The organism is uncultured Streptococcus sp. (genome assembly GCF_963525625.1).
Classification (GTDB): domain Bacteria; phylum Bacillota; class Bacilli; order Lactobacillales; family Streptococcaceae; genus Streptococcus.
Window position 1 is genome coordinate 1 of record NZ_CAURLD010000011.1, and the last position, 57671, is coordinate 57671.

Annotated in this window: 43 protein-coding genes and 1 other annotated feature (1 of these 44 running past the window's edge); of the genes, 9 read left to right on the forward strand and 34 right to left on the reverse strand. The window is 43.1% G+C overall.

The window, feature by feature from the left end:
* Positions 1–50: 50 nt before the first annotated feature.
* Positions 51–230: a sequence feature (ribosomal protein L21 leader region), on the reverse strand.
* A gap of 171 nt (positions 231–401) precedes the next feature.
* The 6 genes from RYK49_RS07265 to RYK49_RS07290 all read right to left on the reverse strand — a co-directional run bounded on the left by RYK49_RS07265 (position 402) and on the right by RYK49_RS07290 (position 6811).
* Entirely contained in the window at positions 402–923 is a 522-nt protein-coding gene (locus tag RYK49_RS07265) for an isoprenylcysteine carboxylmethyltransferase family protein (protein ID WP_314830458.1), read from the reverse strand.
* Between the two features lie 21 nt (positions 924–944).
* The gene (gene thiI, locus RYK49_RS07270) at positions 945–2159 is read right to left on the reverse strand and encodes a tRNA uracil 4-sulfurtransferase ThiI (RefSeq protein WP_314830457.1); all 1215 of its coding nucleotides are present in this window, start codon (positions 2157–2159) and stop codon (positions 945–947) included.
* A gap of 3 nt (positions 2160–2162) precedes the next feature.
* The gene (locus RYK49_RS07275) at positions 2163–3305 is read right to left on the reverse strand and encodes a cysteine desulfurase family protein (protein ID WP_314830456.1); all 1143 of its coding nucleotides are present in this window, start codon (positions 3303–3305) and stop codon (positions 2163–2165) included.
* Between the two features lie 100 nt (positions 3306–3405).
* On the reverse strand, positions 3406–5316 hold the full coding sequence (locus RYK49_RS07280; RefSeq protein WP_314830455.1) for a fructose-1,6-bisphosphatase: 1911 nt from the start codon (positions 5314–5316) through the stop codon (positions 3406–3408).
* A 41-nt stretch (positions 5317–5357) separates the two neighbouring features.
* Entirely contained in the window at positions 5358–6176 is an 819-nt protein-coding gene (locus tag RYK49_RS07285) for a pyruvate, water dikinase regulatory protein (protein WP_002930294.1), read from the reverse strand.
* 5 nt (positions 6177–6181) lie between these two features.
* Positions 6182–6811 (reverse strand): CBS domain-containing protein, encoded by a 630-nt coding sequence (locus RYK49_RS07290; RefSeq protein WP_002906671.1) that lies wholly within the window; start codon positions 6809–6811, stop codon positions 6182–6184.
* Between the two features lie 245 nt (positions 6812–7056).
* On the opposite strand from RYK49_RS07290, the gene ppdK reads away from it, so the two are divergent.
* Positions 7057–9663, forward strand: coding sequence for a pyruvate, phosphate dikinase (gene ppdK, locus RYK49_RS07295; protein WP_314865359.1), 2607 nt, complete (start codon positions 7057–7059; stop codon positions 9661–9663).
* 199 nt (positions 9664–9862) lie between these two features.
* Positions 9863–10279 (forward strand): DUF6556 family protein, encoded by a 417-nt coding sequence (locus RYK49_RS07300; protein WP_314830453.1) that lies wholly within the window; start codon positions 9863–9865, stop codon positions 10277–10279.
* Positions 10280–10350: 71 nt separating this feature from the next.
* Here RYK49_RS07300 and RYK49_RS07305 read toward each other — a convergent pair whose 3' ends face one another.
* The 8 genes from RYK49_RS07305 to RYK49_RS07340 all read right to left on the reverse strand — a co-directional run bounded on the left by RYK49_RS07305 (position 10351) and on the right by RYK49_RS07340 (position 18527).
* Positions 10351–11421, reverse strand: a complete 1071-nt coding sequence (locus tag RYK49_RS07305) for an ABC transporter substrate-binding protein (protein WP_314830452.1) — start codon at positions 11419–11421, stop codon at positions 10351–10353.
* Positions 11418–12191, reverse strand: coding sequence for an ABC transporter permease (locus tag RYK49_RS07310; protein ID WP_314830451.1), 774 nt, complete (start codon positions 12189–12191; stop codon positions 11418–11420). Before RYK49_RS07310 ends, RYK49_RS07305 begins: the two co-directional genes overlap by 4 nt.
* Positions 12188–12994, reverse strand: coding sequence for an ABC transporter permease (locus tag RYK49_RS07315; protein ID WP_223320329.1), 807 nt, complete (start codon positions 12992–12994; stop codon positions 12188–12190). Before RYK49_RS07315 ends, RYK49_RS07310 begins: the two co-directional genes overlap by 4 nt.
* Positions 12975–14132, reverse strand: a complete 1158-nt coding sequence (locus RYK49_RS07320; RefSeq protein WP_002906676.1) for an ABC transporter ATP-binding protein — start codon at positions 14130–14132, stop codon at positions 12975–12977. The genes RYK49_RS07315 and RYK49_RS07320 overlap by 20 nt, the downstream gene beginning before the upstream one ends.
* 180 nt (positions 14133–14312) lie before the next feature.
* Positions 14313–15218 (reverse strand): UDP-N-acetylmuramate dehydrogenase, encoded by a 906-nt coding sequence (gene murB, locus RYK49_RS07325; RefSeq protein WP_314830450.1) that lies wholly within the window; start codon positions 15216–15218, stop codon positions 14313–14315.
* Positions 15219–15325: 107 nt separating this feature from the next.
* Positions 15326–16237, reverse strand: a complete 912-nt coding sequence (locus RYK49_RS07330; RefSeq protein WP_314830449.1) for a hypothetical protein — start codon at positions 16235–16237, stop codon at positions 15326–15328.
* Positions 16238–16372: 135 nt separating this feature from the next.
* Positions 16373–17239: a homoserine kinase gene (thrB, locus tag RYK49_RS07335; protein WP_314830448.1), complete on the reverse strand. Its 867-nt coding sequence runs from the start codon at positions 17237–17239 to the stop codon at positions 16373–16375.
* Between the two features lies 1 nt (position 17240).
* Positions 17241–18527 (reverse strand): homoserine dehydrogenase, encoded by a 1287-nt coding sequence (locus tag RYK49_RS07340; protein WP_314830447.1) that lies wholly within the window; start codon positions 18525–18527, stop codon positions 17241–17243.
* Positions 18528–18668: 141 nt separating this feature from the next.
* Here RYK49_RS07340 and RYK49_RS07345 point away from each other — a divergent pair, with 141 nt between their 5' ends.
* Positions 18669–19634 (forward strand): polysaccharide deacetylase family protein, encoded by a 966-nt coding sequence (locus RYK49_RS07345; RefSeq protein ID WP_314830446.1) that lies wholly within the window; start codon positions 18669–18671, stop codon positions 19632–19634.
* A 102-nt stretch (positions 19635–19736) separates the two neighbouring features.
* On the opposite strand, the gene RYK49_RS07350 is transcribed toward RYK49_RS07345, so the two are convergent.
* The 8 genes from RYK49_RS07350 to RYK49_RS07385 all read right to left on the reverse strand — a co-directional run bounded on the left by RYK49_RS07350 (position 19737) and on the right by RYK49_RS07385 (position 27506).
* Positions 19737–20693, reverse strand: a complete 957-nt coding sequence (locus RYK49_RS07350) for an ABC transporter permease (RefSeq protein ID WP_314366236.1) — start codon at positions 20691–20693, stop codon at positions 19737–19739.
* Position 20694: 1 nt separating this feature from the next.
* Complete coding sequence (locus RYK49_RS07355) at positions 20695–21789, reverse strand: ABC transporter permease (protein ID WP_314830445.1); 1095 nt, start codon at positions 21787–21789, stop codon at positions 20695–20697.
* Entirely contained in the window at positions 21782–23317 is a 1536-nt protein-coding gene (locus tag RYK49_RS07360) for an ABC transporter ATP-binding protein (protein ID WP_314830444.1), read from the reverse strand. The genes RYK49_RS07355 and RYK49_RS07360 overlap by 8 nt, the downstream gene beginning before the upstream one ends.
* A gap of 139 nt (positions 23318–23456) precedes the next feature.
* Entirely contained in the window at positions 23457–24512 is a 1056-nt protein-coding gene (locus tag RYK49_RS07365; RefSeq protein WP_314830443.1) for a BMP family protein, read from the reverse strand.
* 71 nt (positions 24513–24583) lie between these two features.
* Complete coding sequence (locus tag RYK49_RS07370) at positions 24584–24973, reverse strand: cytidine deaminase (RefSeq protein WP_314830442.1); 390 nt, start codon at positions 24971–24973, stop codon at positions 24584–24586.
* On the reverse strand, positions 24960–25622 hold the full coding sequence (gene deoC, locus RYK49_RS07375) for a deoxyribose-phosphate aldolase (RefSeq protein WP_314830441.1): 663 nt from the start codon (positions 25620–25622) through the stop codon (positions 24960–24962). Before deoC ends, RYK49_RS07370 begins: the two co-directional genes overlap by 14 nt.
* A gap of 17 nt (positions 25623–25639) precedes the next feature.
* The gene (locus RYK49_RS07380) at positions 25640–26917 is read right to left on the reverse strand and encodes a pyrimidine-nucleoside phosphorylase (protein WP_314830440.1); all 1278 of its coding nucleotides are present in this window, start codon (positions 26915–26917) and stop codon (positions 25640–25642) included.
* Position 26918: 1 nt separating this feature from the next.
* Positions 26919–27506: a class I SAM-dependent methyltransferase gene (locus RYK49_RS07385; protein ID WP_314865361.1), complete on the reverse strand. Its 588-nt coding sequence runs from the start codon at positions 27504–27506 to the stop codon at positions 26919–26921.
* 94 nt (positions 27507–27600) lie between these two features.
* Between RYK49_RS07385 and coaA the strand changes: the two genes are divergently transcribed.
* The 3 genes from coaA to RYK49_RS07400 all read left to right on the forward strand — a co-directional run bounded on the left by coaA (position 27601) and on the right by RYK49_RS07400 (position 29407).
* Positions 27601–28521, forward strand: a complete 921-nt coding sequence (gene coaA / locus RYK49_RS07390) for a type I pantothenate kinase (protein WP_002895656.1) — start codon at positions 27601–27603, stop codon at positions 28519–28521.
* A gap of 70 nt (positions 28522–28591) precedes the next feature.
* Complete coding sequence (rpsT, locus tag RYK49_RS07395; protein WP_002895661.1) at positions 28592–28828, forward strand: 30S ribosomal protein S20; 237 nt, start codon at positions 28592–28594, stop codon at positions 28826–28828.
* 57 nt (positions 28829–28885) lie between these two features.
* Positions 28886–29407 (forward strand): DNA topology modulation protein, encoded by a 522-nt coding sequence (locus tag RYK49_RS07400; RefSeq protein ID WP_314830438.1) that lies wholly within the window; start codon positions 28886–28888, stop codon positions 29405–29407.
* Between the two features lie 14 nt (positions 29408–29421).
* Here the strand turns inward: RYK49_RS07400 and RYK49_RS07405 are convergent, their stop codons facing one another.
* Positions 29422–29997, reverse strand: coding sequence for a TetR/AcrR family transcriptional regulator (locus RYK49_RS07405; RefSeq protein ID WP_002895666.1), 576 nt, complete (start codon positions 29995–29997; stop codon positions 29422–29424).
* A gap of 134 nt (positions 29998–30131) precedes the next feature.
* Here RYK49_RS07405 and RYK49_RS07410 point away from each other — a divergent pair, with 134 nt between their 5' ends.
* Together RYK49_RS07410 and RYK49_RS07415 are read left to right on the forward strand one after the other, a co-directional pair.
* Positions 30132–30974: a DegV family protein gene (locus RYK49_RS07410; protein ID WP_314830437.1), complete on the forward strand. Its 843-nt coding sequence runs from the start codon at positions 30132–30134 to the stop codon at positions 30972–30974.
* Positions 30975–31078: 104 nt separating this feature from the next.
* The gene (locus RYK49_RS07415) at positions 31079–31852 is read left to right on the forward strand and encodes an XRE family transcriptional regulator (protein WP_314830436.1); all 774 of its coding nucleotides are present in this window, start codon (positions 31079–31081) and stop codon (positions 31850–31852) included.
* An 82-nt stretch (positions 31853–31934) separates the two neighbouring features.
* Here the strand turns inward: RYK49_RS07415 and RYK49_RS07420 are convergent, their stop codons facing one another.
* Positions 31935–33572 (reverse strand): hypothetical protein, encoded by a 1638-nt coding sequence (locus RYK49_RS07420; RefSeq protein ID WP_314830435.1) that lies wholly within the window; start codon positions 33570–33572, stop codon positions 31935–31937.
* Positions 33562–34305, reverse strand: a complete 744-nt coding sequence (locus RYK49_RS07425) for an ABC transporter ATP-binding protein (protein WP_002915365.1) — start codon at positions 34303–34305, stop codon at positions 33562–33564. Before RYK49_RS07425 ends, RYK49_RS07420 begins: the two co-directional genes overlap by 11 nt.
* A gap of 195 nt (positions 34306–34500) precedes the next feature.
* Here RYK49_RS07425 and RYK49_RS07430 point away from each other — a divergent pair, with 195 nt between their 5' ends.
* Positions 34501–35967: an alpha-amylase gene (locus RYK49_RS07430; protein WP_314830434.1), complete on the forward strand. Its 1467-nt coding sequence runs from the start codon at positions 34501–34503 to the stop codon at positions 35965–35967.
* A gap of 45 nt (positions 35968–36012) precedes the next feature.
* Here the strand turns inward: RYK49_RS07430 and RYK49_RS07435 are convergent, their stop codons facing one another.
* From RYK49_RS07435 to galT, 9 genes are all read right to left on the reverse strand, one after another.
* Positions 36013–38907, reverse strand: coding sequence for a MucBP domain-containing protein (locus RYK49_RS07435; RefSeq protein ID WP_314830433.1), 2895 nt, complete (start codon positions 38905–38907; stop codon positions 36013–36015).
* 12 nt (positions 38908–38919) lie between these two features.
* Positions 38920–40035 carry a glycosyltransferase gene (locus RYK49_RS07440; protein WP_314830432.1) on the reverse strand — a complete coding sequence of 372 codons (1116 nt, stop codon included), beginning with the start codon at positions 40033–40035 and terminating at the stop codon, positions 38920–38922.
* Between the two features lie 92 nt (positions 40036–40127).
* The gene (locus tag RYK49_RS07445; protein ID WP_314830431.1) at positions 40128–41174 is read right to left on the reverse strand and encodes a M42 family metallopeptidase; all 1047 of its coding nucleotides are present in this window, start codon (positions 41172–41174) and stop codon (positions 40128–40130) included.
* 119 nt (positions 41175–41293) lie between these two features.
* Positions 41294–41761, reverse strand: coding sequence for an ABC transporter permease (locus RYK49_RS07450; protein WP_314830430.1), 468 nt, complete (start codon positions 41759–41761; stop codon positions 41294–41296).
* 259 nt (positions 41762–42020) lie between these two features.
* Positions 42021–44441, reverse strand: a complete 2421-nt coding sequence (locus RYK49_RS07455; RefSeq protein WP_314865363.1) for an SHIRT domain-containing protein — start codon at positions 44439–44441, stop codon at positions 42021–42023.
* Between the two features lie 387 nt (positions 44442–44828).
* On the reverse strand, positions 44829–53684 hold the full coding sequence (locus RYK49_RS07460) for a ZmpA/ZmpB/ZmpC family metallo-endopeptidase (protein ID WP_314865365.1): 8856 nt from the start codon (positions 53682–53684) through the stop codon (positions 44829–44831).
* Between the two features lie 215 nt (positions 53685–53899).
* Entirely contained in the window at positions 53900–54994 is a 1095-nt protein-coding gene (locus tag RYK49_RS07465) for a hypothetical protein (RefSeq protein ID WP_314830427.1), read from the reverse strand.
* A 349-nt stretch (positions 54995–55343) separates the two neighbouring features.
* Positions 55344–56345, reverse strand: coding sequence for a UDP-glucose 4-epimerase GalE (galE, locus tag RYK49_RS07470; protein WP_314830426.1), 1002 nt, complete (start codon positions 56343–56345; stop codon positions 55344–55346).
* Positions 56346–56390: 45 nt separating this feature from the next.
* Positions 56391–57671, reverse strand: the 3' portion of a protein-coding gene (gene galT / locus RYK49_RS07475) for a UDP-glucose--hexose-1-phosphate uridylyltransferase (RefSeq protein ID WP_314865367.1). Its footprint extends 201 nt past the window's final position; only the last 1281 of its 1482 coding nucleotides appear in the window; the start codon falls outside the window, past its right edge; the stop codon is at positions 56391–56393.

A 57671-nucleotide genomic window follows, 5' to 3' on the forward strand; every position in this document is an offset into this window, starting at 1 on the left:
TTGCGTATGTGCTCATTATGCACCTCCTATGTATTTTTGGGTTTCCCCGTATTTTTGTGAAGACTCGCCTAGCATCGTGGGACGAACCACTTAAAAGAAGAGCTCTAAGCATAACAAAGAATAAACTAGGAATTGAGCCGAAGGCATAACTTATGTTAGGCAAGGCGACAATGACGAAGTTTAAATTTGTTATACGACGAGCAACGATGTTCGTGCGGTTGCACAGGAATGTGCATAGTCAACTCTATAAGTATAGCACTTCTGCCGCTCTTTAGCAAGCTTTTTCAACTCATGAAAACGGATTTTCAAGGATTATCTTTAGATTTTGTTCACTAATGCACAAAGACAATCTCAGTTATCCGCTAACTGCTTTATTAAATAATTATTAGTTCAAAAAAATTCTAAATATAACGCCGCACCCTATCTTGATTGTCTTGGTAAGACTTTCCGAATTTTTCAAGACACCAGCGCTCCTCAGAGAGGATAATCCAGTGGACCGCAGTCTGAAACATGACTAAAATAAGACAGAAAATCATTGACTTAGTCAAAAAAGCTATTCCTAAAAAACAAACAAAGTAAGCTACATACATGGGATTACGGGAATAGCGATAAAGACCCTTTGTATTCATGCCGTTTGCATCTGGTCTAGCGAAATCCCTCATACTGATAGCACACAAAGCCAAACAAAGCAGGTAAATAGCTATACCAGCATAAAAGAAAACAGAAAAATCAAACTTAATTTCAAGCAAAAAAGAAGTTATGAACAAGGCTAGATTGCTCAATTGATAAATCACATAAGCTATCTTTTCTTTTCCTTGTACCGGCGCAAAATAAGCTGCGCGTGACAAAGCGTTTTTTCCGAAATGACTCAATAAAGGAAAACGAATCAGCAGAAAAGGAATTAAGAGAAAAACAGCAAGCATAAACGTCACCTTCTCTCGCTTTTACAAGAGCCCCTCAATCAGCTCATCAACTTCATCAGCCTCTGCTTGCGGTCTGATTTCTGTAATCATGATGCCTGCAACAGCGCGCTCAACCAGACCTTTAACATCTAGGTAAGTTTCGTACTTCTCAGCATTCTTGATTCTCGGATTAGTTTTAGGCCGGTCTGGAGCAAAAATGGTACAGCAGTCTTCAAATGGCTGGATAGAGATTTGGAAAGTATCAATTTTCTCTGCAATCTCAATAATTTCCAGCTTATCCATGGTCACGACAGGACGTATAACCGGTGTATTGGTTACAGCATTGATAACCTGCATACTCTCAATGGTTTGACTTGCCACCTGACCAAGACTTTCTCCGTTGATAATAACTTGAGCACCCCGCTCCTCTCGAATCCGGTCCGTAATACGCATCATAAAGCGACGAGTCAGTGTCATCAGGTAGGCTTCTGGAGCCTTGGCCTTGATTTCCTCTTGGATCTCAGTAAAAGGCACTTCGATAAACTGGATGTTGCCGCCAAACTTGGTTAATTTCCGAGTCAGATCCTGAGCTTTTTTCAACGCACCTGGACTGGTGTAAGGCGGACTTGCAAAGTGAACCGCCTCAATATCCACACCGCGCTTAAGAGCCAGATAGCCCGCCACCGGTGAGTCAATCCCACCCGACAGCATGAGCATACCTTTTCCTGAAGTGCCAACTGGCAGTCCCCCAGCACCACGAATCGTCTCATAGGAGATATAGGCTGCTTCTTCACGAATTTCGACACGCAACTCAATATCAGGGGCTTTCATTTTAACCTGAACATGTGGAATGGCCTTGAATACTGCATCCCCAAGCGTCTGATTAAGCTCGCGGCTATCCAATTCAAAGCTGTGGTCACTGCGCTTGCTGGAAATCTTAAAGGTCATGCCTTCCTGATAGACTTGCTTCATGATAGTTTGAACAGCTTCAATCAAGGCTGGTACAGACTTTTTAACCCTATAAGATGGTGAGAAATTCTGAATCCCAAAAATCTGCTTGAGCGACTCAGCGACCGGCTGATAGTCCGTTCCATGCAGATAGACATGGGTCCGGTCACGGTCGGCCTTGACATGGACCTGCGGATAGACTGACAAAACAGCTTGGATATTGCGTTTGAGTTTGTTGATAAAGCGCATGCGGTTCTTGCCCTTGGTTGAGAGCTCACCGTAGCGTACCATAATTTCTGAATAATGCATTGTTTACCTAACTTTTCTGGTTTTTTCGTAAATGATTTTAAAAGTTGTCAAAAATTGCTCCATCTGGCTCATGTCATTGTCAACATCCAAACTGATACGGACAGCAGTCTGAGCGAGCGATTTTTCGACGCCCATAGCGATTAGAGTTCCCGCTGGCTTTCCAGCTTTAGAAGAGCAAGCGCTGGTAGTTGAGATATAGATTTCGTAATCTTCAAATGCATGGACGATGACTTCACCTCGCACCCCCTTGATACCAAAGGTCAGTATATGGGGTGCGAAATCTTCCATAGCTGAGAAAATCACCACATCTGGATACTTCTGCAACTCTTCAAGGAGAATCTTCTTAATCTGAGCCGTCTGCTGGGTAAATACTTCTTGCTTTTCCATGGAAAGGCGCAGAGCCTTGGCCGTCGCTGCAATGCCAGCTAAATTCTCCGTCGTTGAGCGCTTGTCCGACTCCTGGCCGCCACCAGTCAAGAGCGGGCTGATTTTCTTGCCAGACTTGATATAGACAAATCCTACGCCTCGGACACCGTGAAATTTATGACTGGAAAATGTCGCAAAATCCACGCGATCCGTTAGATAAGCAGTTGTTGGAATCTTGGTAACTGCCTGCACAGCGTCCACATGAAAGGAAATAGTCGGCTTGTCTGCTAGCAGTTCAGATATTTTCTGAATGGGCTGAATACTGCCGATTTCATTATTGACAGCCATGATGGAGATTAGAGTGGTGTCTGGTCGAATCAGCTCCGCTAGCTTGCCTACCTCAACGAAACCAGCCTTATCAACTGGGGCAAAATCAACTTCAAATCCTTGGCTCTGCAGCCAGAGGGCTGATTCTTTAACCGCGGGATGCTCAATATTAGATACGATGATGTGTTTGCCAAAAGGAACCTTTTCAAAAGCAACTCCCTTAAGTACCCAGTTGTCCCCTTCGGTTCCTCCGGACGTAAAAAAAATATCCGACGAAGACTTGCCTAAAAGCTCTGCTATTTGCCGGCGAGAAGCTTCTAAGAGACGGGTCGCCTGACTGCCCAAACTATGCAGGCTAGATGGATTTCCCCAGATTTTAGAAGCTACCTCTGTGTAAGCGGCCAAAGCCTCAGGATAAGGCTTGGTTGTCGCTGAATTATCTAAATAAATCATGTTCTTTCCTCTAAATTTCAATACTCCTATTGTAACACGAAAGAGAAGCTGGAACAAGAAAGAAAAGGCCCTAAATTCTGCTAGAACTTAGGACTAAAAATCACCGGTCATAAAACTCATGCAGCAAGCTAAAGAGTTCCTGTTGTTGAGCTAACAAACTCTGACCAATGGTAGTAGATTTGATGAGGGTTCGTTCCTCTACATTTTCAATCACCTTTTTCAGGGAGGTCTGGGCAAAAGGCGATTCTACAACTTTTTGAGCGTTTTGGAAAGGCTGATGGGTCACCAGTTGGAAGCCATAGGAATTATTGAGCAGTGAATAGCCAGCCGTTCCAGTCTTCTTCTGATAGGCCTTGCAGAGGCCACCATCAATGACAAAGAGCAAACCGCCACCACGGATAGGCGACTCTCCCTTGCCCGTCTTAACCGGAGTATGACCGTTGACCATCCTAGACTCTTGAGAAAAGAGGCCAAATTCTTCCAAAATCAACTGACAGACTTTCTCAGAATTACGATAAGAAAAATAAGAATTTTCCACTTCCTTGTGGGTGTCCTTATCTTCAATGAAATAGCGCTCCAAGGTAGTCATCTTTTCTTTGCCAAACAGGGGCGATAACTTACCTTTCCAGCAATACCAAATCAAGTCAGTCGACAAATCATCGCCCACTTCCTTGTTCTTGGCCGACTGCCGAATATGATACTCAAAGAAATCCAGCAATTCCTTGCCAGCATAATGGGCTTGATTGAGAATGAAAGGCTGGAATTCTCCTGACGGCTCCAAAGGTATGCAGCCGTGAAAAAGCAAGTGCTGGTTGTAAATCTTATACATAGAGCCCTTGTTCATCAGAAGGCTCATATGTTCTGCCATCTTAAGAGAACTTTGGAACGAGGCCAGCATACTGTCTACAGCTTGATTTTCTTCTGGTGTCAAAGCTGACGGATTTTCCGGATTGATAGTTTGGAAGCAGGTGTTAACCAGGGGATGCTTGGTAGCGTCAATCGTAACACTTTCTTCCCAATAATCAATCTTGTCCAGCATAACATGGTCCTGCATCTGGAACTCAGGCCGCCGTTTGATGAGTTGATTTTCCAGCTTGAACTGGATAATCGCTAAGGCTTGGTGAACCTTTTCCAGCTGCAGAATTTCCTCATCTGAAAACTCCTGCTCTCTGCCGCCTAGAATAGGCCTAAACTTAGGATTAGACTGGTAAGTCTTGTCCGCAAAAAGAGTCAAGGAGCGCAGGTTTAAACCATAATCTTTCTCGATATCCCAGAGATAGCCATAGCGAGCTGCAATGCGCAGCACATTGAGCAAGCAAGCCTTAGAGCCAAAAAAGGCTCCCATCCAGATAATGTCGTGATTGCCCCACTGAATATCAAGCGAGTGAAAATGCTGCAGTTCATCCATGACCTGAGCACTGCCAGCTCCTCGGTCAAAAATATCTCCAACCACATGCAGATGGTCAATCAACAACTGCCGAATACTTCGGGACAAGCCTAGGATAAAAGGCACGGCTTCCCGCAATTCAATCACATAAGTCAAGATATTCTCAAAATAGGATTTTTTATCAGCTAGAGCCCTGTCACTATAGAGCAACTCCTCGATAATATAGGCATATTGTGGCGGCAAGGCCTTTCTGACCTTGGACCGACTGTATTTTGCACCTGCAAAAGCCAGCAAGTTCAAGAGCTGGGGAATGGTTTCCTGATACCAGTCTTGGCCTTTAGTTTCTTCCCCCAAGACAAGCTCAGGATAGGAAACCAGCGCTGACAGCCGATCCTTATGAGATTCTGACAAGCTGTCCCCAAAACAGTCATTGATCTTCTCATTGAGGATACCTGCACAGCTTCTCAAAATATAGTCAAAAGCAGCAAACTCCCCGTGAATGTCACTGATATACAGTTCTGTCCCTTTGGGCAGGTTCAAAATTGCCTCTAGGTTGGCCAGCTCTGTAATGACTTTCTGGCGAGTATCAAATTCTTTCAATAAAATACGCTTATATTGCTCCATCTTATGCCCTCACTCTATAACCGCTCTCTCAATCTTCTCTCTTATCTCAATTTCTTCAAATGATCTTCAATCAAGAAAGCTGTCTCCTCGATTGATTTATCCGTGATATTGATGACATGTGCCCTATACTTTTTAAAGACTTCTTTTGAGTAGTCTAGTTCTTCGTATATTTTTTCCAGATCTGTGTAGCTGGTCGACTGGGTCAATCCCAGAGAATTCAAGCGATTACTGCGTATCTTAGACAGTTTTTCCGGTTCACATAAAAGGCCGATAATCCGCTCCGGATCAACCTTTTCCAAGACCTGAGGAAGAGGTACTTCTGGAATCAAAGGCAGGTTAGAAACCTTGTATCCTTTATTAGCCAGATAAATACTGAGGGGTGTTTTGGATGTACGGGAGACGCCCAAGAGCACCAAGTCTGAATCTAAAAATCCTTGCGGTGCCTTGCCATCGTCGTATTTGACCGCAAACTCAATAGCGGAGATTTTATTAAAATACTCAGTGTCCAGCCGGTGCAAGGTACCCGGCACCTCTATAGGACTGGTGCCTGTCTTTTCCTTGATAATCTCAAAAAATGGATGCATCAAATCCAGATAAGCAAGGCCATTGGCCTGACTGAACTCTCTAGCTACAGCTGCTAGCTTGCCATCAACCAGAGTACTAATCACAAGGGCATCGTCCTTGATGGCATCACGCAGAATATCCAGCAATTCCTCTTCCTTGTTGATAAATGGAAAACGATAGCTGTTATTAAAAATAATATCTGGGTACTGGGCTGTCACTGCAGACAGCAACTTTTGCGAAGTCCCCCCCAAAGAATCTGAAATGCTGTAAACAATAATTTCTTTCTTCATGTTCATTCCTCTTATCTATTAACCTCAGCGCTTCTGGCCTCTTGAATAATATAATCCAGCAGTGCTGACTTGGTCACAGTTCCTAAGATTTTACGCTCATTATTCTTATCCACTACCGGCAGCGAATCAATCGCAAAATCCTGCAAAACTGCTGCAGCTTCCAAAATATTCATATCCTTGTAGCAAGTTTTGATATGGGGCATTCGAGTCATGCAGACTGCTACAGGAGTGCTGTCAATATTGGTATTGAGTGAGGCACGCAGCAAGTCCTTACGCGACAAAATCCCCAAGAGCAGCTTATGCTCATCAATGACATAGAGAACATCCGCATCATACATAAATAAGGTAATAATGGCATCTTGAATAAAAGAATCATGAGATACCAAAACAGGCGAAGTCATAATCTCTGCCACTTCCTTTCGAAAGGTATCGAAAAAGAAAAGCGTCTCTAAATCTGAGCCCGAGTACGTGTAACCAACTTTAGGCGTAGCCTTCAAAATCCCAACCAAGGTCAGAAAAGACAGGTCCGAGCGCAAGGTCGCCCGAGAAATATCTAGTAATTCAGAGATTTTCTCACCGCTGAGTGGCTGGTGTTCTTTTACAATTTCTACAATTTTCTTTTGCCGTTCGCTTAATTTCAAATAGGTCTGACTCCTTCGTTCTTTATAATAGATGATTAGCCTGAATTCGCTTAAAATTTAGGAATTATTACTCATATTTCATTTTCAGACGTTTAAATAATCATCATTTTGTAACACATTATAACAAAAAAAGAAAAATTGTCAATAAAACAGGATGCTTTTTTCGGTTGACAAATATATGTGATGTATATTACAATGTAGTTGTCCTACAATATGACACATATTTCATAATTTTGGAGGTAAATATGGCGAAATGGATTTACTCCTTCGAGGAAGGATGTGCAGATGACAAAGCCCTGCTTGGCGGAAAAGGAGCCAACCTAGCTGAAATGACCAATTTGGGACTGCCTGTCCCTCCAGGTTTTACTATTACTACAGAAAGCTGTATCGAATATTTAGAAAGTCCTTATTTCTTTGAATCTTCTTTAAAAGAAGATGTTTTGAAAGCGGTTACTAGTTTAGAAGAGAAAACTGGTAAATATTTCAGTGGCAACGACTCGGCCCTGCTCTTAGTGTCTGTTCGAAGCGGAGCCAAGTTTTCCATGCCGGGCATGATGGACACTATTCTCAATCTAGGTCTAAACGATTTAAGAACCCAGACTCTGGCTGAGCAGACCAATGCCGACTTTGCCTACAACTGCTACCGCCGTCTGCTGCAAATGTTTGCTGATGTGGTTTATGGTATTTCCAAGGATGAGTTCGATGACCTCTTGGGCTATTTTGAAAAGAATGCTGGGAAACAGGCCAAGGATTTCACACTGGAAGAACATCAGGCATTAATTGAGCAATATAAGCAGCTTTATCGTGAGCATCATCAAACCTTCCCCCAAAGCTCGAAAGAACAGCTCTATGCTGCTATCAAGGCAGTCTTCAAGTCTTGGAATAACCCTAGAGCTAAGGTTTACCGCAACTTGAATGATATTCCTCATGATTTGGGAACGGCGGTTAATGTCCAAGCCATGGTCTTTGGCAATAGCGACCAAGCCAGTGGGACAGGAGTTGTCTTCACGAGAAACCCTGCCAGCGGTGAGCATCAGCTATTTGGCGAATTTTTGCTCAATGCACAAGGAGAGGATGTCGTAGCTGGCATTCGAACCCCTGAGCCTATCGCTGCACTTGAGACAGCTCTCCCTCAGGCCTATGCAGCTTTCCAAGACTATGCTAAGATTCTCGAAAACCACTACAAGGACATGCAAGATATAGAATTTACTATTGAAAAGGGTAAACTCTATATCCTCCAAACTAGAAACGGTAAACGGACCGCCAAAGCATCTTTGAAAATCGCTTTAGATCTGGTAGACGAGGGCATTATCAGCAAAAAAGAAGCTCTCCAGCGCGTATCTCCTGCTTCGATTAGCCAGCTCATCCATCCTGTATTTGAAGAAAAAGCTCTGCAAGATGCTCCTTTCTTGGCTCAAGGACTGCCAGCAAGCCCTGGTGCAGCAACTGGCGAGATTGTCTTTACAGCTGAGCGTGCCAAAGACTACCACTCCTTGGGTAAAAAGGTTATTTTAGTCCGTCAGGAAACATCACCTGAAGACATTGAGGGCATGGTTGTCAGCCAAGCCATCATAACCAGTCAGGGCGGTATGACCTCTCACGCAGCTGTCGTAGCCCGGGGAATGGGAACCTGCTGTGTGGCTGGCTGTGGAGAGCTGACCATCAGCGAGGAAAGCAAGACAGTTTCCTGCGGAAGCCTTGTCTTGACTGAAGGTGATGTCATTTCAGTTGATGGCAGCTCGGGGCGCATTTATAGCGGAGAGATTCCAACCGTCCTAGTTGAAAATGACCAAGAACTCCAACGCCTGCTTTCTTGGGCGGATGAAGTCGCTAAGCTCAAAGTCCGTGCCAATGCAGAGACCGTTCAGGATTTGAAAACAGCTATTAAGTTTGGGGCAAGGGGCATTGGTCTGGCTCGTACCGAACACATGTTCTTTGGTCAGGAACGGATTCTGGAAATGCGGCGTCTGATTCTAGCCGACAACGAATTGGAAACCAGATCCGCCCTCAAAAAACTGCTAGAGTTCCAAGAAAAAGACTTTTATCAAATGTTCCAAGCAGTTCAGGACAAACCTATGATTATCCGTCTTTTGGATCCACCAATGCATGAATTTCTACCTAAAGATTCACAGGAAATCAAGGCTTTGGCTGACAAACTGCACAAATCACCAGAAAAGCTGACTCGCCGCATTGAACAGCTGCAAGAAAGCAATCCAATGCTAGGCCACCGCGGCTGCCGTCTGGGGATTACGCAACCAGAGATTTATAAGATGCAGGTCGAAGCCGTCTTTAAGAGTGCTATCAAACTGAGTCAAGAAGGATTAACCGTTAGGCCAGAAATCATGATTCCGCTGATTGCGGACAAGGCTGAGCTGGACTCTGTCAAAGCCTTTCTCATCCAACATATCACTAAGCTCTTTCGGTATCAAGGTCTGGAGCCTTTCCCTTATGAAATTGGCACCATGATTGAACTTCCGCGTGCTTGTCTGGTTGCAGACCAGCTGGCTCAGGAAGCAGACTTCTTCAGCTTTGGTACTAACGACCTGACCCAGATGACCTACGGCTTCTCACGGGACGATATTGGAAAATTCATCGGCCATTATAAGGAGAAAGAAATCCTTCCTTTTGATCCTTTCCAAAGTATCGACCAAGCCGGTGTTGGTGAATTGATGCGGATCGCTATCAGCAAAGGGCGTCAAGTCAAACCTGAACTTCCTATCGGCATCTGCGGTGAGGTCGGTGGCGATCCGGCTTCCATCCCCTTCTTCCAGGAAATTGGTGTCACCTATGTTTCCTGCTCTCCTTATCGGGTTCCAGCAGCAAGACTGGCTGTCGCTCAAGCGGCACTCTAAGATAAGAAGTCATGATTACTTTGCTATTCTAGCTCAAGAAGCTGCTCAATCCAAATTTGAGCAGTTTCTTTTCTTAACAGCAATCTTCTGTGTACGTTTTCATAAATAAAAATTTGATTTTTTTAAGACATTTTCAGATAAAAAACGTATAATGAGAGATAAGAAATCATTGAAATTTTAAAAGGAGATTCTTTCAAGCATGGAAAACTATTCTCGTAGCAATAAAAATAAGACAAAATCATCTAAAAAACCTACTAAACAGCATATTAAAACTGGACTTTCAGCCTTCCAAAAGACTATTGCAACGGTTGCCAGTATCTTGTCTATCATCATTGCCAGCATCACGATCATGAATCTGACTGGCCATAAGGATGAAAAATCAAAAACTGATACCAGTAGCTCTACTGCAACGACTACTATTATCAAGGAAATCGAAAAAGAAACAAGCAGCCCTGCTTCAACGGCTGCAACTGATACCGCTGCTTCCAGCAGCGATGGAGCAGCGGTTGAGACTAGTGCATCTAGCTCTACTGCAGATACAGCAGCAGGTGACACTACCGCTTCTAGCTCTACGGCTGATACTGCAACCAACACTCAGACAGAAACTTCAAACTAAGCAAGCAGAAAACGCCCAGCTCATTGAGCCAGGCGTTTTTCTTGTATTCATCAAGTAACCTTGTTTATCTATCATTTCCGATACATCTTGACTTGAAGATAGAGGTCGTTGTAAGTCCCCAGCCATTTAGGGCCCAACTGCTCATAAACTTCCAGATGTTTCATCGTTTCCTCAGTCGGATAAAAGGCCTCATCTTCCTGAATTTCCTTAGGCAACATGGCCTTGGCAGGAAGATTTGGTGTCGAATAGCCGACATAAAGGGCATTTTTATAAGCATTCTCCGGTCTCAGCATAAAGTTAATAAACTGATAGGCTGCTTTTTTATTTTTGACGGTTTTGGGAATGACAATATTGTCAAACCAAAGATTGCTGGCCTCTGTAGGCACGACATAGCGCAGGTCTTCATTGGCCTCCAGCATCTGCCGAGCCTCGCCAGAAAAGGTCACGCCGATAGCTGCATTGTTCTGAATCATATAACCTTTCATCTCATCAGCCACAATGGCCTTGATATTTGGCGTCAGAGTGTAGAGCTTATCAACAGCCTCCTGCAGCTGATCTGCATCTTTGGAGTTAAGACTATGACCGTCTGAGTTCAGACCAAGTCCCATGACTTCGCGGGCTCCATCAATCATCATGATGGAGTTTTTGTATTCAGGTCGCCAGAGATCATTCCAATGCTCTGGAGCTTTATCAACCATTTTTTCATTGTAGACAATGCCAAGCGTTCCCCAAAAATAAGGAATCGAGTACTGATTTCCAGGATCGAAAGGCTGGTCTAAAAAGTCAGATCCGATATTTTCCAAACCTTTAATCTGGCTATGATCTAGCTTTTCCACCAAGCCTTCCTTCATCATCTTGGCAATCATATATTCACTAGGAATGGCAATGTCGTAGGTTGTGCCGCCTTGCTTCACTTTCGTATACATGGCTTCATTAGAGTCAAATGTATCATACTGGATTTGGACACCAGTTTCCTTAGTAAACTCAGTCAGCAGCTCAGGATCGATATAGTCACCCCAGTTGTAAATGACTAGCTTATCGCTCTCCTTGCTCTGCGTCCGACTTTCGATCTGGTAACTAACACCCCACAAGACTAAGATAATCAGCAGAATCCCCGCTAAAAATGAATAGAGCTTTCTCATACGGTCTCCTCCTTCTCACGGGTGATAAAGTAATACCCAATTACCAAAGCAATGCTGAAGAGAAAGACCAAGGCTGATAGGGCATTGATTTCCAGAGAAATCCCCTGACGAGCGCGAGAGTAAATCTCAACAGACAGAGTAGAGAAACCATTGCCTGTAACGAAGAAGGTCACAGCAAAATCATCTAGCGAATAGGTAAAAGCCATGAAATAGCCAGCGATAATGGCTGGAGTCAGATAAGGCAGCATGATTTCCTTTAGCATTTGCAATTGGCTAGCGCCTAGGTCATAAGCAGCCTTAATCATATCATCATTCATTTCCTTCAGACGCGGAAGAATCATCAGCACCACAATCGGAATGGAAAAGGCCACATGGCTAGCCAGTACAGACAGGAAGCCCAGCTGGAATTTTGCAGTGGTAAAGAGAATCAGAAAACTTGCCCCAATCATGACATCCGGTGCCACCATGAGGATATTGTTGATAGACAGAAAGGCATCCTGATATTTCTTGCGAGCTTGATAGATATAGATGGCTCCAAAAGTCCCAATCAGCGTCGCAATCAATGAAGACAGGAAAGCCAGAAAGAAAGTCTGAACCAAAATCAGAATCAGCCGTGAATCCTCAAAGAGATTCTGAAAGTGGCTGAGACTGAATCCTGTAAAACGATTCATGTCTTCCCCAGCATTAAAGGCATAAGCAATCAGGTAAAAGATGGGAATGTAGAGGGCCAAAAAGACAAAGGCCAGATAGAGATTTGCAATTTTTTTCATCGCCCTCTCCTTTCCTTGGTTGCCCACATGGTAAAGAGCATAGCAACAATCAGCACCACTCCGATAGTAGAGCCCATACCCCAGTTTTGAGTAGTCAGGAAGTGCTGCTCAATAGCAGTTCCCAGAGTAATCACTCGATTACCACCGATTAAGCGTGTCAGCATGAAGAGACTGAGACTAGGGATAAAGACAGACTGCACTCCACTTCTGACACCATTCAAGGACAAAGGGAAAATAACCCGACGGAAAGTCTCCCAGCGATTGGCTCCCAAGTCATAGCTGGCATTGATAAGATTAGGATCCAAATCATCCAGAACGTTGAAAATGGGCAGAATCATAAAAGGCAGCTCAATGTAGCTGGCTACAAAGATAAATGAAAAGTCCGTAAAGAGAATCTGCTGCGGTCCGACTCCGATAAAAGTCAGAAATTGATTTATTGAGCCATTCTGACCAAAAATACCAATGAAAGCATAAGCTTTGAGCAGGAGATTGATCCAGGTCGGCAGAACAATCAGCATCAGCCAGAGCTGCTTGTGCTTGAGCTGAGTCAAAAAGAATGCAGTGGGATAGGAAATCAGCAGGGTTACAACAGTAATAATCCCTGCATAAAGGACCGAATTCAGACTCATTTTGAGATAGGTCCAGTTCTGCGATGTAAAGTAGGTCTGGTAATTTTCCAGCGTAAACTGCCCTTCAATGTTAAAGAAGGATTTCCAGATAATCATGACAACAGGTGCCAGTACAAAGAGGAAAATCCAGAGCAGGTAGGGCAAGAGAAAAAGATTAGAGGTTGTTTTCTTCATCGCGTTCCTCCTCAATGGCATTGATTAGACCTGCTTCTTGCTCTTCTACTTCAACATATTCTTCGATACGGGCATCGAATTCTTCTTCTGTTTCATTGAGACGCATGATATGGATGTCCTCTGGCTCGAAATGCAGACCAATTTCTTCACCAACAATGGCCTTGCGAGTCGAGTGAATCATCCATTCATTGCCCAATTCATCATAAGCAATAATCTCATAGTGAACGCCACGGAAAAGCTGAGTGTCAACTTTAACCTGTAGCTTGCCTTCTTCTGGCAGAGTAATCCGCAAATCCTCCGGCCGAATCACCACTTCAACAGCTTCATTTGGACGCATCCCACCATCCACTGCTTCAAAGCGCTTGCCGTTAAACTCAACCAGATAGTCTTCAATCATCTTGCCTGGCAGAATATTGGACTCGCCAATGAAGGTTGCTACAAAGTGGTTGATGGGCTCGTCATAAATATCGACAGGTGTTCCTGACTGAACAATCTCGCCATCATTCATAACGAAAATCCAGTCGCTCATAGCCAGGGCTTCCTCTTGGTCGTGCGTGACAAAGACAAAGGTAATGCCCAGACGCTGCTGCAATTCCCGCAGCTCATACTGCATGTCCGTGCGCAGCTTCAAATCCAGAGCAGAAAGCGGCTCATCCAGCAAGACAACCCGCGGCTGATTAATGATTGCCCGCGCGATGGCTACACGCTGACGCTGACCGCCCGACAGTTTGCGAATAGAACGGCGCTCAAAGCCTTCCAGCTGAACCATTTTCAGTACCTCAGCAACCCGCTCTTGAATTTCTTTTTTATCAACCTTGCGCAAACGCAGCGGAAAGGCAACATTTTCAAAAACATTCATATGCGGAAATAGCGCATAGGACTGAAAAACCGTGTGAACGTCTCTTTTATTGGTGGGAATATCATTGATGCGGACGCCATCAAGAAAAATATCCCCGTCTGTCGCGTCCAAAAGACCGGCAATAATGTTCAGAATCGTTGATTTTCCAGAACCAGAAGACCCTAGCAAAGTATAGAACTTTCCTTCTTCCAGCTCGAAATTAATATCTTTCAGAACGACAGTATTATTATCTTCAAAAACTTTTGAAACGTTTTTAAACTCGATGATTGGTTTTTTCAATTGTCATAAATTCCTTCTTTCTCGTATTAACAGATTAAGGGTTCTGTCAGACCGCTGCTACCTCGTGAGGGCTGTAAAGGCCCTTTATAAATTCCGTGTCGATAGGCTTTCACCCCCTTACTAAGTTGCAGCTAGCTGCAGTTCCTTATCCAGCATACTTCTATTGAAAACCAATCTGTCTTACAGAGATTCACCAATGATGCGGACTTCGCGCTCCAGAGTAATACCTGAATTTTCTCGCACCCTTTCAATCACATGAGCAATAAGATTTTCATAATCTTGGGCCGTTCCTTTATCGACGTTAATCATAAAACCGGCATGTTTCTCAGATACCTCTACACCACCGATACGATGCCCCTTAAGGCCTGCTTCACTAATGAGCTGACCAGCAAAGTGACCCAAAGGACGCTTGAAAACAGAGCCGCAGGACGGATATTCCAAAGGCTGCTTGAGCTCCCGCAGATGGGTTAAGCGCTCCATTTCCTGACGAATAGTTCTGTGAACACCAGGCGAAAGAGCAAACTTAGCAGAAATAACAATATCGCCTGTTTCCTGAACTAGTGAGTGACGATAACCAAACTTCATATCACGAACGTCCAGCGTTTTGACTTGCCCCTGAGGAGTCAGTACCTTACAAGATACCAAGACATGAGCAATCTCTCCGCCATAAGCCCCAGCGTTCATAAAGACAGCTCCGCCGACGCTGCCAGGAATGCCGCAGGCAAACTCAAAGCCAGTCAGACTATTCTGCAGGGCGATATGGGTTGTCTGAATCAGATTAGCTCCAGATTCTGCCTCAATCATATAGCCATCTACCGTTACATTGTTGAGCTTGTCAAACATAATGACAAAACCTCGGATACCACCGTCTCTCACAATGATATTACTGGCATTTCCCAGCACCATCCAAGGAATGTCTTCTTGATTGGCAAAATTAACAATGCGAGCCAGCTCATAACGATTGCGGGGGAAAACTAAGAAATCGGCTGCGCCCCCGACCTTTGTATAGGTGTATTGACTCAAAGGCTCATTGAAGCGAATGTCGATTCCTTCTAATTCGGTTTTTAATTTCTCTAGTTTTTGCATGCTTTTCTCTCTTTTATGTAAACAAAATACACTCTATTATATCAAAAATCTATGGCATTTACGATAGATTACAAAGAAAAAGCTGAGAAAGGTCAGCTTTTTAATGCTTATAATTGTCTAGTAGCAAAACGTTGGGTTTGAGAAGAAAGAGCATTCCTGATGGCGCCAAAAGCTCCAGCTCCAGTGAAAACATAGAGCAAGATCAAGTTGAACCAATAGTTATCTGGGATGATTCCATTAAAAATTGATTCGTTGACAACTGAAAAAGCATCAAATATATTCACATCTGGATATTCTCGAACAAGTAACAAAGCATAGTCAAACTGATTGACTAAGAAAGTCACCAAGACCATAAACACGATACTAATAGCAATACCTGCTTTAGATAGCTTTTTACCCAGTAACTCATACCCCTTGATAGTACAGTAACCCATGGCCAACCCTCCAGCAACAGCCACATAGTTCATCTGCGCAATCAACAAGATCACCGCTCCTCCAATGAGACTTCCGACAAAAGCACCGACAATACCACCAACGATACTTTCTTTTTGATTATCATAGATCTGATTTTCCAGCGAAAGACCTGAACTCAGACTTTCAAAGCTTTGTCGTGACAAAATCAGGATATTTCCTCCCAATTGATAGACATCAATCTGCCCAGGCTCACCACTCTGTTCACAAACATTTACAAAGCCTCTTTCCTTGAAAAAGACAAGTGCTTCTTGAACAGCTTGTGCAAGAGCTTGATTGGTCTTGGCCTTAGCATAAAGTACTAGCTTGTAGTGATTCAGTTGGCTACTGGTTAGAACCTCTGAGTTTTTAATCAAATCATCAAAGGCATTTGGCGCAGTAAAAGCATCGCCAGCCTTAACAGAAAAACAAATCCTATATTGCTTTCTTTGCTCTGTGGGCTCAATATAGAGCGTGTAACCTTCTATCTGTCCGAAGACAAGAGACGAAAATTCATCAAACTGTAAGCCTAGCTCAGTCGCTAGAGCCTGTAATTCTAAATGATCCATAAAGTGAATTATCCTCCTTTAAGCTAGCCCCATTATAGCACAGTTAGGTATAAAAAGATAGGGATATCAACTTCTTCTATTGTGTACGCGTTCCTAGAAAAGAAAAAAGAGGTTCATTGAAAACCTCTTGATGATTTATTTTTCTACTCGGATGCCCTCTGTGTCTACCTGAAGCCGGAAGATTTGCCCCTTGAAATTCTGTTTTTGCAGAAGCTGGTATATCTTTTCGGTCTTGTGCTTGGGCGATAAGACCATAACAGTCGGCCCCGCTCCTGAGATATAGGTTGCATAAGAGCCATTTTTTCTGGCCAAGAACTTAATATCTGAAAATTCCTTAATCAAAGGTTGACGGTATTTTTCGTGGAACAAATCTGACTCGATAGCCCGACCAGCGATTTTCATATCACCTTTTAAAAGAGCTGCAATCGCAACATTGGCAATGGAGCTAGCCGCAACAGCTTCCTTATAAGAAAGCCGATTTGGTAAGACTTGGCGGCTCTCAACCGTCCGAAGCTCATAGTCTGGGATATAGGCGATGAAGTCTGCGTCCGGAAAGTCCGCTACCACAGCAGATACCTGATTCCTGGACGAGCTAGATACGACCAAATTACCATAAATAGCCGGCGCAACATTGTCAGGATGGCCTTCAATCTTTGTAGCGATTTTTAGCTTCTGATAATCCGACAAATTAAGGTGAGCCAGCTGGTTGGCCAATTCAATCCCAGCTACAATGACCGAGCTAGAAGACCCAAGTCCACGAGCCAATGGAATATCACTGGTCATTTTTAAACGGCGCGGCTGAATATCTGGAGCCAACTGCAGGGCAATCTTAATCAGTAAATTACGCCGGTCCTTAGGAATTCGAGGATTGAGATCATGTTCAATCACCCACTCCTGACTTTCTTCCAAAACTTCAATTTCCAGATATTTTGAGAGGGCTACCCCAACGGAGTCAAAGCCAGGACCGATATTGGCACTGGTCGCTGGTACAATAATTTTCATCTTAATCTCCTAATACTTTGAAGGTATTGAGCAAGTCAAACTCAGCAACTTCTTTGAGCTTAACAGTGACATTTTCCAGCTGTGTCTTGCTGACAGCATGGGTAATAATCACCACGCGAGCCTTCTCACCATCTGTACCTTCCTGCAGAATCTGCTTAAAGGAAATATCCTCAGCATTGAAAATCTCAGCCAAATGCAGAACTTGGCCTTTAGAATCAGGTGCCAAGATAGAGAAGTAATAGCTGCTCTTCACATCTTCTGGCTTAGCTAGCACAAGCTCACGGCTGAATTCATTAAAGGCCTTGCCAACTGTTCCTTCATTCAAACGGCGGCTGATACGGACAATATCTGCCACAACACTAGTTGCGGTTGGTTTTTGACCTGCTCCTGGTCCGTAGTACATGGATTCTCCGATACCGATGGACTCAACAAAGACAGCATTCATCACCCCATTGACACTAGCCAAAGGATGCGCTTTAGGCAGAAATGTTGGAGCTACTTCTGCTGCAATACCCGATGCCGTTTCTTCGATAGAACCAACCAGCTTGACTACATAGCCCAGATCTTGAGCAACAGCCACATCCTCTGGTGTGATATTTCGAATTCCCTGATGGCCCACATCTTCAAATTTAACATTCATACCAAAGGCGAACTGGCTAAGAATAACCATCTTGTAAGCCGCATCAATACCATCTACGTCATTGGTTGGGTCGCTTTCAGCAAAACCAAGACGCTGTGCTTCAGCAAGAGCGTCTTCATAAGACCAACCCTCTTCCACCATCTTGGTCATCATAAAGTTAGAGGTTCCATTGACAACACCCAAGATACGGGTAATTTTGTCAGAAGCCAGTGAATTAACCAAGGTACGCAGGATCGGAATTCCGCCGGCAACAGCTGCTTCATAGTAGAGAGCCACATTTTGCTTTTGAGCAATTTCCAGCAACTCTGCTCCGTGTACAGCCAGCAAATCCTTATTGGCCGTTACCACATGTTTGCCAGCTTCAAGAGCACGAGTGATGAACGTTTTCGCTGGTTCGATTCGTCCCATCAATTCTACAACGATAGTAATCTCAGGATCCTTCAGAATTTCTTCAACATTTGTGACAAAGTTAAAGTTATTTCCAGCTGCTAAAAGACGATCTTTTTCGGCATCATCTTTGACCAAGACTTTAGCAACCTCAATCTCTGAATGAGCCGCTTGAACGATTTTTTCTCCGTTTTCTTTCAGCAAAAAAGGCACACCGCTTGCCACTGTTCCAAAACCAAGTAAAGCTATTTTAATAGACATGAAGCACTCCTTGAAAATTTCTTGTATAAAAAATATTATAACAAAATTATAAAAAAATGCCTACAAAACTACTTCTTTATTTGTTATAATAGATGTAAATTTCCGTAAGGAATTGTAATTTTTTTAAAAAAAGGAGATACTATGACAGGAAAACACAGAGGAAATCGCATGCAGCAACGCAAAGCTAGAAAAAGAGCTATTTTGCTTTCTTTAACGAGTTTATTACTTTTTCTTGTCCTGATTGTAGGTGGCTTTTCTTTACTAGCCAAACTGCAAAACTCGCACAACCAAAATGAAGCTAATAACGTGTCAACGAACCAGGTCAATACTTCATCTAAAACTTCGTCAGCACCAACTCGGGAAAAAAAGACGACTTCGGATGACAGCAGTAAAGACAAGGTCAAATGGGTCAAGCAAGACAAGCCCGTTCAAGTTCCTATCTTGATGTATCATGCCATTCACGTCATGGATCCATCAGAAGCAGCTAACGCCGGTTTGATTGTGGATCCAGCCACATTTGAAAGTCATCTAAAAGCTTTAAAAGACGCAGGCTACTACCCACTGACACCAGCTGAAGCGTACAAGGTCCTAACGGAGAACGTCCTGCCAGAAAACAAAAAAGTCGTCTGGCTGACCTTCGATGATAGTTTAAAGGACTTCTATACTAATGCCTTTCCACTTCTCCAGAAATATGACATGAAAGCAACCAATAATGTCATTACTGGATTTGTTGAAGCGGGTCGTGAAGATATGCTGACACTGGATGAGATAAAGGAAATGAAGGACAAAGGCATGTCCTTTGAAGACCATACCGTCAACCATCCCGACCTCTCAGCAACGACAGAAGACCAACAAAAAATTGAGTTAAAAGACTCAAAGTCTTACTTAGATAAAAATCTGTCTCAAACCACAACCACCGTTGCCTATCCATCTGGACGATACAGTGATGCAACCTTGCAGATTACTGAAAGACTTGGCTACAAGATGGGACTGACAACCAATAACGGACTAGCTTCCCTATCCAATGGCTTGCTCACACTCAATCGAGTTCGCGTTAACCCAACCACTACTGCAGAAGACCTGCTAAATGAAATCGCAACAAACTAATCTTAAAAGCTTGCTTCACCTGAAGTAGGCTTTTTCTATTCCTATGATTGTATCTTCTTCAAATCACAAAAAACACCAGTTCCAAAGAACTGGTGTAAAGGTTTATTTAGACTTGATATAGTTGATACCATCCGCTTTCGGAGCAACAGCTTTACCAAAGAATGCCGCAAGGACTACAATCGTCAATACGTAAGGCGCAATCTGCAGATAAACCTTTGGAACACTTGAAAGCAAAGGCAACTGGTTCCCGATAACCGCCAAACTTTGGGAAGCTCCAAAGAAGAGACTCGCCAACATGGCACCAATAGGGCTCCATTTACCAAAAATCATAGCTGCCAAGGCGATAAATCCTGGACCTACGATAGTTGTCACAGCAAAGTTAACCGAGATTGACTGAGCATAAATAGCTCCACCAATACCACCGAGCAGACCAGAGATCATGACACCGCAATAACGCATGAGGTAAACATTGATCCCCAAGGTATCCGCCGCCTGCGGATGCTCTCCGACAGAGCGAAGACGCAGTCCAAATTTAGTCTTAAACATCACAAACCAAGCAAGGAAAGAGAAAGCAATGGCAAGATAACCAACCAAGCTTGTATGCTTGAAGAAAATGTCTCCCAAGACTGGAATATCAGATAGGACAGGGAAATTAAACTTCCCGAATGAACGCTGAATATTATCTGTTTGTCCCTTGTTGTAAATAGCTTTAACAAGGAAAATTGCCAAGGCTGGCGCAAGCAAGTTCAGCACTGTACCACTCACAACATGGTCCGCACGGAAGGTAATGGTCGCAACAGCATGGATAAGAGAGAAGACAACTCCGACCAAACCAGCTGCAATCAATGAAAGCCACGGAGTCGCGCTACCCAAGCTCTTCTCGAAAGTCAGGTTAAAGAGAACGCCTGTAAAAGCTCCCATAACCATGATTCCTTCCAAGCCAACATTAACAACACCTGCATGCTCAGAATAGGCTCCACCAATACTTGTGAAAATCAAGGGAGCCGCATAAATCAGCATAGATGATACTAATAAACCTAATACCGTTACAATATTCATCCTAGTTTCCCTCCTTCACTTTTTTAGCTTCCTGCCGACGATTTTTAAGGAAATCAAAGATTGTCATACCTGTCATACGCTCAATCAGATAGTGGGCGCTGACAAAGAAGATGATAGAAGCTGTTACGATGTTTACAAGTTCTGTTGGAATCTGAGCCACGTTCATACCTGGAGCACCAACACTCAGAACTGCAAAGAGGAAGGCCGCAAAGAGAATTCCAATTGGAGAATTGGCTGCCAAAAGACTTACCGCCATACCATTGAAACCAACACTCAGGGAACTTCCTTGAACAAAGACATTCTGATAAGTTCCAAGTCCTTCTACTACTCCTCCAAGTCCTGCAAGAGCACCTGAAATAATCATAGATATGATAATAGTACGCTTAGATGACATCCCTGCATATTCAGATGCATTTGGATTAAGCCCTACAGCACGAATTTCAAAACCAAGTGTTGTTTTCTTAAGCAAATACCAAATAACCACTACTGCAATCAAGGCAAAGAAGATACCGATATTCATCCGAGAGTTAGACGTAAGACTTCTCAACCACTCTGTTTGATAAATCGCATTGGCACTGACACGCTTACTAGAGTCAACACTCTGCATCACAGATTCTGGGAAACTATGAATAAGTGCATTTCCAACAAAAAGAACAATATAGTTCATCATAATGGTTACAATAACTTCACTCGTTCCCAGATAAGCGCGTAGAATTCCTGGAATAGCACCAACAATACCACCAGCCACTGCTGCAATGACTACAGTCGCCAATAACATCAGAGGTCGAGGTAAATCAGGGAAGGAAAGTGCAAACCAACCAGCCAAAATCCAGCCAGCTAAGGCTTGACCAGGAAGTCCAACATTAAAGAATCCAGCACGGCTAGCTACAGCAAAGCCCAAACCAATGAGAATCAGAGGTCCCATCGCACGAGAAATCTCACCCAAACTTCTCAAAGAACCAAAAGCTGTTTTAAAGAGGGATTCATACCCCCAGATAGCATCATAACCAAAGATGGCCATGACAACCGCTCCCAATAAAATCCCTAGAAGAACTGAGATTAAAGGAACCGCAATCTGTTGTGTTTTTTTAGACATTTGAAGCTCCCTTCTGAATCTTACCACCGGCCATGAGAATACCAAGCTCTTGCTTATTAGTTTCCTCTGGAGTTACAATCCCCTGAATCTTACCATCGTGGATAACTGCGATTCTATCAGAAACATTGAGGATTTCGTCTAGCTCGAAGCTAACAACGAGGACAGCCTTACCTTGAGTCCGCGCTTCAATCAAACGTTTATGAATGTATTCAATAGCCCCCACATCAAGTCCGCGAGTTGGCTGACTGACAATCAGAAGGTCTGGATCACGGTCCACTTCCCGAGCAATGATAGCTTTCTGCTGGTTTCCTCCTGAAAGAGCTGAAGCAGGTACATATTCGCTAGCCGCCCGAACATCAAATTCATCCATCAACTTGCGTGCGTAAGAATAAATGTTACCGTAATTCAGGATTCCATTTTTACTGAGCGGTTCTTTATAGTAAGTCTGTAAAGCAATATTTTCAGAAATGGACATTGCCAGGACTAAACCATCACGGTGGCGGTCTTCAGGAACGTGGCTGACTTTCATTTCAGTTATCTGCCGCGGCTGCTTACCAATAATAGACTGGTTCTTAATTGTAATCTCGCCAGAGCTAGCTTTTCTGAGTCCTGTAATAGCCTGAATCAGCTCGGTTTGACCATTGCCATCAATACCAGCAATACCAACAATCTCACCAGCTCGGACATCAAGAGAAAGTCCCTTAACAGCTGGAACACCACGGTTTTCTTCAACAACAAGATTTTTTATTGACAAGACAGTTTCTTGAGGATTAGCTGGCTCTTTCACAGTCTTGAAGGAAACAGCCCGTCCCACCATCATTTCAGCCAAATCTTGGTTAGTTGCACCAGCGATTTCAACTGTTTCAATGGATTTTCCACGACGAATAACCGTTACTCGGTCAGAAACTGCCCGAATCTCATCCAATTTGTGAGTGATGAGAATGATAGATTTTCCTTCTTTGACGAGATTCTTCATGATTTTCATCAATTCATCGATCTCAGCTGGCGTCAGAACAGCTGTCGGCTCGTCAAAGATGAGAATGTCCGCCCCACGATAAAGAGTTTTCAGAATCTCAACCCGCTGCTGGGCACCGACAGAAATATCTTCAATCTTAGCAGATGGATCAACTGCCAAGCCGTATTTCTCAGAAAGTTCCTTTATTTCTTTAGTCGCGCCTTTCAAGTCCAACACACCATTTTTGGTGATTTCACTTCCAAGGATGATATTTTCAGCGACAGTAAATGCTTCAACAAGCATAAAGTGCTGGTGCACCATCCCAATACCAAGTGAGGCCGCCTTTGATGGAGAGTCCAGTTTAACTGACTTTCCATTCACTACAATCTCACCGCTGGTTGGCTCAAGCAGGCCAGCCAGCATATTCATCAAGGTTGACTTGCCGGCACCATTTTCTCCCAAAAGAGCGTGAATTTCACCTTTTCTGAGTTCCAAATTGATTTTATCATTGGCTACAAATTCACCAAAAATTTTGGTAATTTCTCGCATTTCAATGACATTTTCATGTGTCATGGCTCTTTCCTTTCCAGAATTTCATTTTATTTCAATAAAATTTACTAGCACAGCCAGTGCTAATAAATTCTATTGACACAAAGGCGTCTCAATTTCAAAAAGAAGCGACCCTACACGGTCGGATCGCTCTTAAATTGTTTTATTTGTCAGGAACAGTGATGCTGCCGTCAAGAATTTTTGCTTTCGCTTCTTCAACAGCCTTTTTAGCATCCTCCGACAGGTTTGTAGTTGTCAAGTCAACTCCACCGTCTTTCAGACCGAAGGTTGTAGTTTTACCGCCTGGGAATTTACCTTTAGCAGTTTGGTTAGCGATGTCTTGGACAGTCTTACCAACTTGTTTCAAGCTTGATGCTAAAACAAAGTTAGACTCTTTACCATCCTTAGACTTGTATTTACCTTCTTCAGTTTGGTCACGGTCAACACCGAGTACCCAAACTTTTTCATCTTCATTTCTTGTTTCGTTAATTGACTTAGCTTCGTTAAATACTCCGGCACCAGTTCCACCAGCAACTTGGTAAACCACATCTGCACCTGCAGCATATTGGGCAGCAGCAATTGTCTTACCTTTAGCAGCATCGCCGAATGAGCCAGCATAGTCTACTTGAATCTTGATAGATGGATCAACTGATTTCACACCAGCTTCGAAACCTTTTTCAAAACGTGTGATAACTGTTCCTTCTATACCACCTACGAAACCAACTTGTTTTGTCTTAGTAGTTTTTGCAGCAGCAACACCAGCAAGGTAAGCAGCTTCATTATCAGCAAAGACAGCTGAAGCAACATTCTTTTGTCCTTCGATAACATCATCGATAATAACATAATTGATTTCTGTGTTATCTTTGGCAGCAGATTCAACCGCATCACGAAGGGCAAATCCGATACCAAATACTAGCTTGTAACCATCTGTAGCAGCTTGATTCAGGTTGTTTGCGTACTGAGACTCATCATTAGATTGGTAGTAAGTGTAACCATTGTCTTTTGAAAGACCGTTTTCTTTACCCCAAGCTTGCAAACCTTCCCAAGCTGACTGGTTAAATGATTTATCATCAACACCGCCAGTATCTGTTACGATAGCAGCTTTCAAGTCAGTTTTCGCATCTGAAGAATCTGAGCGAGAAGCACGGTTTCCACATGCAGCAAGTCCGATTGCTGCGACAGTTACTAGACCAAGACCTAGCCATTGTTTTTTGTTCATTTCTGAACCTCCTAATTAAGATGTGCAACACAGTTGCAAGTTTGAGTTTGGTCAGATGACCGATAACAGACTTATGTTAAATCTGTAAAAGAATATGGAAGTAATTCCTTGACCGTCATCACGACCGTCGATTTATCTTTAGCAACCAAGGTCACTTTTAGATTCCCATCAAAAAATTCTGCCATTACTTGGCGGCAGGCACCGCAAGGTGATATGGGTTTTTCCGTCTCACCATAGACAATCAGCTCCTCAAAGTCTAACGCTCCTTCTGAAACTGCCTTAAATATAGCTGTCCGCTCTCCGCAGTTGGTCAAGCCAAAACTGGCATTTTCAACGTTAACGCCGGTAAATACCCGTCCGTCTTTAGCGACCAAAACCGCCCCAATCGGGAAATGAGAATAGGGAACATAAGCATTTTTGCTGGCTTGGACAGCCATGTCAATCAACTCAGTAGTCGCCACTAGCTTCTTCTCCCTTCATAATTGCCACACCGGCTGAAGTTCCGATACGAGTCGCACCTGCTTCAATAAAGGCCAGCGCATCTTCATAAGAACGAGCACCGCCAGAAGCCTTGACGCCCATGTCAGGACCAACTGTTTTTCTCATAAGGGCAACATCTGCGACTGTCGCACCGCCAGTTGAAAATCCCGTAGAAGTCTTAACAAAACCAGCTCCAGCTTTCTGAGCCAGTTGGCAGGCCTTAACCTTTTCCTCATCTGTCAGCAGGCAAGTTTCCAGAATTACCTTGACCAAGGTACCGTTAGCAGCTTCTACAACCGCACGGATGTCTCGCTCTACAAAATCATAATCTTTAGATTTCAGAGCACCGACATTGATGACCATATCCACTTCACCCGCACCCTTTTGGATTGCGTCCTTCGTTTCAAAAGCTTTAACATCGGAAGTGTTGGCTCCTAAAGGAAAACCAATTGGCACACAAACCTTGACATCTGAGCCTTTTAGCTGCTCCGTAGCAAACTCTATCCAGGTTGGATTGACACAGATACTGGCAAAATCATAAACTTTTGCTTCTTCAATTAACTTCAGAATCTGCTCTTCTGACGCTTCAGGTTTTAAAAGCGTATGGTCTATATATTTGTTTAACTTCATGTTGGATTCTCCTAGAATTAAGCAATAACCTCGATAATCTCGCTTACTGCAACGCTTTCATCACCTATTTTAACATTTTTTTGAAATTCTGTAACTAGTTCTTGAGAAATTTTTTCATTTGAATAAATTTTTGCGAAAACTTCTCCAATTTCGACCCTGTCTCCGACTTTCTTTTCGAAAACAATTCCTGTTTCATAATCTAAGTCGTCAGATTTAACTGCCCGTCCTGCTCCAAGTCTCATGGCAAAGAGGCCGAATTCCATAGCAGGCAGTTCAGTGATATAACCTGCCTGTTCTGCTTTCACATCTACAATATGAGCTGCACTGGATGGACGATAGAGATCTTCCAAGTCACCACCTTGAGCTACAACCATAGCTTCAAATTTCTTCAAAGCAGCACCGTTGGTCAGCTGTTCTCTTACTTCTTCCACCGTTTTCTCAACATCTGCCAGTCCGAGCATAATCTGAGCCAACTCACAAATGAAAGTTGTGATGTCTTCACGACCCCTGCCCTGCAAGATATCCAAAGCTTCTAAGATTTCCAGACGATTGCCGATGCTGGTTCCCAAAGGCTGACTCATATCTGTCAGAACAGCTACTGTTTTTCTTCCGACAGCCTTGCCCAAATCTACCATAGTACGTGCTAGTACACGAGCGTCATCAATATTTTTCATAAAGGCGCCTTCACCAACAGTCACATCCAGAAGTATACTGTCTGCACCAGCAGCAATTTTCTTACTCATGACAGAGCTGGCTATCAGCGGAATTGTATCAACAGTTGCTGTTACATCTCGCAAGGCATAAAGTAGCTTATCTGCCAGCACCAACTGATCTGACTGCCCGATTACAGACAAGCCGATTTCCCGCACCTGCTTGATAAAGTCTTCCTGACTGCGTTCTACCTGAAATCCTTTAATGGATTCCAATTTATCAATGGTTCCACCAGTATGGCCCAGCCCGCGGCCGCTCATTTTTGCAACTGGAACACCGAAGCTAGCTACCAAAGGTACCAAGACCAGAGTCACTTTATCACCAACACCGCCGGTGGAATGTTTGTCTACTTTTATACCTGCGATTTCTGACAAGTCAAACTGCTCTCCAGTTCCAACCATGGTCATGGTTAAATCCGAAATTTCCCGAGTCGTCATGCCCTTAAAATAGACAGCCATTGCAAAGGCTGCCATCTGATAGTCAGGAACCGTCCCGTCCACATAACCCTCAATCAGCCACTGGATTTCCTGACTGGTCAGCTCAAGACCATCTCTCTTCTTTTGGATAATATCAACTGCACGCATCTTATTTTTCACTCCTTAAGATATAGTAGCCTTTGTCCTTCTTGACAATCTCACATTTTCCAAAAACAGCTTCCATCTTTGACTTGGCACTGGGTGCTCCCTGCTTTTTCTGAATCACAAGGGTCAAATCACCGCCTTCTGTCAAATGCTCATAGCTTCCGCTGATGACTTCGTGTACGACTTGCTTACCAGCACGAATAGGCGGATTACTGATAATATGGTCAAAAAAGCCACTGACCTTTTCATAAACATTTGACTGGAAGATATGAGCAGATACCTGGTTTCTCTCAGCATTCTTCTGAGCCAATTCCAAGGCCCGCTGGTTGATATCTACCATGGTCGCAGCTACTCCGTACGCTTTGGCTAAGGTCAAACCTAATGGTCCATAACCACAGCCAACATCCAGCACCCGTTCTCCAGCTTCAAAGTCCAAGATAGACAAAAGAACCCGACTGCCATAATCAATCATTTTTTTACTGAAAACACCAGCATCTGTCAAAAAAGTCAGCCGCTGTCCTAACAGTTCCACATTTAATTCATGAATATCATGTTTGGCATCAGGATTTTCTGCAAAATACATTTTAGTCATACAACCATTTTATCATAATTTTCCTAGAATTGTAAATCGTTTTCATTTCTCCAAAAAGTATGTTATACTAAAGTCCATCATACAGGAGTAACTTATGACTAACGAATTTCTTCACTTTGAAAAAATCAGCCGCCATACATGGCAAAACCTGCACCGCAAAACAACTCCGCCCCTGACTCAGGCTGAACTTAACTCTATCAAGAGTTTCAATGATAAGATTAGCCTGCAAGACGTGACGGACATTTATTTACCCTTGACTAATCTCATTCAGATCTATAAGCGTTCCAAGGAAGACTTGGCTTTTTCCAAGGGGATTTTTCTACAAAAGGAAAGCCGAAAACAACCTTTTATTATCGGAGTTTCTGGTAGTGTGGCCGTTGGGAAATCCACAACCAGCCGTTTGCTGCAGATTCTGCTTTCTCGGACTTTTTCAAATGCGACAGTCGAGCTAGTTACCACAGATGGTTTTTTATTTCCGAATAAAACCTTGGAAGATCATGGCATTTTAAATCGTAAGGGTTTTCCAGAAAGCTATAATATGGAGCTGCTTCTTTCCTTTCTGGATAGTATAAAAAACGGTCAGGATTTCCAAATTCCAGTCTACTCGCATGAGACTTACGATATCGTCCCCCAGGAAATGCAGGAGGTAAAGGCTGCTGACTTTGTTATTGTCGAAGGGATTAATGTTTTCCAGAATCCTCAGAACGAGCGCCTATATATGACAGACTTTTTTGACTTTTCAATTTATGTCGATGCAGAAGTCGAAAATATCGAAAACTGGTATCTAGATCGCTTTAAAAAAATGCTGACTCTGGCCGAAAACGACCCCAAAAACTACTACCACCGCTTCACCACTCAATCAGAAGAGGAAGTAGTAACCTTCGCCCATAATGTTTGGAAAAGCATTAACCTTGTCAACCTGCTAGACTACATTGAGCCAACCCGCAATCGGGCAGAAATTATCCTGCATAAAGCTGGAAATCACGAAATTGATGAAATTTACTTAAAAAAATAAAAAAGCTTGTCAAATCCTAACTTTTCATATATAATTAGATAGTTAGTATTTTCAATGGAGGTGAAAGAACTTGGCAAACATTAAATCAGCTATCAAACGCGCTGAATTGAACGTGAAACATAACGAAAAAAACTCAGCTCAAAAGTCAGCTATGCGTACTGCAATCAAAGCATTTGAAGCAAACCCATCTGAAGAACTTTTCCGTGCTGCTAGCTCAGCTATCGATAAAGCAGAAACAAAAGGTTTGATCCACAAAAACAAAGCAAGCCGCGATAAAGCACGCCTTTCAGCTAAACTTGCTAAATAATGCATACAAAGGGAGCTCTCAGGAGCTTTTTTTGTTTCTCACACAAAGGAGAAAAGGATGAAAATAGCAATTATCGGTTATTCCGGTTCTGGCAAATCCACTTTAGCAGCACAACTGTCCCACCACTACTCCATTCCCAAACTTCACATGGATAGATTGCAGTTCCAACCTGGATGGAAGGATAGTGACCGTGATTGGATGAGTGAACAGATGGATAATTTTTTATCAAAAAATACCGACTGGATTATTGATGGCAACTATTCTTGGTGTTTTTATGAACGCCGGATGGCAGAAGCCGACCAAATCATCTTTCTGAACTTCTCTCGCTGGAACTGCCTCTATCGAGCTTTCAAACGCTATCTAAAATACCGTAACCGGACCAGAGAAAGCATGGCTCCCGGCTGCTCCGAAAAGTTTGACGGGGAGTTTATCTGCTGGGTTATTTGGAAAGGACGACGTCGGACAGCACTGGCAAGATATAAGAGAATCCGACAGACTTTTCCTCAGAAATTCTACGAATTAAGGAATCAAAAAGAACTGACCAGCTTCTTACAGAACCTAAAAACAAGCGAGTCCTAATGACTCACTTGTTTTTATTTGATTTTCTTTTTCTGCGGGAAAAGAGGTAGGCCTAAAGAAGCTATTTTTTCAGCTGGAACCTTCATGCCGTCTTTAATCCACTTGGAAAGAACGGAAACAACTGCCGAACTCCAGAAGGAATTCATGTAAGAATTAGTCGTTTTCTTAGCATTGCGATTGCGCTTTTCCAAAAAGTCAAATACGGCCTGAGTCAGCAGCTTTTCAAAATTATAGTCAATGGCTAGACTGATAACTCGAGCTTCTTTCTTGGCTTCCTTAAAAAGAAAAAGCCAAATCTGATACATCTCAGTTTTAAAGTTAAACTCTTCCAATTTATCCGTAATACCTTGAACAGTGTTTTTGAAAATTTCTTCCAAAATCTGCTCCTTAGAGCTGTAGTTGCGGTAAAAGGCAGCGCGGGAAACTCCAGCTCGCTCAACCAGCTCTGAAATCGTGATTTTTTTGAGTTCTTTCTTCTCCAACAGCTGCATGAGAGAAATTTCCAGAGACTCTCTCGTGATTTGATTGGATTCCTGATTGTATTTCTTTAAATTCGCGAGTGATTTTTCCGATATTTTCTTTTCCGACATAACAATTTCTTCCCTCTTGTCTCAGCTGACAGTTTCCGCTTTCTAGTAAGCATTCTTCATGTTATAATTGTAAAAAAAGACAGGTTTTTTGTCAATTTTTTTATTGTACATACTTGACAAAAAAGGAGAAAAATATGACTTGGAAAATTATAGCTGACTCTGGCTGTGACTTTCGTGAAATGGCACACTTGGCCAAAGACACCCAGTTTGAAAGTGTTCCCTTGACCATTCAAGTGGAAAATGAGATTTTTGTAGATGATAAGCAGCTTGATATTGACCTGATGATGGAGAAGATGTATGCTTCTTCTGCTGCTTCAAAGTCTGCCTGCCCTAGTCCAGATGACTATCTCAAAAGCTTTGAGGGAGCCGACAAGATCTTTGTCGTGACCATAACTGGAACTTTATCCGGAAGTAATAATAGTGCACAGGTTGCTAAGAAAATCTTTTTAGAAGAACATCCTGATGCCCAGATTCATGTCATTGATAGTCTTTCTGCTGGCGGCGAGGTGGACTTACTTGTGACTAAACTCAATGAACTCATTCAGCAAGATCTCAGCTTTGATGAAGTTGTTGAAGTCATTAGTCGCTATCAAGAGAAAACCAAGCTTCTCTTCGTTCTGGCAAAGGTAGATAACTTGGTCAAAAACGGCCGGCTTAGCAAACTTCTGAGAACCGTTGTCGGCTTGCTCAATATCCGTATGGTCGGTGAAGCTAGCCAGACTGGCACGCTAGAGCTTCTGCAAAAGGCACGCGGCTCGAAAAAGGCTCTTGCTTCTGCAATCGAAGAGCTACTCAAAGCTGGTTACAAGGGTGGCCGACTCATCATCGCTCACCGCAATAACGAGAAGTTCTGCCAGCAATTTAGTCAGCTGATACAAGAAAAGTATCCCCAAGCTCAAATCGAAACAATACCAACTTCAGGTCTCTGCAGCTTCTACGCTGAGGAAGGCGGAATCTTAATGGGCTACGAAATTTAATAAGGTATCTAAAAAAGTAAAGGATTAGGCTAAGATAATTGACCTACCCCTTTACTTTTTCGATTTAATTCGCTATAATAAAACCAAGTAAAGGAGTTGATATTATGGCCAGAGGAAGAGGCGCCGCAAGCCCCCAAGATAAGGAAGCAAGTCTTCTCATTTCTAAAAAGCTCAAAGAACTTCTCAAGGAAACATGTAAAAAACAAGTCGAACTATCTCGTGAAACAGGCATTCCTGCTAGTACACTGACTGGCTATATCAAAGGGACATCTCTGCCTATCGCAGCCAATCTAGAAAAGATTGCAAGATTTTTTGAGGTAGAGGTTGAAGAAATCGACCCTCGTTACCGACTAATCGCTGACATCCCTCAGCAATTCCCCGATTTAAATCGTATTTATCAACAACTTGACCAAGACAGACAGGAGAAAGGATTAAAGCTACTGGAAGCTAGCCTGACTGAGCAAAAAACAGAAGCTAGCTTACAAGAAGATTACTTCCCCTACTTGGTCCATGAAAACTACTATCTCTCTCAGCATAAACCAGAACAGGCTGATTTGGTCTGGCTGGACAGAGAAATTGACTACGATATTGCTCTTTGGGTACGAACAGACTCTCTGGAGCCCAAGTATCCGAGAGACTCTGTAGCCCTAATCAAGCAGACTCATTTTGAGCTTGCCGGTGCTATCTATGCTATTGACTATGACGGCCAAACCATTATTAAAAGGGTTTTCAATGATCCAACAGGAATTCGCTTAATTTCCCTTAATAAAAAATACAGCGATAAGTTTATCCCGCATGAGGAAGAGCCTAAGCTCATCGGTCGAGTTATGGCGACTTTTATGCCACTGGATGTAGAAAAAATAAAGAAAAACAAATAACAGCTCTGCAAATGTACAGAGCTGTTATTTTTATGATTATCAGTCAAAAAATCAGAAAGTCTTTCGACTTCCTGATGCTCTTTTAATAAAATACTGCTAACTCTTCATTCAGCTTTTTCATGTAGTGTTTGTGGACTATGTAAGACAACACAGCTAAGCCTGCTAAAACTAGAGCGACTATCACATAAATTACCAGGGGCGCAAGAACATTGGATATAAAGAAGAGAAGAGTAATGACAATCAACATTCCTAAAATCAGAGCGATGGCTAAGAGAGTTTTCACCATATTGTTATCTCGGCTCATCAATTCTGTGACATTGGACCAATTGGTCACCAGATGCTTATAGTCTCGGTAGTAACCCCAAGAACTCCACATTAGACTAATCAAGGCCCAAACAATCACCATGCCCAAGAAAGTCATTGGATGCATACCGGAAACAAGGCTGGTTATCAAGAGCAAGGTCAAAGGCAGGATAGACTGGACGGCAAAGAGCTGCCAAAACTTCAGATGAATATACTGCTTCAAATCAAAGGGGAGAACCTTGAGATAATCAAAATTTTCCCTTTCCAGAGAAATCCCAATAGCCGTAAGGTTGCTGCCACCTGAGTTTAGTGTTGCAATCAAAACAGCCAGAGCCATCATTGGCAAGAGGAAACGTGGTCCCAGATAAGAAGTCAAAGACAGGCCTCCTTGTATCATCCCCATTCCCATACTGAAAATGACAATGTAAGGGAGAAAGGCCGACATAAAGATGGCCTGCATAATGACAGAACCCTCGCTCAAGAGCCTGATATTGTAGCGCCAGACAAACTTTTTGAGATTTTTTGCTTCCGCAATATTGATATCATGCACGCGCTCCCGCTTTCCTACTGAAGAACCCGTCATGAGAGCTGCCTCATAAAACTCTGGAATCACCTTGGTCTTTACGATGAAAAATAGAAGAGCTGCAACTGCCACCCAGCCCAAAAATCCCAGCAAGGAAGCTGTATGAAAAGGATGAAGAATAAAATCATAAAAGGCTTGAACTGGCGGGAAGAAAGCTTTAACCTCTGTACGATTTATGACGCTTCTGCTGTTCATTTGATTAATCATAAAATAGAGGAAAAAGGAGCCAACGGAAACAAGAGCCAGAATGACATTGGACAGGATGGTCTTGTACTTTCGGAAAAAGGCTGTCTTGGTAATAAAGTGGACGGCAATCAAAATCAGAAAGGTGATAACTGAACTTAAAATCAGAATAGCAAGCAGAGCCAAGGGCAGCCCCAAGAAAGGATTACCACCTTGAAAAGCCAAAACCAAGAAATAACTGAACATAGGCAGAATGGCAATCAGCAAGGTCAGAATAACTGAAATGCTTTTACCGACAATGATTTCTGCTTCGCTAAAAGCATAGGGACGATAAGACTGCAAGTCCTTGCTTTCATAAAAGACATTGTAAAAAACCAGAAAGCCCTGAGACATAGAAAAGAGAGCAAAAGCGGAAACCAAATTGGCAAAGAGACCAGGATTGCCAACCAGTTGGTTCAGGGAACCCATCAAACCGAAAAGAAAGAGATAGACCAGTCCTAAGATCAGATACATGCGGATAGCCTTCAGCGATACATTTACCTTGCGCTCAGGATTCTTAGCTTGCATCTTGCGGTACTGCTGCAGCTGAGACGGCTGAATGGCGTAGAGGATGTTGATATCAACGAGTTTTTTTATAGCTTTAATGCGCATCAGGACTCACCTCTTCTCTACGGCCTGCCAGACCAAGATAAATGGTTTCAAGAGACTGTTCTGGATGTTGGCCTTTTAGTTCTTCAATCGTTCCGTAGAAAATCAATTTCCCTTTTTTGAGAATAGCCACCTTATCACAGAGCTGCTCTGCAACTTCCAAGACATGGGTAGAAAAGAGAACTGTATTTCCTTTATCCGCATGCTCCCGCATCATCTGCTTGAGGTCAAAAGCTGCCTGCGGATCAAGACCGGTCAGCGGCTCATCCAGAACCCAAATATCCGGATCAGACAAAAGCGCCGCTATGACGAAGACTTTTTGCCTCATACCATGTGAGAATGAATCAATAACTTCATACCGATGGGAACCAAAGTCAAAAATATGTAGCAGATTTCCCAACCGCTCTTCTACTTCTGCATTTGTCATATCGTAAGAAGTCGCTACCAGTTCCCAGAACTCATTGGCAGTTAGGCGCAAAAATAGATCTGGTGAATCAGCTACATAGCCGATTTTTTTCTTGATTTCCAAGCGATTAGCAGATAATTCTTTCCCATCTACAAAAATCTGTCCACTGCTAGGATTGATGACGCTGACCAAGGACTTAATGGTAGTAGATTTTCCAGCGCCATTGTGACCAATCAGACCGACGATTTCTCCGCTTTGCAAGGTCAGATTCAGCTGATTGAGAGCTACCGTTCCTTCATAAACTTTAGTGACATCTTTAAATTCAATCATAAGAGAGCTCCTTTACCGATTTCTATACAGATTAGTATACTCTTTTTGCGGCTTTTTGTCTCAGCTAAAAATGTTTCATTTTCAATTTTAAAAAGATTTTTCAAAATATAAAAGAGTTAAGTGTTTATGATAGTGAAAGACGCAAACGATTGCGCCTTTCTGCTTCTTTTGGTACAATAAAGCCAATCAGTGAGAATGAAGAGGAAAATTTATATGGAAAACCAAACCTTAATGCAGTATTTTGAATGGTATCTGCCAGATGACGGTCAGCATTGGAATCGCTTAGCGGAAGATGCACCAAACTTAGCAGCGAAAGGAATTCGCAAAGTCTGGATGCCGCCAGCTTTCAAAGGAACAGGCTCTAATGACGTCGGCTATGGCGTTTATGACCTTTTTGATTTAGGAGAATTCGACCAAAAAGGGACCGTCCGCACAAAGTATGGATTGAAAGAAGAATACCTCCGAGCGATTGAAGCACTTAGCCAGAACGGTATCGAAGCTATTGCTGATGTGGTTCTCAATCACAAGGCCGCAGCTGACTATAAAGAGCGCTTTACCGTTGTTGAAGTTGATCCAAATGACCGCACAAAGGTCTTGTCTGAACCTTTCGAGATTAAAGGCTGGACTAAGTTTGTCTTCCCAGGCCGCAATAAAACCTACAATGACTTCGAATGGCACTGGTACCACTTCACCGGCACTGACTATGATGCCAAAAACAACAAGTCTGGCATTTTCCTCATTCAAGGGGACAATAAAGGTTGGGCAGATGATGAGCTAGTAGACAATGAGAACGGCAACTACGACTATCTCATGTATGCGGATATTGATTTCAAGCACCCCGAAGTCATCCAAAATCTCTACGACTGGGCTCATTGGTTCATTGAAAGCACTGGTGTACATGGCTTTCGCTTAGATGCTGTTAAGCACATTGATTCTTTCTTTATGAAGAATTTCATCCGCGATATTACTGAAAAATACGGTGAAGATTTCTATGTCTTTGGGGAATTTTGGAATAGCGATGAGAAGGCCAATAACGATTATCTAGAAAATATTGACTACCGCTTTGACCTAGTCGATGTTAAACTTCATCATAATTTATTTGATGCCAGCAAATCTGGAGCAGACTATGACCTGCGAACTATTTTTGACCAGACACTTGCAAAGAATCATCCTGAATCAGCTGTAACCTTTGTGGACAACCACGATACTCAGAGAGGGCAGGCCCTGGAGTCTACAATTGAAGAATGGTTCAAGCCTGCCGCTTATGCTCTCATACTTCTAAGAGAAGCTGGATTGCCATGCGTATTTTACGGAGACTACTATGGCATTAGCGGAGAATTTGCCCAAGAGAGCTTTCAAGAGCTACTGGATAAACTCCTAGACATCCGCCTCAATCTTGCCTATGGTGAGCAGACCGACTACTTTGACGATGCCAACTGTATCGGCTGGACCCGCCAAGGTATGGACGATGGTCAGCCAATCGCTGTCCTTATCAGCAATGGCCAAGCAGCCAGCAAATCCATGCTGGTCGGTCCGGAATGGGCTGGCAAAGAATTCAGCGACTATCTAGGCAACAGCTCCCAAATCGTAACCGTTGACGACCAAGGCTGGGGAGAATTTCCTGTGGAGGAAAAATCAGTTAGTGTCTGGAGTGTCAGATAAGTCACAGAAAACATATGGAAAAAGAAAAATAAGACCGAATTGGCCTTATTTTTTTCGTTCTTTCTTGGAATGTAGTAAGCCAACGGAAGCCAAAAGGCTGATAATTGCTGCTCCCAAGAATGATGAATTTGTGTTTCCAGTATTTGGTAATTGATGTTTGGACACTCGAGATAGAACCGGACTAGTCTCAGAGTTTTTAACCCTTACAAGACTCTTCTGCTCAGAAGTTTCTGTTCCCAAAGGTGTTTGAGTGTTCGTTTTTGGCTTGTAAACATAAGTGCGAACGCCATTGGCATCTGATACAGAAACGAATCCATACTCCTCAATTGTCTTAGCATCAAGCAAACCGAATTCAGCTGCTGCTAAAGGTCTTCCTTCTATGTCTACAAAGCGAGTGATTTCGATAGATGGCTTGTCCTCAATCGGAGCGTCTGTCGGCACTTCATGCACGCTGGCACGATAGACATGCGTGCGAATGCCGTCCTCGTCACTGCTGGATTGGAAGTCATAGCCAGCAATACTCTTAGCAGCTACCAAACCACGTTCAGGATCTGACAGCTCTTGACCATTTTCATCTACAAAGCGAGTCATTTCCATGATTGGGCGCTCTTCACTTGGTGCATCTGTCGGTACTTCGTGCACACTGGCGCGATAGACATGGGTGCGAATGCCCTCCTCATCAGTACTAGACTGGAAGTCAAAGCCAGCGATATTCTTAGATGCCACCAAACCGCGCTCAGGATCTGATAACTCTTGACCAGTTTCATCTACAAAACGAGTCATTTCTAAAACTGGTTTCTCTTCTCGTGGAGCGTCTGTCGGTACTTCATGTACAATGGTGCGATAGAGATGAGTACGGATGCCGTCCTCATCAGTACTAGACTGAAAGTCATAGCCAGAAATACGCTTAGATGCCACCAAACCTTGCTCAGGAGATGATAATTCTTGACCTGTTTCATCTACAAAGCGGGTCATTTCCATGACTGGCTTGTCTTCACTTGGAGAGTCTGACGGTACTTCATGCACACTTGCGCGATAGACATGGGTGCGAATACTGTCCTCGTCACTGCTGGACTGATAGTCATAGCCAGCGATAGTCTTAGAAGCTACTAAACCGCGCTCTGGATCTGATAATTCTTGACCTGATTCATCTACAAAGCGAGTCATTTCCATGACTGGACGCTCTTCGCTTGGAGCATCATTTGGAAGTTGGAACTGATTGAGTTCATATTTATAGATGATCTCTTTGGTTCTTCTTGCTTCGTACTCTCCCGATTCAGCATCATAGGCAGTTAGTCGAGATTTATAAGTATAGAGCTGATTCTTATGGGAAATAAGAGGTTTAGGGCTGACTGTGTATCTAGTCTTACCTGGTTGCTCATCCGTAATAGGGTTAGCAATAGCATGACCCTGCTCGTCTTGGTAACGGACAAGAACCTTGCCCGGTTCCGTGTCACTCGCATAAACCTTCTTAACATCCGAAACTTTAAAGACGAAGCCATCAGCTTTGACAGATCTAAAAGCTGTATCTATGAACTTTTGGTCAATTTTTAAGCCAAGTGTTGTCAGCCCTCCCTTGTAAAGAGTTGATTCAACAATTTTAAGTCCACCATCAGGCGTCTCATTTAAATGATGTATACCCTCAATTTGAATCATATAGTCCCGATCGATATAGTAGCGAGTCTTATCACCAGGTTTCATCAGATACAGTTTGTAGTGGAAGGTTTTAATATTGTTTTCACCAAACCAAGGCTCCGTTACTGTCGGATTATTCCCCAGCCAGTCGATATACACTAGGTTGTTATATTTTTCTAATCCCATCCCTTCTTGTAGTTTAAAAATTCTACCAATTTGAGACTCATTGAAACGATAATTTTGTTGTCTCCACGGTTCATTTGGATCTCTATAACCAAACTCTAAGGAATCCGTATCTCGTGTATCAAACACTCCATTCTTTATATCCCTATTATGGAAACGCGTGGAAAAAAATTCGAGCTCCTTTTGATTAATCACAATTCTCTGAAAGTACGGATTTATAGGTCCTCTTTCAGATAATTTCCTTTCAATAGGATACGCTTCAACTCGGACCATATCAGGATTTTTAGAATATATCTGTCTTATCTCTTTCATAGATAATATCCTACGATCTGACGAAGGCAGATATTTTCTAGAAAAAGCCTCTTCATAGGTTTTCCAACCATGCCATTCTCCACGCCATTCATGTGGAGTATACGCTGTTCTCAAAAACACTCTTTTTGGAATAGATTCATCAACTGTCAGATCCAATTCGGAGCGTGGAATAATAGCTTTTGGTATCTTCGCTACTTCTTCAGGTGTTGGATTTGGATTAAATATAGACTCCCACTTATTCAAAAAGAAGAGGGCCGTATCATTTTGGATAAGTGTTGCCACTCGAGAACCTACATCCCTAAAATCCTCATCTCTAACTAGATTTAAATTTTCTACTTGTTTTAAATCAATATATTTAAAGACACCATCTATCTTACGGATAGCATAAGCACGATCATACTTTTTAGCTTCTTCTTCTATTTGCTCCTTTGACTGCATCTCAGGCATAACGGAAGTTAAGGTTGCAGCCTTAGTTATTTCAAAGCTACTTTCCTTAGTATGATAGTCATAAAATTCTTGAGCTAACTGTTTGATTTCAGGCGTGACTTGGGCTGCCCCCTTCTCTCCTTCTTCTGAGATAGTCAGACCAGAAGTTCCCTCTGCTGGTGTATTTTTGATTGTCCCATCATTTGGCAATTCTTGATTGATAGGAGGTGTGGCTTGATTATTCTGGACTTGATTCCCCTCTGTTTCACTACTTACCTCATCTGCTTGTACAGTCACTGCTATTGTCCCAGCAAGCAGTAAAGACAGAGGAATTGGGACTAATTTCATTCCCATTTCTACTTTTTTCCCTAAAGTCTTTTTCATATTCTTCTCCTTTTAATCTCCCATTTTAGACAATTTAAAAACTTTTTCCCATAGATTGACTAGTAATTCTTTGTTATAACGATTGGCAAGTTCTTTGGATCTTGCCGAAAATCCCCTCCATTCTTTTTCTCCAAATTGGCTAAACTGCTCCAGATGTGCAATATATTGATTAGCGTCATTTTGCGGTATCAGCCAGCCATTCTCTCCATGCTTAATATAAGCGCGATTGGCATAACGGACATCCAGACCTATCAGAGGCAAGCCATTGACCAAAGCCTCATAGAGTGATGTCGCAAAGGCTTCCGATAAGGAGGTGCTGATATAAACATCATAAGCTTGATAAGGTACCTGAGACTGATAACCCTTAAAATGAACTATGTCTTCCAAATCATTGAGCTGAACTACATCTTGCAGCATGACCATATCTGGACCATCTCCATAGATATCTAATCTAAATTGCTCATACCCTTTAAATTTCAGCAAAGCCATGATTTTCAGCAATAAGAGAACATTTTTCTCCTCAGACAAACGACTGACTGTCACCAGGCGAATCTCCTTAGGATCAAAGACTCTCTTTCTTGGAGATTGGACCACTTGATCTGCATAGGTTGTTGGAATAAAGAGGGCCTTATCCCTCATCTTTTGAGGCAGATAAGCCTCTTGCCCTTCCCCAACCAAAATCAAACAATCTAAAACATCCTGATCCAGCCAGCCCATCACCTTTTTATTTAACTCTTGTCCGAGGGCAATCATATGATCCTGATGAAGGACGCGCGCTACATGAAAATCTTGTCCACGTCTCAAGAGAATATTTTCTGGAATATCCAGACGTTCCATCATCAGCCAGTCTTCTGGCTCAAGCTCTTCCTCAGCAAACTCCTGCAGACTCCTGCCAGCTAATTCTAAGCCTAGAAAACGAATTTTACTCCTATCAATTCCCAAGGCTTCATAACTGTACAACACAAGCTGCCTAGAAGAGGCGTTAGTATATATATCTGTATCCGCTTCAGAAACCCACAATTCATAAGGAACTTTCATTTCTTCAAAAAGTTCAAATCGATTGCGGAGGGCTATGTCAATCCCAAACGCTCTAGAACGGATACAAGAATCCACACAAACTACTTTCATTTTCTCCCTTTTAACCTAAAGTAATTCTATATACGAACATAACATATTTTTAAGAATTATACCAATAATTTGAGCAATAATTTTAGACAAAATTACCTTTTTTGTTCAACCAAGCCACTCCTTAGATAAGCATCCACCATACGCTCTGTTTCGACAACCGAATCGATATGGGTACGCTCATAAGAGTGACTAGATTCGATGCCAGCGCCTAACAGGGCATGCTTGACTTCTGCTCCTGCACTCATGGCTGCAGAGGCGTCTGATCCGTAAAATGGATAGATGTCCAGTTTGTAAGGAATGTCTTGCTCCTTGGACAAATTTACCAAATGCTGGCGGAAGCCATAGTGATAAGGTCCTGATGCATCCTTGACACAGATGGAAACCGTATACTCATCTGTCTGCTGGTCGTCACCCATAGCCCCCATATCAACCGCCAAATACTCCACCGCTTGCGCTGGCAGGCTGGAATTAGCCCCATGACCAACCTCTTCAAAGACACTGAAAGCAAAATGCGTCGTCACTGGTAGCTGAATATTTTCCTCTTTATAAACGCGCAAAAGATTGAGCAAAATAGCTGCGCTGACCTTGTCGTCCAGAAAGCGGGACTTGATGAAGCCTGACTTGGTAACTGTGGTTCGCGGATCAAAGGAAATAAAATCTCCGACTTCGATTCCTAAATCCCGCGTTTCTTTCTCACTCGTCACCTTTTCATCCAAACGGACTTCCATATTGTCCTGAGTCCGCTCAACCGTTCCAGCATCTTTATAGACATGGCAGGAGGTCTGGTGAACTAAGATAGTCCCGCTGATAGTCTTGCCACTGCTGGCCATATGGACCAGACAGTTTTCTCCTTCAATCATGTTCCAAGGGAAACCGCCAATCCGATCCAGCTTGAGACGACCGTCAGACTTAATAGCCCGAACAATAGCCCCCAGAGTATCCACATGGGCAGTCACTACCCGATGCTGGGCGTCATTTTCCCCCTTAACTACAACATGAACGCCGCCTTTATTGGTCCGAACAGGCTCATAGCCCAATCCCTCCAACGTGTGTACCAAATAGTCCGCCACCTCAGCCGTAAAACCCGTTGGGGAAGGAATAGCCGTTAATTCTTGTAAATATTGAACAGTTTGATTCATGAATGTCTCCTCATCGTTTTTCTTTATTATAGCACAAAGAAAGCCTGAGCAAATAGATTTTCAGCAGGCTTTTAATGATTTTGAGAAATTTTGAAACCTCAATTACTATCGCCGTACCTCTACTCTTTCTCCTCCTGAACTCCATTCTTTTCCAACTCCCAAAAGAAAAGATTGCCCAACAATCCTAAGAGAAAAAGCAAGAGAGGAATGGCATAAGGTGCTAAGGGATTATAAGCTTCTCCAGCACTAATTTTCATCTGAGGGCCATATGGAGCTATCAACTGATAATAATTAAGACCGCAAAACAAAATCGAAAAGAAAAAGATAGAAAAGTAAAGCCGATAGAGATGCCCTAGTAGCTGTCCTTTGAATAAAAAAGTAACTTCCCCCATCAGTGTTGCAAAATTCATAACAGCAAGTACAAAATAAGCAATGACAACAGGAACTAAAAAAAGAAAAAGGTAAAGATAACCATAAGCAACCCCCGGCTCTGGCTCAATTCCCAAATAACCGTACTGATACACCAGCAGATACAAAACTAGGGGCAAAAAAAGAATCACCCTAAACTTCTTATTTTTCATCAACATCTCCCTTTAAATAAAGAAACTTTTTCTTATTTTATTATAACAAACCTTCTTTATAAAACAAGAATTAACTTTTATTTTAAAGTATTCATTGACTGTAAAATCAAGCTTAGCAAATATTAGCCACCGTAAAAACAGCCATTTAAATGACTACTTATTTTAGAGTTTATAAATTTAACCGTCAGTACATTATCAAGGATAGATGATGACAAAGACAAGAAAAAATCATCTCAGCTCGCTGAGATGATTCGTTTGGCTAATATTAATTAGCTTTTTTGAAACGATAGACAAGAGCTGATAAAAGAATCAGAGCAAATCCTGCTGCTATCGCAAAGATAGATGTTTCACTGCCTGTTTTCGGCAAAACTTTTTTGCCAGTTGCTGATCCAGTAACATCTTTTCCATCTTTATCTGACGAATTACCTGGTGTTCCATCAGTCGAACCAACTGGTTTGTCACCAGATGATGACGGTGGTGGTGTCGAACCTGAAGAAGGTGGCGGTGTACCTGGTCCTTGTGGACGTCTAGCTTCAAATGTCCATGTGCCTGTAAATTTGACATCTTCGCCTGCAATAGTTTTACTATCTGCGTCATATTTGAGGAATTTCCAAGTACCATCACTTGCTTCAACAGTTTTCTTAGCTGGCTGAACCGCTTGAACGGCAGCACCGTCTGCATATTCAGTGGCATCGGTCGGCAACAATTCTGTTACCTCTGCTGGTAAAGCGCGATTCGGATCTGCGCTTACAAATTCATACGTTACCTTATATTTCGGTGCTGGAGTGAAATTCCATTTACCAGTAAATTTAAGGTCTTTATCTGCAACAGTCTGGCTATTCGTTTCCGCATAGCCTTCGAAAGTCCATGTGCCTTCAGTAACTGTAACACTTGTTTTAGCAGGCTGCTTAGCGTCTACATTAGTACCACTAGTGTAGCGATTAGTATCTGCTGGAAGCAAATCCGTTACTTCTTTTGGCAGGTTTGGATAGGCTGGGTTAGAGCTGAGAAACTCATAGCTGACACCATAGTCTTTATAACTGTTGGTGAATGTTGGATTGTTGTCTGTTACAGCAGCTTCCAACTTGGCATTGTTTTCAGTCACTGTGACAGTCACAGTATGTTCTGTACTGTCATACGTCACTCCAGCTTCACTTCCAGCTATTTCTTTCAGCTTGTAGGTATAAGTTCCTTCTTTATCATAGTTGATTTCAGGAAACTTGATATTACCATCGGCGTCATTTGTTGCTTGAAGTTCCACGTTATTTCCGCCAACCTCAGTCAGCTTGAAACTGTACTTACCAGCTTCAAGTGCTTTACCATCCAGAACTTTCTTAGCGGTAATCGCTGCGGTTGCTGGCTCTAACTTGTATGTATTGGTGAAAGCATCACGGTCATAGGCAACAGTTGCTGTCTTAACGCCGTTATTGTCTGTTACAGTAACAGTAACATTGATGTCTGAATTGGCATCGTTTGTCACACCTGGCAGATTGCTTGCGCGTTCACGAATGACGTAGTTAAAGGTTCCTTCTTTTTTGAAACGAAGTTTCTTAAAGGTTACGGCACCAGCTTTATTAGTTACCGTTTGAACAACTTTGTCGTTGTCATCCTTATTAATCAAATCAAAAGTAAATTCACCATCTGCCAAATTGCGGCCAGTCAATTCCTTTTTGACTTTAAAGATAACTTCATCAGAACGGGTACCTTCGCCAACACCATCAAGAGTTGTCAAAGGCGCGAATGGACGTGCTAACAAATCAGGCATCTTTTGCCCATTAGATGTAACGGTTACATCGTTAAAGGCTTTTTTGGTTACCTTATCTACTGGCTCAGTCAAACGAGTCCGGTAAATAACATAAATACCTCTTCCACTCAAATCCCCAGCATTAACTGTGAAATGATTGGAGTCTGTGATTGTCACAATCTGACTTGGATTAAATGATTGACGTGTGCCAGAAGCACCTTCCCACTCAGTAAAGTAGTAACCTTTAATCCCTGTCTCTTCATCCAGTTCTTGATCTTCTGGAATAGCGTCCTCAATGACAACTTGACCAAGATTTTGGACATCGCGATTGACACGGATACGCCAGTTGACATAATTAGGATCCTTAGAATCCTGAACACCCCACTTGGAATAACCCTGAGGCTCCTCATCAACCTTGATACGCTTCAGCCTATAGGTTCTAGCACCTGGGAAATTAACTTCTTGCTCTTGGTCATAAGGCATATTATCAGCCCAAACCACTGTGAAAGAAGATTGAATAAGCTTGGTATCTGGCATTTTCGCAAAATACTCAGCATTTGTGACAGTAATGGTTGCTGTATTTGTAACAGGATCTGTCACCAACTTAGCAACAACAGTGCCATCCGGTGCGCTTATGTTTTCCTCCAAAGTTCGCTCAATTTTGAACTGTGATGGAACACGATAAACCATTGTATCACCATTATTTAATACTTTGCTATCTGCAAATGTATAGGTCGGTGCAATGTAAAATTTACCTTCACCGTAGCCTGTATCCTTTAAAGGATTAGTATTAATAGTGACGTTTGTAGTTAGTTGATAGTCACCATCACCTAACTCTGCAGCAGAAACCCTAGGACTTGAGCTTAACAAGGGAATAAAGGTTGATACCAAAAGCAGCAAAGTCATCAGAGCATGAGACACTTTATGATAAGTTTGTTTCACCTTGAATGCGGTCCTCCTTCTTTTTATATTTTATTTTCGACAAATGCTGGCAGGCACACCATCACTTGTCTACCCCCTCATTTTCAGTCGATTCTAAATCAAGATTTATTACCAAACTAAAAATGAATGTATTTGTATATGATAAGCAAATATGACATATACATATCAATTATAACATAAAAATTATAATTTACGCTCTGTAAACTATAATTTTTATTAGCATTTTTCTATTCTTTGTCTACTTTCGTTACAAAAAAGTTACAGATTATTTTTTTAATCTAACTCGGATGGATTATTATTGATTTATTAGAAATAAATAGCAGAAAAAATACCTAGACTTTTTACAGTCTAGGCATTTTTAAATATATACGGAAAACAACTTATTGCTTACTTATTAAAGATTGACTGTCTGAAGTCATCTGTCTCACGAAGATAAGCATTGTAAATCTTCTTCTTGAGCAGGTTGACCCAGCTGGCATCAACACGGCTGGTAGCATTGGCAATGTTGCTCACATCCTCTGCTACTGCTGCGTCCATCAGCCTTTGCATGTCTGCATAAGAGCGAATGGTTACTTTCTTGGTACTGCTTGGATTTCTGAGTTCGTACTCGATGGTGATTGGCTTGAGCTTGGTCAGCTGATCAATCCGCTCCTTATACATAGCTTTCTTAAAGGCTACCCATGAGTCATATTCACCCTTAAATACATTTTCCAAGACTTTCTGGTCTGTCACGAGACCGACATCTCTTCCAGACCATCCGTCCCACGTTTTCTTGCCTTCATCGAAGGCTTCCTTAGAGTACTTACCAGAAACATAAGGGATAAATCCTTCATGGTAACCCTTGGCTGCCAGCAACTCGTAGGCTGTGCGGCGGAACATGACATCACCTGGCGCTCCATTTGGATTGCTCAAGGCTGAGTAGATTGGTGAGAAGAGACTGAGACTGAGATAGCCATTTCGTGCATATCTACCACTATCCTTGTTCTCCCGACGAGTGATGACATCATTGTCAATCAGGGAGTCAAAGGTCTTAAGCTTTTTGATTTCCTCAGCAGTGAAGCTTCGCGTCTGGTTTCCAGCATGGGTCTCCTTACCATACTTATCAGTAACGTAGTAATTCTCCATCTTTCTGAACCACTGGAGCTTAGCGTCATCACTTTGTTTGAGCATAGAAGTACCTTCTAGGTAATCCAGCGTGTAAATCATGTCAAACATACCATGGACATAGTGTTGCAGGTCTTCTGCATTTTGAACACGTTCCTTGAAGTTATATGTGTGTAGGCGCGTCTTAGAATCCTTATCCACCTTGAAGAGGGTATTAAGCGTAATAGTCGCCTCATCCGCACTCGGAGTGGACTGCAGGAGTCCGCGAGCATAGAGCTCAGCTCCCAGACCTTCACGACGGCTATTGCCCTCAAAGTAAATGCCACCGTCAGAGTTATGGGTCATTTCATGCGTGTAGACAGAGTTACCATAGTCTTCTAACAATTTAGCTGCATCAAAGTGGGTTACACTTCCTGTAGCATAGGCATTGTAGCCCTTGCTTGGATACCACTTGCCGGCTGGTCCAAAGAACTCCTGCATAGCCAGTGATTTTTTGTCATTAGCTGGAGCCCAATATTTTTGACCAGTCTTGTCAACCAATGAGAATCCATCGTAAACCAGAACAGAACGGAAGAGCTTGTCCTTGCTTTCATCGCTAAGAATCTTATACCAGAAGTCATAGTGATCGCGCTGGTATTCAGCTGTTTTTCTCACTCGGTCTTCGACAAATTCCGCTAGCTCTGCATCTGTCCGAACCCTGCCATTGGCATCAAGGCGATAACGATCATAAGCTCCCATGGAGATGGTGGACATATTGGAGATCGCATAAACACCCTTCTCAGTCATGGTCAAGAGTGGCAGGAGCATACCCTTGTGTTCCCAATTATCTGCAGTAATCTTGTCGTAAACGCCGACAGAATACTTGTTCTTGCCCTCAGCAGCATCCTGAAGCTGTCTAGCTTCCGCTACATCGGACTTAGCCTCAACGATGTAGGCTTTTGTATTGGTCTTGAGCCATTCATTATTGCTCTTGTCCGGCAGGAAGAGCTGACGATAGCCTTCCAGATAGTTAAAGAGTCCACGCTTACCAGTCGCTTCAGAAAGTGAGGCATCATAAGCCATATAGTTGTTCTTAGCTTTAAGATTGTTCATGCCTGACTTACCAAGTGAAATAATGGTATCTAAGGTTGAAGCATTATGATTTCCAAAGAAGTCAAATTTATAGGCCGACAAATCCTTGACATTGATATTGTCATAGTTGATATTATACCAACGGTTGAGATAAGTCAGACCAAGTAAGAAGGCTTCTTTATTGTCTTTAATTTGTTGAGCTATATAGTCTTCTACAACATTGCCTTCCGTATTGATAGACTTGTCCATAGCCAGTACCTTGCGCAGCTCTTCTGACAGCTTGGTCTTGACTTGGTCAAAGGCAGTATCCAGATAGAGATCATCCAGAGAAGTGTCAGCATTTACGCCTAAAACAGTTCGCATAGCCGGTGAGTCAAGGACAACCTTGTTCAACTCCGGCAGCACTTGATTGAGAATTCTGCTATAGTCTGATAGGAAAGCTTCTGGTGTATAAAGGAGGTCTAAGCCGTTGACAGTGTATTCAGCAATAGCTTTATATTTGAAATCTCCCTTGTAGGTCAGATTCAGATATTCAACCGTATTATCCTCAAAGTGCAGCATCAAGCGATTAATCGCTGTCTTGTTGCTATTGATATCAGTGATAATCTGGTTGCCCTTCATTGGAACAACATCCAGCAAGTACTCCTTATTGAGCTTGTGATTATCTGGAAGTTTATTTCCATAGGCAATGATGGTCTCCTTATTATAGAATGGAAGGAGTTTTTCCATGTTAGCATAAGCTATTAGACGGTCTTCTCGAACATTCTTTTCCTGGGCATAGTTGACAGAATAAAGGTTGAGATTCGTGTCTTCTAGCGTGGTCGTAATATCTAAGCTAGCTAGCTTCTCTTCTGCCTCGTTCAGAGTCAGTGTTGATGTGACAAACTTGTCATTTTCCAGTGTTGTATTTCCTTCAACGGTATAAGCTTCTGTGATACGGTTATTCTCATATCCCTGATCGCCAGAAATACTGTAAACATTTGTACCGCTGACATTGCTGATGACATTATCAATCAAGCCATTGAAGTAATTGGAACCAACCACACCACCAATCTGACCGTTCTTAGTAGAGTTTTGAATCTTTCCAGCTACATAAGAGCGGCTGATGCGGGCATTGTTTTCTAAACGGCCGACTAAACCGCCAAAGCGTTGGTTGTTGGCTCTAGCGCCTGCTAGAATGGTTACATCTGCCCTGCTTTGGCTAATCAAGGAGTTTCCTCCCTTAAGATTGGCAACCAAACCACCGACATTGTATTCTTTGCCCTGCTTATCATTGGACACGATAGTTCCAGTAAAGGAGCTATTGGTAATTTGGGTATTGTTAGCAATAACAACCAAACCTGCCACCTGTGAAGCATTTTCTTTTACTTCTACTCTACCTTGGACTGAAACGTCTGTGATTCGAGCCCCTTCTGCATTGCGGGCCAGGGCTGCTGAATCATAGGTTCCTACAATATTAACCTCTTTCAGGTCCAGATTGGAAATAGAAGAACCACTCTTGAGGTTTTCAAATAAAGGCTTAGCTAGATTATAAATCGCGTACTGCTTGCCATTATGATTACCTGTCAGACTGCCTGTGAAGTTCCCTTTGAGGTAGACATAGTCCGCAGGTGCCAGACTGACCTCGCTAGCATCCAAATCTGCTCCCAGAACATAGTTGCCAGCCATATTTTGCTTCATAGCGTCTACCAAACCAGCAAAGCTAGTGTAGACATTTTGTTGGCTAGGGACTGCCTTACTGATATAGAAGTCATAGCCAGACTTATAGGCTGTCTCACCTTCTTGGACCAGCTCAGGCAGAGAGACTGTTACTTTATAGACATCCCTGCCATCCTTATGGCTTTCCGCTATGCTGTGAACCGGCAGGAGCATTTCCTTAGATTCACTTGATTTGACTTTGACAAAATAGGTAGACAAATCCGTAGGCAAAGAGCTCATAGATACGACGCGCTTAAACTGGTCTGTTTCTTTTCTGTAAAACTCGACCGAATCAATATCTCGGAAGGCAATCTTCTTGTATTCCAATTCAAAATTGCGGCTGTCCGTTTCAAGGTCTGTGAAGCTGCCATTATCCAGTTCATAAGTCAGCTTGGTTTTTAGCGTATAACCTGTGTAGTAGTCTAAGTCGCCAATCTTCAGACTTCCTGCGAAATTGGTAATTGGAAGAGTACGAACAAGCTGATCTCCCTGGTACAATTCTGCAGTCGCTGAACGGAAGGACTGAGTCTGGTCTTCAAGTCTGTATTGAACCGTAATCGACTTGTCATCAGGATTTTCTGTCAGACTTAGAATGGAAACTGTTGGCTTGACTTTAGGTACTCCATTTAGAGCTTCTTTGGCTGCTGTCAGGCTAGCAAATGCTTGGTTGACCTGCACTTGTGTGGCAGTTTGATTGTTCAAAACTCCTTCTGCCTTGGTCAATTCGTCAGTATAAGCTGTCTGCTTATCTGAATCAGCATTTTTATATTTTGGAGCTGCTTTGATAATTGGATTTAAATCGTATTCATTTTGAAGAGCCGTTTTGACAACCTCAAGGCCACTTAACTGTGCCTTGGCTTGATTGATTTGTTCAACAAGCTGGTTGACTTCTGCTTGGCTGGCTTGTGATTGATTAAGAATCGCTTGACCTGCTGTCAAAGCAGTATCATAGCTAGATTGATGACTCTGACTATCGTTGAAATAACGCGCTTGGGCTTTGATTTGCTCCGCTTCCGCTAATAGATTATGCAGTGGAATTAAATCGAACTCCTCTAAGGCTGCTGCTTTTGGTGCTTCATTCGGTACCATGCTTGGCTTAGCGGTACCGACTTTGACAACTTGCGTCACTGGGGCTAGAGTTTCCTCGTTTGAGATCTCTTGACGGTCAATTTCTTGGCCATTGGAGTTGTAGATACGAGTCTTAATAGTGCGTTCACCTTGAACTCCTGGAGTCGCAATTTGACGGGCATCTCGAACAAGCTCGTCCGTTTCTTCTTCTCGAATTGTGAAGTTAACCTTTTCAACACGGGTCTCATCCGTGTAAGTCAACGGATATTCTGGAAGAGCGTCTGCTTTTGGTGGATCGTTTGGAACCATGGTTGGCTTAGCAGTTCCGACTTTGACAACTTGCGTAACTGGAGCTAGAGTTTCCTCATTCGATAACTCCTGACGGTCAACTTCTTGGCCGTTGGAGCTATAAACACGGGTCTTGATTGTTCTCTCACCTTCAACACCCGGAGTGGCGATTTGACGGGCATCTCGTACAAGTTCATCCGTCTCTTCTTCGTGAATGGTGAAGTTGATTTTTTCAACACGCGTTTCGTCGGTGTAAGTCAGTGGATACTCTGAAAGAGCGTCTGCTTTTGGTGGATCGTTTGGAACCATGGTTGGCTTAGCAGTTCCGACTTTGACAACTTGCGTAACTGGAGCTAGAGTTTCCTCGTTCGAAAGTTCTTGGCGGTCAACTTCTCGACCGTCTGAACTGTAGACACGAGTCTTAATCGTGCGTTCACCTTGGACACCCGGTGTTGCGATTTGGCGGACATCCTGTGGTAACTCATCAGTATATTGTTCCTCAATATTGAAGGCTACTTTTTCAACGCGGGTTTCGTCTGTGTAAGTCAGCGGATACTCTGGCAAAACGTCTGATTTTGGTGCATCGTTCGGTACCATATGCGGCTTAGCCGTTCCGACTTTGACAACTTGCGTTACTGGAGCTAGAGTTTCTTCATTGGAAAACTCTTGTCGGTCAACTTCTTGACCGTTGGAACTGTAGACACGGGTCTTGATAGTTCGCTCACCTTGAACTCCCGGAGTCGCTATTTGACGGGCATCACGAACCAATTCGTCCGTTTCTTCTTCACGAATGGTGAAGTTAATCTTCTCAACTCGAGTTTCGTCCGTGTAAGTCAACGCGTACTCTGGAAGAGTGTCTGCTTTCGGTGCATCGTTTGGAACCATGGTTGGCTTAGCCGTTCCGACTTTGACAACTTGCGTAACTGGAGCTAGAGTTTCCTCATTCGATAACTCCTGACGGTCAACTTCTTGACCGTTGGAACTGTAGATGCGAGTCTTAATGGTACGCTCACCCTGAATACCTGGGGTTGCGATTTGGCGGGCGTCTCGTACAAGTTCATCCGTCTCTTCTTCACGAATGGTAAAGTTGATTTTCTCTACGCGAGTTTCATCCGTATAAGTCAGCGGGTACTCTGGAAGAGCATCTGCTTTTGGTGCATCGTTTGGAACCATGCTTGACTTAGCCGTGCCAACTTTAACAATTTGTGTTACTGGAGCAAGAGTCTCTTCATTGGACAGTTCCTGACGGTCAACTTCTCGACCGTCTGAACTGTAGACACGAGTCTTAATCGTGCGTTCACCTTGGACACCCGGTGTTGCGATTTGGCGGACATCCTGTGGTAACTCATCAGTATATTGTTCCTCAATATTGAAGGCTACTTTTTCAACGCGGGTTTCGTCTGTGTAAGTCAGTGGATACTCTGGCAAAGCGTCTGCTTTTGGCGCATCGTTCGGTACCATGTTTGGTTTAGCAGTTCCGATTTTAACAACTTGTGTTACTGGAGCTAGAGTTTCTTCATTGGACAACTCTTGGCGGTCAATCTCCTGACCATTGGAGCTGTAAACACGGGTCTTGATTATTCGCTCGCCTTGCACTCCTGGAGTCGCAATCTGACGGGCGTCCTGTGGCAATTCATCAGTGTATTGTTCTTCAATATTGAAGGCAATTTTCTCAACACGCGTTTCATCTGTGTAAGTTAGCAGATATTCTGGCAAAGCGTCTGCTTTTGGCGCATCGTTCGGAACCATGGTTGGCTTAGCCGTTCCGACTTTGACAACTTGTGTTACTGGAGCTAGAGTCTCTTCATTGGACAGTTCTTGACGATCGATTTCCTGACCGTTGGAACTATAGACACGGGTCTTGATAGTTCGCTCACCTTGAACTCCCGGAGTCGCAATTTGACGAGCATCACGAACAAGTTCATCCGTTTCTTCTTCACGAATGGTAAAGTTGATTTTTTCAATACGAGTTTCGTCGGTATAAGTCAGCGGATATTCTGGAAGAGCGTCTGCTTTTGGTGCATCGTTAGGTACCATGTTTGGCTTAGCTGTTCCGACTTTGACAATTTGCGTTACTGGAGCTAAGGTTTCTTCGTTGGACAATTCTTGGCGGTCGATTTCTTGACCATTAGAGCTGTAAACGCGAGTCTTAATCGTCCGTTCGCCCTCAACTCCTGGAGTGACGATTTGACGGGCATCGCGAACCAATTCGTCCGTCTCTTTTTCACGAATAGTATAGTTGATTTTCTCTACACGCGTTTCGTCCGTGTAAGTCAATGGGTATTCTGGTAGCTCTTCAACCTTTGGTGCGTCAGCCGGAATCAGACTTGACTTACTTGTACCGACCTTAATAATTTGAGTGACTGCTGCAAGAATTTCTTCATCCGACAAAACTTGGCGGCCAACCTCTTGGCCATTCGAGGTATAGATACGAGTGGTAATCGCCCGCTCACCCTGTACACCTGGTGTGACAATTTGGCGACTGCCTTCTGGAATTTCATCTGTATACTGTTCTTCGACGGAAAAATCGATCTTTTTTCTTCTTGTTTCATCCGTTGCAGTCAGCTCTAATTCTGGGGCTTGATGCACGGGTGCTTCATCTGGTGCGGTACCGTAAGTTGTTAGTTCCGGAACTTCTTGTATTGGAGCGGTGTCTGGTGCAGTGCCATAAGTCGTTAGCTCAGGCACTTCTTGAACCGGTGCAGTATCTGGCGTTGTGCCATAAGTGGTTAACTCCGGAGCTTCTTGTACTGGCGCTGTATCTGGTGTAGTGCCATAGGTCGTCAATTCTGGGACTTCTTGCACTGGTGCTGTATCTGGTGCCGTTCCATAAGTGGTTAACTCTGGAGCTTCTTGTACTGGCGCTGTATCTGGTATTGTACCATAAGTCGTCAATTCTGGGACTTCTTGCACTGGTGCTTCATTTGGTACAGATTTTACTGCAGCAGTTCCGACCAACACAATTTCCGAAACTGGCTCTGCAGTTACCTGGTCTGAAACCACTTCGCTTTTTACAATTTCTTTACCAGCAATATAATTGCGAGTGACGACAGTACGTGTACCAGCGACACCTGCACGAACGATCTGAGATTGTCCCTCTGCGAGCTCATTTGAATATTGGTATTCTGTTTGATAAGGCAGAACTTGGGTTTGGCTGCTTTCTTGGCTCTTGAATTCCAATTCTGGTACTTCAGTGACTGGAGAAAGCCGAGCAAATTCACGTTCTTTGGCAGCAATAATCTCTTTTTCTTGCTCTGTCAGTTTCTCTGTTTCAGTAGATACAGGCTTGTTGGCAGTACCCTGATTCCCAGAAAGACCAGCAGATTTGCCAGCCTGCTGATCGACTTCGACAGCTGACAAGTCCTTTTGTGCCGTAGGAAGCTGATGACTTTCTGCTGCGTTCGCCTTGCCCTGTTCACCGCTTTTCAGATAGCCGACATACTCAAAACCAGCAATCTCTAAAGGCTCAGGCAACTTGTCTCCTACTGTCAAATTTAGCCTTTGATTGTAGGCGGCTAATTCAATATTGGTCACTGTAAATACAGAAGGAGCTAGGAGAATAGAGCCTAGACCTGTCACCAGCAAAATAGAAGACAGGTATTGCTTACCATTTCTACCTCGTGCAATGACTAAGACTGCTAAAGTCAGCCCAGCAGCTGCAAAAGTTGCTTCCCACAGACTTGAGTAGCCTGTCTTTGGCAAACTTTTTGCCGAAAGCCCCTGGGTCATTGGACGGTAAACCAGGTAATAAGCATCAGAGTTTTCTTCCACAAACTTTGGAAGCTCCTTAACAACAGCATTCTTCTCTGCTTCAGTTAGTTCAGACTCTACTACGTAGTGATACTGGACTGGAACGGTTTTGCCAGCTGAGACTTCTGCAGCCTCAACCGTGCTTATATTTCCCCCTATTCCGGTACTCAAAAAGAAGCTTCCGATAGTGGCAGAAACCAATCCTACTGATAACTTTCTAAAAGAATAGCGCTGGAGCGTATCACCAGTGATTCTTTTTTCCATAATAATTCCCTTTTCTCCATATAATAATCTCTTAATAATCTCTTAAAATTTTACAGAATTTCCTATAAAAATTCAATGCTTTTGCTTAAAAATATATCTTTGAAGACTAAAATCATCATGTTTTTGAACAGCCTGAAAATAGTGTTCATTTTTACTAAAAAAATAAAAACAAATCTTCAGTTAGAAAATCTGTTTTTTTAGTGTGATTTATTTTGTTACAAATCCAACTCAAAGAGACCATACTCATGCTTGTCTCCTTGCAGTTCTGCCGCATAGTGGCGCGTGACGGTTTTTTGATGAATCAAGGCTCCAATAGCTGAGGCTTGACGCTTCTGCGCTTCTTTAAAAATCGGATAGGCCAAGGCAGAGCCCAATCCCAAGAATTCCTCATCTACCCCTAGATACATAATCATATAGCGTTTTGGGAAACGCTTGGTCCAAAAAAGTTTAGCTAGGTTGAGAAGAGTCAGTTTTTGATAAACCAGAGAACCGTAGTCCGGCATAGCAATCAGAAAACCAGCAAGCTTGCCCTCCTTATAGGCCAGCTTAACCATGGAAAAGTCAAGAATATACTGGTATTTTTGGAAAATCTGACTGAACTGCTGACTGGAAATAGACCGATAAATCGGAAAATCTTGATAGAGTCGATTGAGTAGTTCGAAAACCTGCAGCGAAGCTTGATCCCACTCCTTTTTCTTTGGAGAGCAAATAGTGAATCCCGCTTCTTCAAAAGACTCAAATCGATGAGCTAGCTTGACCTGATGAGTTTGATTGCTGACCTTGGGATAAAAATTAGACAGATAGCGCTCCTTGAGCTCAAAACCAGCAGCCTTCCATAGCTCAGGATAATAGGCTGGATTATGAGGTTCCCCTGTAAAAGGCACATCCTCCGTTCCAGAAAGCTGCATTCGATAGCCTAGCCAAAAACTTGCCTGTACGGGACCGATTATCTTAATCGCTCCGAGACTGCGAGCAAAACCTGCTAAATGCTCAATAAAAGCAGATGCAATTTGCTGGTCATTGATTGACTCAAAAAATCCCAAGTAAGCAGCCTCATCGTTTGGATAGAAGGTCAGGAGGCCTCGAATGCAGGGCTGACTGTTCATATAGCCAACAAAGGCATAGGTATCTAAGTCAGAACTCAGCGGGTGACTGCCCTCAATCAAAGCCAGTTCTTCCTCTAAAATCAGCCCGGCATCCATTGGTCGATAAGCCGCATCTAGCAGTGAAGACTTGCAAAAGATCATATTCAGAACTCCAGCCAGAATGACCGGCATCAGGGTGATATATAAGGCAAGAATCGAACGCATACTTATTTCCTATTCTCTTTATGAAAATCTGCTTGAAAAGATTAAGAGACTTCTCAAACTTTTATGAATTCATTATATCATAAGGCTCTAAAGCCCTTACACAACAAACTGTCAACATCTGTCTCATCTGATAGTGGTACAAAAAAATCGCTATTCTAAAATGTTGCTTCCCGTCGCATCTGTAACTGCCTGATTTTTTTAGACATCCTAAGAGTTAGTATCAACTAAGCAAGATTGCAGATAATATGTCAATCAATCTTCCTTTTATTATAAAAGGCTTTTAAAAATTTGTAAAGAAGGGTTTTATAATTCAAAGTAAAAAACCAGCTTTTCTAGCTGGTTTGTCAGTTTATCCCCTATCATCATAGCCATTTGGATGACTGGAATGCCATTTCCAAGCAGTTTCGATAATGGTTTCGATATTGTCAAATTTCGGCTGCCAGCCCAGAACTTTTCTGGCCTTCTCAGAGGAAGCAATCAGCGTATCCGGATCCCCTGGGCGCCGCTCTGCTATTTCCAAAGGAATAGGATGGCCGGTCACTTTGCGAGCTGCTTCTACAATCTGCAGGTTGGAAAATCCAGTCGAAGAGCCAAGGTTAAAGGCATCTGAAGCCTGTCCTGCACGCAGATGCTCAACAGCCAGAATATGGGCATTAGCTAAGTCGAAAGGATGGACATAATCGCGGACATTGGTCCCGTCCGGAGTATCATAATCATCCCCAAAAACGGCAATCTTCTCACGTTTGCCCTGAGCCACTTGCAACACAATGGGCAGGAGATGGGTTTCAGGTCCGTGGTCCTCACCGATAGAGCCGTCAGGTTTGGCACCGGCCACATTGAAATAACGCAGGGCTACAAACTTGATACCATAGGCTTTATCTGCCCAGCGCATAATGGTCTCCATCATAAGCTTGCTCTCACCATAAGGATTGATCGGCTTTTGAGGAGTCGTTTCCAGAATCGGAACTTCCTCAGGAATACCATAAGTCGCCGCTGTTGAAGAGAAGACAATATTTTTAACACCGCATTCCTGCATGACCTCCAAAAGAGAAACCATGCCGGCTGTGTTATTGTCAAAATACTTGAGCGGATCTGACATAGACTCTGCCACCAGTGAAAAAGCTGCAAAGTGAATGACTGCATCGATAGATGGATGTTTGGCAAAGACATCACGCATAAAGTCCTTATCCGCCAAATCCCCCTCATAAAAGACCGCTTTCGGATGGACGGCTGCCCGATGGCCAGTCACCAAATTATCAACGACAACTACCTCTTCCTTGCCTGCCGCTACCAGACGGTCTACCATGTGCGAGCCGATATAGCCAGCTCCACCTAATACTAAAATTGCCATAAAACTTCCTTTCCCTGTTACGCTAGATTCATTATAACACATTTCCTAGGGCTGGATGCCGACGGATTGGACGAAGCGCATGAAAGCCTCCTGCCCTTCCTCTGTTCGCTTGTAAACTCCCGCATCTTCCAACACACGGCTGAAAATTTGTCCAACCGAGGCCTGAACTACTCCTTCCACTGTCTCAGCGGTAACATCTGGATTCTGGTCTTTGAGTTGATTGGCCCACTCCTTATGATAGGCCGCAACCTGACAGTCTTCTCCCAGCAAGAAAAGTTCCACCTGCTTGAGTTCTTCCTTGAGCCGAGGCGGGAGAATAGCCAGTCCCATAACCTCAATCAGACCGATATTTTCTTTCTTAATATGCTGGACATCCCTATGAGGATGGTAAATGCCGTCTGGATGTTCTGGGGAAGTTTGATTGTCCCGCAAGACCAAGTCTAGCTCAAAAGATCCATCTTTTCTGCGCGCAATCGGTGTGATAGTATGGTGAGGCTCACCCTCAGACTCTGCCAAGACCTGCACACTCGGGTCAGAATAAGTCCGCCAAGCTTGCAAGATCTTGTCAGCCAACTCAATCAACTGTTCCTTCTTCTCAGACCTTAGACGAATAACGGACATAGGCCACTTGACAATGCCTGCCTCCACCTCTTCAAAGCCGCTAAAGGTAAAGCTGCAATCCAGCTCTGCTATTTCCATAGGGAAGGTGTGACGTCCTCCCTGATAGTGGTCGTGGGTCAGGATAGAGCCACCAACAATCGGCAGATCGGCGTTGGAGCCAGCGAAATAACCCGGAAAGGTCTCCACGATTTCCAGCAAGCGCTCAAAGGTCAGCCGACTGATAGCCATGGGAAGGTGCTGGCTGTGTAGAAAGATGCAATGCTCATTAAAGTAGGCATAGGGCGAATACTGGAAGCCCCATTCCTGTCCAGCCAAGTCAAATCGGACAATCCGATGGTTGGCGCGGGCTGGGTGGTCCAAGCGACCTTGGTAACCTTCATTTTCCATGCAAAGCTGGCAGGCCGGATAATGGCTGTTCTTAGCCTTTTTAGCTGCCGCAATTTCCTTTGGATCCTTTTCTGGCTTAGAGAGATTGATGGTGATTTCCAAATCTCCATATTCTGTTGGCACTTTGAAAGCAATGTTTTTAGCAATAGCCTTGACCTTGATATAGTCATTTTTTTGACTAAGCTGGTAAAAATCAGCTACAGCTTGCTCGGGATTGGAGGCATAAGTCATCCAGAAGTCCCGATTGAGCTGGCTAGGGGCTGGGGTGATGAAGTTCATCAGCTCTGCTCCCAGTATATCCTGCTCAGCCAGAGTATC

Excerpts from the sequence above, each read along its gene's own strand:
- RYK49_RS07265 (WP_314830458.1), bottom strand. The coding sequence starts at position 923 with ATGCTTGCTGTTTTTCTCTTAATTCCTTTTCTGCTGATTCGTTTTCCT.
- thiI (WP_314830457.1), bottom strand. The coding sequence starts at position 2,159 with ATGCATTATTCAGAAATTATGGTACGCTACGGTGAGCTCTCAACCAAG.
- RYK49_RS07275 (WP_314830456.1), bottom strand. The coding sequence starts at position 3,305 with ATGATTTATTTAGATAATTCAGCGACAACCAAGCCTTATCCTGAGGCT.
- RYK49_RS07280 (WP_314830455.1), bottom strand. The coding sequence starts at position 5,316 with ATGGAGCAATATAAGCGTATTTTATTGAAAGAATTTGATACTCGCCAG.
- RYK49_RS07285 (WP_002930294.1), bottom strand. The coding sequence starts at position 6,176 with ATGAACATGAAGAAAGAAATTATTGTTTACAGCATTTCAGATTCTTTG.
- ppdK (WP_314865359.1), top strand. The coding sequence starts at position 7,057 with ATGGCGAAATGGATTTACTCCTTCGAGGAAGGATGTGCAGATGACAAA.
- RYK49_RS07300 (WP_314830453.1), top strand. The coding sequence starts at position 9,863 with ATGGAAAACTATTCTCGTAGCAATAAAAATAAGACAAAATCATCTAAA.
- RYK49_RS07305 (WP_314830452.1), bottom strand. The coding sequence starts at position 11,421 with ATGAGAAAGCTCTATTCATTTTTAGCGGGGATTCTGCTGATTATCTTA.
- RYK49_RS07310 (WP_314830451.1), bottom strand. The coding sequence starts at position 12,191 with ATGAAAAAAATTGCAAATCTCTATCTGGCCTTTGTCTTTTTGGCCCTC.
- RYK49_RS07315 (WP_223320329.1), bottom strand. The coding sequence starts at position 12,994 with ATGAAGAAAACAACCTCTAATCTTTTTCTCTTGCCCTACCTGCTCTGG.
- murB (WP_314830450.1), bottom strand. The coding sequence starts at position 15,218 with ATGCAAAAACTAGAGAAATTAAAAACCGAATTAGAAGGAATCGACATT.
- RYK49_RS07330 (WP_314830449.1), bottom strand. The coding sequence starts at position 16,237 with ATGGATCATTTAGAATTACAGGCTCTAGCGACTGAGCTAGGCTTACAG.
- thrB (WP_314830448.1), bottom strand. The coding sequence starts at position 17,239 with ATGAAAATTATTGTACCAGCGACCAGTGCCAATATCGGTCCTGGCTTT.
- RYK49_RS07340 (WP_314830447.1), bottom strand. The coding sequence starts at position 18,527 with ATGTCTATTAAAATAGCTTTACTTGGTTTTGGAACAGTGGCAAGCGGT.
- RYK49_RS07345 (WP_314830446.1), top strand. The coding sequence starts at position 18,669 with ATGACAGGAAAACACAGAGGAAATCGCATGCAGCAACGCAAAGCTAGA.
- RYK49_RS07350 (WP_314366236.1), bottom strand. The coding sequence starts at position 20,693 with ATGAATATTGTAACGGTATTAGGTTTATTAGTATCATCTATGCTGATT.
- RYK49_RS07355 (WP_314830445.1), bottom strand. The coding sequence starts at position 21,789 with ATGTCTAAAAAAACACAACAGATTGCGGTTCCTTTAATCTCAGTTCTT.
- RYK49_RS07360 (WP_314830444.1), bottom strand. The coding sequence starts at position 23,317 with ATGACACATGAAAATGTCATTGAAATGCGAGAAATTACCAAAATTTTT.
- RYK49_RS07365 (WP_314830443.1), bottom strand. The coding sequence starts at position 24,512 with ATGAACAAAAAACAATGGCTAGGTCTTGGTCTAGTAACTGTCGCAGCA.
- deoC (WP_314830441.1), bottom strand. The coding sequence starts at position 25,622 with ATGAAGTTAAACAAATATATAGACCATACGCTTTTAAAACCTGAAGCG.
- RYK49_RS07380 (WP_314830440.1), bottom strand. The coding sequence starts at position 26,917 with ATGCGTGCAGTTGATATTATCCAAAAGAAGAGAGATGGTCTTGAGCTG.
- RYK49_RS07385 (WP_314865361.1), bottom strand. The coding sequence starts at position 27,506 with ATGACTAAAATGTATTTTGCAGAAAATCCTGATGCCAAACATGATATT.
- coaA (WP_002895656.1), top strand. The coding sequence starts at position 27,601 with ATGACTAACGAATTTCTTCACTTTGAAAAAATCAGCCGCCATACATGG.
- RYK49_RS07400 (WP_314830438.1), top strand. The coding sequence starts at position 28,886 with ATGAAAATAGCAATTATCGGTTATTCCGGTTCTGGCAAATCCACTTTA.
- RYK49_RS07405 (WP_002895666.1), bottom strand. The coding sequence starts at position 29,997 with ATGTCGGAAAAGAAAATATCGGAAAAATCACTCGCGAATTTAAAGAAA.
- RYK49_RS07410 (WP_314830437.1), top strand. The coding sequence starts at position 30,132 with ATGACTTGGAAAATTATAGCTGACTCTGGCTGTGACTTTCGTGAAATG.
- RYK49_RS07415 (WP_314830436.1), top strand. The coding sequence starts at position 31,079 with ATGGCCAGAGGAAGAGGCGCCGCAAGCCCCCAAGATAAGGAAGCAAGT.
- RYK49_RS07420 (WP_314830435.1), bottom strand. The coding sequence starts at position 33,572 with ATGCGCATTAAAGCTATAAAAAAACTCGTTGATATCAACATCCTCTAC.
- RYK49_RS07425 (WP_002915365.1), bottom strand. The coding sequence starts at position 34,305 with ATGATTGAATTTAAAGATGTCACTAAAGTTTATGAAGGAACGGTAGCT.
- RYK49_RS07430 (WP_314830434.1), top strand. The coding sequence starts at position 34,501 with ATGAAGAGGAAAATTTATATGGAAAACCAAACCTTAATGCAGTATTTT.
- RYK49_RS07435 (WP_314830433.1), bottom strand. The coding sequence starts at position 38,907 with ATGAAAAAGACTTTAGGGAAAAAAGTAGAAATGGGAATGAAATTAGTC.
- RYK49_RS07440 (WP_314830432.1), bottom strand. The coding sequence starts at position 40,035 with ATGAAAGTAGTTTGTGTGGATTCTTGTATCCGTTCTAGAGCGTTTGGG.
- RYK49_RS07445 (WP_314830431.1), bottom strand. The coding sequence starts at position 41,174 with ATGAATCAAACTGTTCAATATTTACAAGAATTAACGGCTATTCCTTCC.
- RYK49_RS07450 (WP_314830430.1), bottom strand. The coding sequence starts at position 41,761 with ATGTTGATGAAAAATAAGAAGTTTAGGGTGATTCTTTTTTTGCCCCTA.
- RYK49_RS07460 (WP_314865365.1), bottom strand. The coding sequence starts at position 53,684 with ATGGAAAAAAGAATCACTGGTGATACGCTCCAGCGCTATTCTTTTAGA.
- RYK49_RS07465 (WP_314830427.1), bottom strand. The coding sequence starts at position 54,994 with ATGCGTTCGATTCTTGCCTTATATATCACCCTGATGCCGGTCATTCTG.
- galE (WP_314830426.1), bottom strand. The coding sequence starts at position 56,345 with ATGGCAATTTTAGTATTAGGTGGAGCTGGCTATATCGGCTCGCACATG.